The sequence below is a fragment of the Micromonospora sp. NPDC049274 genome (genome assembly GCF_040678875.1).
Lineage (GTDB): Bacteria > Actinomycetota > Actinomycetes > Mycobacteriales > Micromonosporaceae > Micromonospora.
Window position 1 is genome coordinate 1 of sequence record NZ_JBFAQS010000018.1, and the last position, 57,144, is coordinate 57,144.

52 protein-coding genes and 1 pseudogene (1 of these 53 only partly in view) are annotated in these 57,144 nt (G+C 72.7%); 16 read left to right on the forward strand and 37 right to left on the reverse strand.

Annotated elements, in window-relative coordinates:
- Positions 1-672: 672 nt before the first annotated feature.
- The 3 genes from AB0K10_RS27000 to AB0K10_RS27010 all read right to left on the reverse strand — a co-directional run bounded on the left by AB0K10_RS27000 (position 673) and on the right by AB0K10_RS27010 (position 4,448).
- Positions 673-1,302 (reverse strand): hypothetical protein, encoded by a 630-nt coding sequence (locus AB0K10_RS27000; RefSeq protein ID WP_363687947.1) that lies wholly within the window; start codon positions 1,300-1,302, stop codon positions 673-675.
- 13 nt (positions 1,303-1,315) lie between these two features.
- The gene (locus AB0K10_RS27005) at positions 1,316-3,100 is read right to left on the reverse strand and encodes a DUF4012 domain-containing protein (RefSeq protein WP_363687949.1); all 1,785 of its coding nucleotides are present in this window, start codon (positions 3,098-3,100) and stop codon (positions 1,316-1,318) included.
- 100 nt (positions 3,101-3,200) lie between these two features.
- A complete protein-coding gene (locus tag AB0K10_RS27010) occupies positions 3,201-4,448 on the reverse strand; it encodes a glycosyltransferase family 4 protein (RefSeq protein WP_363687951.1) in 1,248 nt (415 codons plus the stop codon).
- Between the two features lie 168 nt (positions 4,449-4,616).
- Between AB0K10_RS27010 and AB0K10_RS27015 the strand changes: the two genes are divergently transcribed.
- Positions 4,617-5,171: a low molecular weight phosphatase family protein gene (locus tag AB0K10_RS27015; RefSeq protein ID WP_363687953.1), complete on the forward strand. Its 555-nt coding sequence runs from the start codon at positions 4,617-4,619 to the stop codon at positions 5,169-5,171.
- Here AB0K10_RS27015 and AB0K10_RS27020 read toward each other — a convergent pair.
- The 11 genes and pseudogenes from AB0K10_RS27020 to AB0K10_RS27070 form a co-directional block, all read right to left on the reverse strand.
- Positions 5,152-6,612 carry a polysaccharide biosynthesis tyrosine autokinase gene (locus AB0K10_RS27020; RefSeq protein WP_363687955.1) on the reverse strand — a complete coding sequence of 487 codons (1,461 nt, stop codon included), beginning with the start codon at positions 6,610-6,612 and terminating at the stop codon, positions 5,152-5,154. The two genes, AB0K10_RS27015 and AB0K10_RS27020, sit on opposite strands and share 20 nt — an antisense overlap.
- Positions 6,613-7,192: 580 nt before the next feature.
- On the reverse strand, positions 7,193-7,387 hold the full coding sequence (locus AB0K10_RS27025) for a hypothetical protein (RefSeq protein WP_363687957.1): 195 nt from the start codon (positions 7,385-7,387) through the stop codon (positions 7,193-7,195).
- The gene (locus AB0K10_RS27030; RefSeq protein ID WP_363687959.1) at positions 7,384-7,716 is read right to left on the reverse strand and encodes a hypothetical protein; all 333 of its coding nucleotides are present in this window, start codon (positions 7,714-7,716) and stop codon (positions 7,384-7,386) included. The genes AB0K10_RS27025 and AB0K10_RS27030 overlap by 4 nt, the downstream gene beginning before the upstream one ends.
- Entirely contained in the window at positions 7,713-8,075 is a 363-nt protein-coding gene (locus AB0K10_RS27035; RefSeq protein WP_363687961.1) for a DUF1622 domain-containing protein, read from the reverse strand. The genes AB0K10_RS27030 and AB0K10_RS27035 overlap by 4 nt, the downstream gene beginning before the upstream one ends.
- A gap of 39 nt (positions 8,076-8,114) precedes the next feature.
- A complete protein-coding gene (locus AB0K10_RS27040) occupies positions 8,115-8,702 on the reverse strand; it encodes a TMEM165/GDT1 family protein (protein WP_363687963.1) in 588 nt (195 codons plus the stop codon).
- Between the two features lie 214 nt (positions 8,703-8,916).
- Positions 8,917-9,882 carry an L-histidine N(alpha)-methyltransferase gene (gene egtD, locus AB0K10_RS27045; RefSeq protein WP_363687965.1) on the reverse strand — a complete coding sequence of 322 codons (966 nt, stop codon included), beginning with the start codon at positions 9,880-9,882 and terminating at the stop codon, positions 8,917-8,919.
- 52 nt (positions 9,883-9,934) lie between these two features.
- Positions 9,935-10,681 carry an ergothioneine biosynthesis protein EgtC gene (gene egtC, locus AB0K10_RS27050; protein ID WP_363687967.1) on the reverse strand — a complete coding sequence of 249 codons (747 nt, stop codon included), beginning with the start codon at positions 10,679-10,681 and terminating at the stop codon, positions 9,935-9,937.
- A 40-nt stretch (positions 10,682-10,721) separates the two neighbouring features.
- The gene (egtB, locus tag AB0K10_RS27055) at positions 10,722-12,059 is read right to left on the reverse strand and encodes an ergothioneine biosynthesis protein EgtB (protein ID WP_363687969.1); all 1,338 of its coding nucleotides are present in this window, start codon (positions 12,057-12,059) and stop codon (positions 10,722-10,724) included.
- A 131-nt stretch (positions 12,060-12,190) separates the two neighbouring features.
- Entirely contained in the window at positions 12,191-13,426 is a 1,236-nt protein-coding gene (gene egtA / locus AB0K10_RS27060) for an ergothioneine biosynthesis glutamate--cysteine ligase EgtA (RefSeq protein WP_363687971.1), read from the reverse strand.
- Between the two features lie 155 nt (positions 13,427-13,581).
- Entirely contained in the window at positions 13,582-14,517 is a 936-nt protein-coding gene (locus tag AB0K10_RS27065; RefSeq protein ID WP_363687973.1) for a hypothetical protein, read from the reverse strand.
- 370 nt (positions 14,518-14,887) lie between these two features.
- Positions 14,888-15,415 (reverse strand): annotated as a pseudogene (locus AB0K10_RS27070) (RNA polymerase sigma factor); the annotation flags it as partial.
- A gap of 521 nt (positions 15,416-15,936) precedes the next feature.
- Between AB0K10_RS27070 and AB0K10_RS27075 the strand changes: the two are divergent.
- Positions 15,937-17,319 (forward strand): serine/threonine-protein kinase, encoded by a 1,383-nt coding sequence (locus AB0K10_RS27075; RefSeq protein WP_363687975.1) that lies wholly within the window; start codon positions 15,937-15,939, stop codon positions 17,317-17,319.
- Positions 17,320-17,425: 106 nt separating this feature from the next.
- Positions 17,426-18,688: a nucleotide sugar dehydrogenase gene (locus tag AB0K10_RS27080; RefSeq protein WP_363687977.1), complete on the forward strand. Its 1,263-nt coding sequence runs from the start codon at positions 17,426-17,428 to the stop codon at positions 18,686-18,688.
- Between the two features lie 94 nt (positions 18,689-18,782).
- On the opposite strand, the gene AB0K10_RS27085 is transcribed toward AB0K10_RS27080, so the two are convergent.
- The 4 genes from AB0K10_RS27085 to AB0K10_RS27100 form a co-directional block, all read right to left on the reverse strand.
- On the reverse strand, positions 18,783-21,266 hold the full coding sequence (locus AB0K10_RS27085) for an FtsX-like permease family protein (protein ID WP_363687979.1): 2,484 nt from the start codon (positions 21,264-21,266) through the stop codon (positions 18,783-18,785).
- A gap of 146 nt (positions 21,267-21,412) precedes the next feature.
- The gene (locus tag AB0K10_RS27090; RefSeq protein ID WP_363687981.1) at positions 21,413-22,078 is read right to left on the reverse strand and encodes a response regulator transcription factor; all 666 of its coding nucleotides are present in this window, start codon (positions 22,076-22,078) and stop codon (positions 21,413-21,415) included.
- Positions 22,075-23,280: a histidine kinase gene (locus tag AB0K10_RS27095; protein ID WP_363687983.1), complete on the reverse strand. Its 1,206-nt coding sequence runs from the start codon at positions 23,278-23,280 to the stop codon at positions 22,075-22,077. The genes AB0K10_RS27090 and AB0K10_RS27095 overlap by 4 nt, the downstream gene beginning before the upstream one ends.
- A gap of 43 nt (positions 23,281-23,323) precedes the next feature.
- A complete protein-coding gene (locus AB0K10_RS27100) occupies positions 23,324-24,025 on the reverse strand; it encodes a DUF305 domain-containing protein (protein WP_363687985.1) in 702 nt (233 codons plus the stop codon).
- Between the two features lie 140 nt (positions 24,026-24,165).
- Between AB0K10_RS27100 and AB0K10_RS27105 the strand changes: the two genes are divergently transcribed.
- On the forward strand, positions 24,166-25,620 hold the full coding sequence (locus AB0K10_RS27105; protein ID WP_363687987.1) for a hypothetical protein: 1,455 nt from the start codon (positions 24,166-24,168) through the stop codon (positions 25,618-25,620).
- Positions 25,621-25,798: 178 nt separating this feature from the next.
- Positions 25,799-27,025 carry an SLC13 family permease gene (locus AB0K10_RS27110; RefSeq protein ID WP_363687989.1) on the forward strand — a complete coding sequence of 409 codons (1,227 nt, stop codon included), beginning with the start codon at positions 25,799-25,801 and terminating at the stop codon, positions 27,023-27,025.
- A 6-nt stretch (positions 27,026-27,031) separates the two neighbouring features.
- Here AB0K10_RS27110 and AB0K10_RS27115 read toward each other — a convergent pair whose 3' ends face one another.
- A complete protein-coding gene (locus AB0K10_RS27115) occupies positions 27,032-27,508 on the reverse strand; it encodes a DUF1203 domain-containing protein (protein ID WP_363687991.1) in 477 nt (158 codons plus the stop codon).
- A 149-nt stretch (positions 27,509-27,657) separates the two neighbouring features.
- On the opposite strand from AB0K10_RS27115, the gene AB0K10_RS27120 reads away from it, so the two are divergent.
- The 4 genes from AB0K10_RS27120 (at position 27,658) to AB0K10_RS27135 (ending at position 30,505) form a co-directional block, all read left to right on the forward strand.
- Entirely contained in the window at positions 27,658-27,813 is a 156-nt protein-coding gene (locus tag AB0K10_RS27120; RefSeq protein WP_266242711.1) for a lasso RiPP family leader peptide-containing protein, read from the forward strand.
- Between the two features lie 70 nt (positions 27,814-27,883).
- Positions 27,884-28,456: an ABC transporter ATP-binding protein gene (locus tag AB0K10_RS27125; RefSeq protein WP_363687993.1), complete on the forward strand. Its 573-nt coding sequence runs from the start codon at positions 27,884-27,886 to the stop codon at positions 28,454-28,456.
- On the forward strand, positions 28,453-29,319 hold the full coding sequence (locus AB0K10_RS27130; RefSeq protein ID WP_363687995.1) for an ABC transporter permease: 867 nt from the start codon (positions 28,453-28,455) through the stop codon (positions 29,317-29,319). Before AB0K10_RS27125 ends, AB0K10_RS27130 begins: the two co-directional genes overlap by 4 nt.
- Position 29,320: 1 nt before the next feature.
- Positions 29,321-30,505, forward strand: coding sequence for an asparagine synthase-related protein (locus AB0K10_RS27135; protein WP_363687997.1), 1,185 nt, complete (start codon positions 29,321-29,323; stop codon positions 30,503-30,505).
- Between the two features lie 39 nt (positions 30,506-30,544).
- On the opposite strand, the gene AB0K10_RS27140 is transcribed toward AB0K10_RS27135, so the two are convergent.
- From AB0K10_RS27140 to AB0K10_RS27165, 6 genes are all read right to left on the reverse strand, one after another.
- The gene (locus AB0K10_RS27140; RefSeq protein ID WP_363687999.1) at positions 30,545-31,471 is read right to left on the reverse strand and encodes a nucleotidyltransferase family protein; all 927 of its coding nucleotides are present in this window, start codon (positions 31,469-31,471) and stop codon (positions 30,545-30,547) included.
- A complete protein-coding gene (locus AB0K10_RS27145) occupies positions 31,468-32,313 on the reverse strand; it encodes a hypothetical protein (RefSeq protein WP_363688001.1) in 846 nt (281 codons plus the stop codon). Before AB0K10_RS27145 ends, AB0K10_RS27140 begins: the two co-directional genes overlap by 4 nt.
- A 98-nt stretch (positions 32,314-32,411) precedes the next feature.
- Positions 32,412-35,105, reverse strand: a complete 2,694-nt coding sequence (locus AB0K10_RS27150; protein ID WP_363688003.1) for a putative Ig domain-containing protein — start codon at positions 35,103-35,105, stop codon at positions 32,412-32,414.
- Between the two features lie 302 nt (positions 35,106-35,407).
- Positions 35,408-36,238: a MerR family transcriptional regulator gene (locus AB0K10_RS27155; protein ID WP_363688005.1), complete on the reverse strand. Its 831-nt coding sequence runs from the start codon at positions 36,236-36,238 to the stop codon at positions 35,408-35,410.
- Positions 36,239-36,294: 56 nt separating this feature from the next.
- Positions 36,295-37,884: an asparagine synthase-related protein gene (locus AB0K10_RS27160; protein ID WP_363688007.1), complete on the reverse strand. Its 1,590-nt coding sequence runs from the start codon at positions 37,882-37,884 to the stop codon at positions 36,295-36,297.
- Between the two features lie 4 nt (positions 37,885-37,888).
- A complete protein-coding gene (locus tag AB0K10_RS27165; RefSeq protein ID WP_363688009.1) occupies positions 37,889-38,857 on the reverse strand; it encodes a hypothetical protein in 969 nt (322 codons plus the stop codon).
- Positions 38,858-39,112: 255 nt separating this feature from the next.
- On the opposite strand from AB0K10_RS27165, the gene AB0K10_RS27170 reads away from it, so the two are divergent.
- The 3 genes from AB0K10_RS27170 to AB0K10_RS27180 all read left to right on the forward strand — a co-directional run bounded on the left by AB0K10_RS27170 (position 39,113) and on the right by AB0K10_RS27180 (position 43,798).
- Complete coding sequence (locus tag AB0K10_RS27170) at positions 39,113-41,335, forward strand: family 43 glycosylhydrolase (protein ID WP_363688010.1); 2,223 nt, start codon at positions 39,113-39,115, stop codon at positions 41,333-41,335.
- 70 nt (positions 41,336-41,405) lie between these two features.
- Positions 41,406-42,974, forward strand: coding sequence for a DUF4139 domain-containing protein (locus tag AB0K10_RS27175; protein WP_363688012.1), 1,569 nt, complete (start codon positions 41,406-41,408; stop codon positions 42,972-42,974).
- A gap of 155 nt (positions 42,975-43,129) precedes the next feature.
- A complete protein-coding gene (locus AB0K10_RS27180) occupies positions 43,130-43,798 on the forward strand; it encodes a hypothetical protein (RefSeq protein ID WP_363688014.1) in 669 nt (222 codons plus the stop codon).
- Positions 43,799-43,829: 31 nt separating this feature from the next.
- Here the strand turns inward: AB0K10_RS27180 and AB0K10_RS27185 are convergent, their stop codons facing one another.
- From AB0K10_RS27185 to AB0K10_RS27200, 4 genes are all read right to left on the reverse strand, one after another.
- A complete protein-coding gene (locus AB0K10_RS27185; RefSeq protein WP_363688016.1) occupies positions 43,830-44,267 on the reverse strand; it encodes a VOC family protein in 438 nt (145 codons plus the stop codon).
- A 24-nt stretch (positions 44,268-44,291) separates the two neighbouring features.
- Positions 44,292-44,813, reverse strand: coding sequence for a 2'-5' RNA ligase family protein (locus AB0K10_RS27190; RefSeq protein WP_363688018.1), 522 nt, complete (start codon positions 44,811-44,813; stop codon positions 44,292-44,294).
- Between the two features lie 9 nt (positions 44,814-44,822).
- The gene (locus AB0K10_RS27195; RefSeq protein WP_363688020.1) at positions 44,823-46,031 is read right to left on the reverse strand and encodes a low temperature requirement protein A; all 1,209 of its coding nucleotides are present in this window, start codon (positions 46,029-46,031) and stop codon (positions 44,823-44,825) included.
- Positions 46,032-46,154: 123 nt separating this feature from the next.
- Complete coding sequence (locus AB0K10_RS27200) at positions 46,155-46,271, reverse strand: twin-arginine translocase TatA/TatE family subunit (RefSeq protein ID WP_363688022.1); 117 nt, start codon at positions 46,269-46,271, stop codon at positions 46,155-46,157.
- A gap of 158 nt (positions 46,272-46,429) precedes the next feature.
- Between AB0K10_RS27200 and AB0K10_RS27205 the strand changes: the two genes are divergently transcribed.
- The gene (locus AB0K10_RS27205; protein ID WP_363688024.1) at positions 46,430-47,041 is read left to right on the forward strand and encodes a DinB family protein; all 612 of its coding nucleotides are present in this window, start codon (positions 46,430-46,432) and stop codon (positions 47,039-47,041) included.
- A gap of 190 nt (positions 47,042-47,231) precedes the next feature.
- On the opposite strand, the gene AB0K10_RS27210 is transcribed toward AB0K10_RS27205, so the two are convergent.
- Both AB0K10_RS27210 and AB0K10_RS27215 read right to left on the reverse strand, forming a co-directional pair.
- The gene (locus AB0K10_RS27210; RefSeq protein ID WP_363688026.1) at positions 47,232-47,423 is read right to left on the reverse strand and encodes a DUF397 domain-containing protein; all 192 of its coding nucleotides are present in this window, start codon (positions 47,421-47,423) and stop codon (positions 47,232-47,234) included.
- Positions 47,414-48,181 carry a DUF5753 domain-containing protein gene (locus AB0K10_RS27215; protein ID WP_363688028.1) on the reverse strand — a complete coding sequence of 256 codons (768 nt, stop codon included), beginning with the start codon at positions 48,179-48,181 and terminating at the stop codon, positions 47,414-47,416. Before AB0K10_RS27215 ends, AB0K10_RS27210 begins: the two co-directional genes overlap by 10 nt.
- A 306-nt stretch (positions 48,182-48,487) precedes the next feature.
- Between AB0K10_RS27215 and AB0K10_RS27220 the strand changes: the two genes are divergently transcribed.
- Positions 48,488-48,724: a flavin reductase gene (locus AB0K10_RS27220; RefSeq protein ID WP_363688030.1), complete on the forward strand. Its 237-nt coding sequence runs from the start codon at positions 48,488-48,490 to the stop codon at positions 48,722-48,724.
- A gap of 28 nt (positions 48,725-48,752) precedes the next feature.
- On the opposite strand, the gene AB0K10_RS27225 is transcribed toward AB0K10_RS27220, so the two are convergent.
- Together AB0K10_RS27225 and AB0K10_RS27230 are read right to left on the reverse strand one after the other, a co-directional pair.
- A complete protein-coding gene (locus tag AB0K10_RS27225; RefSeq protein ID WP_363688032.1) occupies positions 48,753-49,358 on the reverse strand; it encodes a response regulator transcription factor in 606 nt (201 codons plus the stop codon).
- Entirely contained in the window at positions 49,355-50,509 is a 1,155-nt protein-coding gene (locus AB0K10_RS27230; protein ID WP_363688034.1) for a histidine kinase, read from the reverse strand. Before AB0K10_RS27230 ends, AB0K10_RS27225 begins: the two co-directional genes overlap by 4 nt.
- A gap of 132 nt (positions 50,510-50,641) precedes the next feature.
- Here AB0K10_RS27230 and AB0K10_RS27235 point away from each other — a divergent pair, with 132 nt between their 5' ends.
- Both AB0K10_RS27235 and AB0K10_RS27240 read left to right on the forward strand, forming a co-directional pair.
- Positions 50,642-51,538, forward strand: a complete 897-nt coding sequence (locus tag AB0K10_RS27235) for a hypothetical protein (RefSeq protein WP_363688036.1) — start codon at positions 50,642-50,644, stop codon at positions 51,536-51,538.
- A 99-nt stretch (positions 51,539-51,637) separates the two neighbouring features.
- Entirely contained in the window at positions 51,638-53,383 is a 1,746-nt protein-coding gene (locus AB0K10_RS27240) for a DEAD/DEAH box helicase (RefSeq protein ID WP_363688038.1), read from the forward strand.
- 48 nt (positions 53,384-53,431) lie between these two features.
- Here the strand turns inward: AB0K10_RS27240 and AB0K10_RS27245 are convergent, their stop codons facing one another.
- The 4 genes from AB0K10_RS27245 to AB0K10_RS27260 form a co-directional block, all read right to left on the reverse strand.
- Positions 53,432-53,836 (reverse strand): DoxX family protein, encoded by a 405-nt coding sequence (locus tag AB0K10_RS27245; RefSeq protein ID WP_363688040.1) that lies wholly within the window; start codon positions 53,834-53,836, stop codon positions 53,432-53,434.
- A 132-nt stretch (positions 53,837-53,968) separates the two neighbouring features.
- Complete coding sequence (lon, locus tag AB0K10_RS27250) at positions 53,969-56,299, reverse strand: endopeptidase La (RefSeq protein ID WP_363688042.1); 2,331 nt, start codon at positions 56,297-56,299, stop codon at positions 53,969-53,971.
- Between the two features lie 38 nt (positions 56,300-56,337).
- Positions 56,338-56,595: a hypothetical protein gene (locus AB0K10_RS27255; protein ID WP_363688044.1), complete on the reverse strand. Its 258-nt coding sequence runs from the start codon at positions 56,593-56,595 to the stop codon at positions 56,338-56,340.
- Positions 56,592-57,144 carry the 3' portion of a manganese catalase family protein gene (locus tag AB0K10_RS27260; protein ID WP_363688046.1) on the reverse strand. Its footprint extends 281 nt past the window's final position, so 553 of the gene's 834 nt are visible here — the last part of the coding sequence; its start codon lies off the right edge, out of view; it ends in the stop codon at positions 56,592-56,594. Before AB0K10_RS27260 ends, AB0K10_RS27255 begins: the two co-directional genes overlap by 4 nt.

Genomic DNA, 57,144 nt, shown 5'->3' on the forward strand with positions numbered 1-57,144 from the left:
GGGGCTTGCGGCACCGGGGGTGGCGGCCTGCGAGCGGGGGCTCGTGGCGCCGGGACCGTGTGTAACGACCGTCGGGCCGGGGTGATTCCCGGGGCCGGCCCGCCGGCGGATGCCGGATCTAGCCGGAGCGCTCGGCGGGCCTGCGGTCGTTCGGGGATCTGCAACGACCCGACCGGGCCGGCCATTCCCACCCCCACGACGGGGCGGGGCTGGCCGTGGTCCTGCGATCGTCAGGGTGTGTAACGACCCCCGGCTGGCCACGATTCCAGCCCACGAATGCCGCCGGTCACACCCCGACAACCCCCAGAATCGGGCATTCCGCGCCAACCGCGCTTGACCCGTCCGGCACCCGGTCGCCAAAGGGATGATCGACTCCAGGCCGGCGATATCGGGCCAACCGGCCCAGCGGGACACCCCCACATCGATCCGGGCGAGAGTCTCCCCGAGCGCCTCGAAGGAGGAGGCCGCACCGCGTTGATCGACTCGGGTTCCTGGATGCCGGGGTGTCCCGGGCGTACAGATGGCCCGTTTTCCAGGAACGCGAGTCGATCACCCCCTGGACGGGGCCGACGGGGCGTGGTGAGGAGGGGTGACGTGGAGCTGGCGCCCGTCGGAAGATCCGACGGGCGCCAGCTTGAGGTGCGTCCGGGCATTGCCCGGGGGTGGTGCCGGTTAGTGCGCGGCCCCGCCGAAGCGCTGGCGGCGACGCCAGGCCAGGGTCAGCAGCAGCATGATCGCGCCGGCGCCGACGAGGCCGCCGCCGAGCTTGATGGGCGTACCGATGCTGTCACCGGTGACGGGCAGCGGCTGCTTCCTGTGCAGCACCCGCAGCTCGGTGCTGGCGGTCCGCCCGGATTCCCGGCCCGTGGCGGTGAAGGTCAGCTGACCGGTCACCGACGGCTTGTAGCTCTTGGTGAAGCGCCCCTGCGCGTCGGTGGTCGCCGTGAAGGTGAGCGGCGCGCTCGCCTGGAACGCTACCGGCGCCATGGCCACGGTGGTGCCGTCGCTGCGACGCGCCGGTGCCTGACCGGCTGCCGGAGCGGCGAGCGGAGCCACGGTCACCGCGATGTCGACGGTCTCGTTGGGGCCGAAGCCGGTCCCCGTCAGGACGACCGTCTCGCCCAGGAAGATCGTCGGCCGGTTGACCGTCAGGGACGCGGCGGTCGGCGGGTACGGCGGCGGCTGGGGCGGGTCGGTGGTCGCGCTGGGCGCCGGCTGCGGCTGTGCCGCCCCCGCTGCCGTCGGCACGGCCACCACGGCCAGGCCGACCGTGAGCGCCATGATGATGCGGGATAGCCGCATGATTGGTTCCCTCCTACTGGTCACAGCTTGGTGCGGAATGAACTTGGGTGGTCCACGGGCTGGCGGTGGGGGTCAGCCACAGCTCGGCCTGCCCGACGCCGGTCTTGGCCGTCAGGACGGTGACCTCCAGCGCCCGCTCGGCGCCGGGGCCGATGTCGACGTTGGCAGTTGCCACCTGGCGGCGGCGTTCGGTGCCGCTGCCAAGTGCCGTCTCGGCCCCGTCGAGCCGGGCCTCGAGGACCGAGCCGCCAGCCGGACTGAAGATCGACACCAAGGTGCGAACGGTGTACGGATCACCGGCCAGGCCGAGGCCGAGGACCGACTTGCTGAGTCCTGACTTCGGCGCCGTCGAGCGCAGGGTCACCCGCAGCCGGAGCTCGCGGCGGCCGTCGGGTCGGCACTCGCCGACCGTGAGGCTCGCCGTCGGCCGCAGGTAGTAGCCGAGCTTCGCGCCGCTGCCGTCGTTGAGGAACACGCCGACCGTCGGCACGGTGTCATGCTCCGGGAGCGTCCCGGCCATCCGGCTGTCACCGAATGTCCGCTGTTCTCCCGGTCGGGCACTCCAGAACAATATCCGGCGTTCAGTGATAGCACGGTCAAATGCGGACAACAACACCCTCGGGTTGACATTCTTCTTGAAGAAGGCGTCGAACACCGCAGCGGCCGAGGACGCGAAGTACTCGTCCTGCTGCGCGGTGTCCAGCCGCTGGTAGCTCTCGTTGAGCAGGGTCTGCACGACCTTCTCGCTGGCCAGCGGCACACCACCGGGCACCAGCACCGGGCCGGTCGCCTTGAGCAGGTAGGACAGCACCACCGGGTCGACGGCGAGCACGCCGTCGACAGTCGTCCCGGTCTTGCGCCGGAACATCTCCCGGTACAGAGCGGCAGCGGTCGGGAAGTGCGGAGTGAGGTTGACGTCGGCGGGATAGATGCCCGGCAGGTCGGTCCAGACCGCCCGCGTCTCGGCGGGCAGCTTCAGCGCCGGCGTGAACCGGCCGAGGGAGGCGCTGCTGCCCTGCTGGCCCATCCGGACGCGACCGTTCTCGGCCTCGATCATCGCGTACGCGCCGAACATGCCGCCGGTGGCGCGCAGCTCGGCCAGGTTCTGCGAGACGAGCAGGTAGCGCCGCGCGCCACTCGCACCGAGCAGGGGCGGCAGCAGTCGCGCGCCCTGGTCGGCCGCGGCGGTGAGGCCGGCCAGTCGGTCGATCTCACCGCGCAGGTCGGTCAACGCCTGGCGGACCTGGCTGACCAGTCGGTCGACAGGTACGGCACCCAGGTCACGACGGGTGCCCTGCACCGCGTCGTTCACGCGGGTCAGCTCGGCGGAGACCGACGTGAGCCGGGCCAGGTCCAACCGGCCCTCGGCCGGCACCAGGCTGGTCAGGTCCGTCCGCAGCAGGGACGGAAACGCCCGCCGGGCCAGGTCGTCGATGGCGACGGCGATCTGCCGGACCGCGTCGAGGTCGTCGCCGGCGAACGGCGTACGCCGACCGAGCTTCCAGCTCGGGTCGGAGGTGGCGGCCCGGGCGGCGCCGGACTGCTCCTGCAGGGCGGACAGGGTCCGCAGGGCCCGATCGGTGTCCCCGCCGACCACCTGCGCGCTCAGCTCCCGGGCCAGACCGGCGGCGTTGAGCAGGTGGGCACGCGCCTGCCAACCGCGGAAACCGACCCATCCCCCAGCGGCCAGCAACAGCGATCCGACGACCAGGGCACCGAGCAGCGCCCGTCGCAGTCGAGCCCGCCGACGACGCCGGGATCGGCTTCGCCGTCGACGCGGCCGTTCGCTCTCCGTCACACCCACACTCCCGTTAACCGGAACCGGACAGTAGGTCGGATTCCCTGATGTTCTTAGCACGTTTCAGGGACTCTCGTACCGTTATAGCGTTTCTCGTCCCTTACGCGAGGTTTCCTCGCGGCTCCCCCACCGCCTGCGGATTCCGGCCGGCGGCCTCGTGCAGCAACCGTTCGATCCGGTCCACGCCGGCCGTCAGCGACATCTCCCGCAGGTACGTCTGCCGACCCCGGCGGCCCATCTCGGTACGCGCTGGCGGCGGGATGGTGGCGGCCAACCAGAACCGGTCGGCCAGCGCGGCCCAGTCCTCCGGCGGGCAGGACAACCCGGCACGGGCGCGTTCGACCAGCTCAGCGGTGTCCCCACCGGCCGACGCCACCACTGGCGCGGCGCAGGAGAGCGCGGCCTGGAGCTTGCCGGGCACCATGCCGCGAAGTTCCGGCAGGTCGCGCAGCATGATCAGCTGGTAGTCGGCGGCGGCGTACAGCTCGGGCATGTCGACTGGTGACCGCCGCTCCAGGAAGCGCACGTTCTCCGCCTTCAGGTCGGCGGCGAGCCCTCGCACCCGCCGCTCGTCCGCGCCCGACCCGACCAGGACCAGGTCCATGGTGCGGTCCAGCGCGGCGGCGGCCCGTACCGCCGTCTCCAGCCCCTGGCGCGCGCCGATGGTCCCGGCGTGCATGACCACGCACCGACGGTCCCGGCGGACCATCTGCCGGGCCGCCGCGCCGGGCGTCGCCGGGTAGAAGATGCGCTCGTCGGTCCAGTTCAACACGAGCTGGACCCGGGACGGATCCGCCCCGGCGGCGACCACGAGATCCCGCATCGACGGCGCGGCCACCGCGACCCGAGCGGCGGTCCGGTAGATGCGGGTCATCGCGGCGCCCATCCGCGCCGACCAGCGGCCTTCGCCCGCCGCGTCCACGCCGTCGCGTGCCCACACATCCTGTACGTGCAGCACGGCCGGCACCTTCGGAAGCAGCCGGAACACCGCGGCGGTGGCGAACGTGGTGGCCGGCAGCTGGAAGACGTAGAGCGCGTCCACGTCCCCGAGGAACCGACGCGCCGCCAGCGACGCGCTGCCGGCGAACGACAGATAGCTGGCCATCCGCGCGCCGGTGGACGCGGCTCCGCCGGAGAAGCGCGGCACCCGCCGGACCGCCAGCCGTTGACTGTGCGTCTCGTGGTGCCAGCGCTGCCGCCACCCCGGATAGACGTGGCCGCCGGGGTAGTCCGGGAAACCGGTGAGCACGCGGACCTCGTGTCCACGCGCGGCCAACTCCTCGGCGAGGCTGCCCGGGATGAAGGCGGGCTCGGGCGGGAAGTGGTACGACAGGATGCCGATCTTCACCGGGACACCGCCGACGAGTACGTATCGGCCTCGGCCGGCGCGGCACCGCGGTCGGCGGGCGTGGCGCCCGCGTACGATGCCGACAACCCCTCCCCGCGCGGCCTGCGGCGTCGACGCACCGCCCTCGCGGTGTGGCGACCCCTGTCCGCACCCACGAGAGGGCTTCCGATGGCCGACCGCGTGTTGTTCGTCTGCCACGCCAACCTGTGCCGCTCACCCATGGCCGAGTACCTGGCCCGCAGGCTGCTGGCCGACCGGCCCGTGCTGGTGTCCAGCGCCGGCACCGACGCGATGGACGGGATGGCCATGCACCCGTACGCCGCGCAGATCGCTGCCGAGGGCGGCGGCGACCCGGCGGCGTTCGCCAGCCGGACGCTGCGTCCCGAATATCTGGCGGACGCGGCGCTCGTGCTGACCGCGACGCGGCGGCAGCGTTCGGTCTGCACCGCGCTGGCGCCCGGCGCGCTGCACCGGACGTTCACCCTGCGCCAGTTCGGCCGGCTGGCGGCGGCGGCCGAGCTGCCCGACGGGTCGCGCGACGACCCGCTGGCCGCCGCCATCGCCGCCGCCGCCCACGCCCGGGGGCGGTTGCAACCCGCCGCCCCGGACGCGGACGACCTGCGGGACCCGATCGGCGGGACCGCCGCCGATTTCCGACGTTGCGCTGAGGAGATCGAACGCTCGCTACGACCCCTCGCCGCGCTCATCGGGGCAACCGGGTGAGTTCCTGGGTGCGGTCGCTGACGCCGTTGACCCCGGCGCCCTCGCTGTGTCGGGCGGCGGTGGCCCGGTCGGTCGGCACCGACGGCGTGGCCTGCGAGGCGACCACCCGGTAGGCCTCGTACTGGTACGCCTCGGCCTTGGCCACCTTGGCCATGTTCAGCACACAGCCGAGCAACCGCACCGAGACCGAGTGCAGCGAGCGGGCGGCAGCGGCCACCTGGGCTCGAGACGTACGGCCCTGCTGCGTCACCAGCAGCGCCCCGTCGGCCTGCACGGCCACCACGACACCGTCGGTCACCGCGAGCAGCGGCGCGGTGTCGATGATCACGATGTCCGCGGACTCCCGCAGCGCGAGCAGCAGATCCGCCATCGCCTTGGAGCCGAGCAGTTCGCTCGGGTTCGGTGGCGCGGAGCCGCTGGGCAGCACCAGCAGGGACTTGTCGCCCCACCGCTGCACCACGTCACCGACCTGAACGTCGCCGACCAGCACGTCGGTGAGACCGACGCCCGCGTCCAGGCCCAGGTACTCGTCGACCTTCGGGCGGCGCAGGTCCGCGTCGACAAGCAGCACCCGCCAACCCGCCTCGGCCAGTGCGATGGCCAGGTTGCAGGAGAGCGTCGTCTTGCCCTCGCCCTGCAGGGCGCTGGTCACGGCGATGACGCGGGCCGGCTCGTGTACGTCCACGAAGCGCAGGTTGGTCCGCAGCTTGCGGATCGCCTCGGCACGGGCCGAACTCGCGGCCTCACCGATGATCAGCGGCGAGGTGCGGGCGCTGCTCTCGAAGGGAATGTCACCGAGCAGCGGGCTGCCGGTGGCGCGTTGCAGGCCGGCGGCGTCCCGCAGGCGGATGTCGGCGACGCCGCGCAGGATCGCCAGGCCGACGCCGAGCACCAGACCGACCAGACCGCCGAGGGTGAGGTTGCGCATCGGTCGCGGTGAGACGGGGCTGGTGCTGACCCGTGGGCCGCTTACCACTTCGATCTTGATCGGTGCCTTGCCCTCGGGCGGCGTCTCGACCTTCTGGACGAGCTCGACGAACTTCGTGGCGAGGGTTTCGGTCACCCGCAGTGCCCGGGCCTGGTCGGTGTCGGTGACGGAGGCGCGCAGCAGGACGGTGCCCGTCTCGGTGGAGGTGGTCACCCGATGCTGGACCTCGTCGGCGGTGAGCCCGACCGGGGTCTCGGCCACCACGCTCTGCGCGAGACGGTCGCTGCTGAGCAGGTCGGCGTACGACTTGACACGCTGCTGAAGGAACAGTCCACCCTGGTAGGCGTCGGTGACGCCCTGGTTGGGGGTGGTGACGAAGAAGGTCACCGAGGCGACGTACCGGGGCTGGGCCCGCACGGTCAGGAACGCCGAGACGCCCAGGGTCACCATGACCGTGACCAGCACGACCCACCAGTGCCGACGCACGTGGCGCAATTGGCGGAGCAGGTCCATCAGGAGTGCCTCCGTGCGGGTCCGGTTACGCCAAAGAACTTCACGAAAACCCCCAAGGTCGTCTGCCAACTCGTGAAACCATTAAAGCCGCTCATACGGCTTATGTCCGGAGTTACGTAGTTTCGGGGGCGAACAAGTGCGCCCGCATGACCAACCCGACAAAGGGCCATTCGGCAGCGGCGACATCCGGGAAAAGTCCACGGCCAATCGCTGGCACCTCGGCCTACGCCGGGCACCCGGGCCGCCGACGGGCCTTCCTCAGGGCGGAGCTGGCCTCATGCGCGAGTTCGTGGTCGACGACCTGCGCTGGCCATCCGCCGTGGCTGCCCGCCGTGTCGGTGTGCTGGTGAGCCACGCACCTCAGAGGTATGAATGTGACTCCGCGGTATGTGGCTGACGACCGCGTCGGCCCCCAGGGACGGGACCGACGGTCACCGGGCGCCGGCCGTGCTCGCGGTGGTCAAACCACACCTGGCGCCGGCCGGCAGAAAGTGGCGGTCGCGGACGGAAACTCGTCGGCCGTGACCGCAAGGGCGCCGGCGGTCGCCCGCACGGGGCGACCGCCGGAATGTGGAACGCGTCAGCGGCGCTCGTTGGGCCGGCGCTCCTCGGTCTCGTCGGCCAGCGCGTCGGTCGTCGGCGCGGTGAGATCGTCGCCGGGCACCGCCACCTCCTCCGCGAGATCCTGCTCGTCGGGCTTGCCGCCGGGCTGGGGCTCGGGAGCGGTGGCGCCGCCGGCGTAGCCGTACTCGTTCGGTTCGTCGTGCCGGCTCATGTGGTTATCCTCCCGCTTTTCCCTGTTTCGCTGCTACCGCCCACGCTAAGTGGTGGTCGTCGTCCGCGCAGCGTGGCGGGGATTGTCGGGCGCGACCATGGCGGCGTGAAACTCAACGCCGCCGCGAGCAGTTGGCGTAGCGCGACGATCGCCGCCGCGACGGCCAGTCCACCCCACTGCGGATCGCCGGCGAGACGGAGCAGACCGGCCGCCGTCAGCAGGTCCAACAGCACCCGGACCGCGACCCGAAGGGCACCGGTGCACAGCGCCGTGACCACACCGGCGATCAGGGCCAGCGCGGTCACCACCTCGACCAGCGCGCCGATCATGACCGCTGCTGCCCGTCGCTGACCTGCCGCTGCTCCTGCCGGATCTCTCGACCCAGGAAGTAGTTCAGCGCCGTCCGGATGGTGGCGATCGCCGCCAGCTGGCCGATCTGGGTGAACGACGGCGACACGGCGGTCCGTAGGACGTCGGCCGCCAGTTGGAACTCCAGACCGAGCGTCAGAAACCGGCCCAGGGACAGCCGGATCGGAGTGAAGACGGCGGCGGTACGGTGCCGCAGCCCTTCGACCGCGAACCGCACCGCCGCCCACAGGGCGCCCACGAAGATCACCAGAGCGCCGGCCACCTCCACCACGGCGACAAGCACCTCATCGCCGTGGCGCAGCAGCTCCGCCGGCTCCACCCGCAGGCGTTACCCGCCAACGGGGCAGCTAGTCGGCGCTCAGGTCAGCTCGTTGACCGCCTCCAGGATCAGCCAGAGGCCACTGATGGCGAAGAGCACCGCGGCGCCGTACTTGATGGTCTTCTCCGGCAGGCGGCGGCCGAGCATCCGGCCGACCAGGATGGCCAGCGCGTCCGCGGCCACCATGCCGACCGTGGAGCCGAGCCAGGTGCCGAACCAGCCGTACTTGGTGGCCAGGGTGATCGTCGCGAGCATCGTCTTGTCGCCCAGCTCGGCCAGGAAGAACGCCACCGACACCGCCACGATCGCTCTCTTGCTGGTCCTCTCGGCCTTGCGCTTCTCCTCCTCGGTGAGCGTGTCACCGCGCAGCGTCCACGCGCCGAAGCCGAGGAACGCCACACCGGCCACCAGCGAGATCCACTCGGTGGGCAGCACGGCGCCGAGACCCGAACCGATGGCGACCGACGCCAGGTGCACCACCGCCGTGGCGACGGTGATGCCGATCAGCACCGGAACCGGTTTGAACCGCGTGGCGAACGTCAGCGCCATCAACTGGGACTTGTCTCCCAGCTCGGCCACGAAAATGACACCGAAGCTGACGACCAGCGCGGCGAGGAATCCCTCCATGACATCCTTCCCGTTCACGCCGGGAGGAGGTACGGGGCGCCCTCGACCCGGCTGCAACAGCCTGAGTCGAAGGTCTCGCCCGCCCCGGAGACCGGGGCCGCGTGGCCGGGTGCGGAACGCACCAGTATGTCGACCACGACATTGGGGGCTACTCCCCTTCGCGCGACCAGCCTAACGGATCACCAAACGGGCCGGGCGTCGTGGGTGAACAGCCTCACCGTGCCTGCGCCAACGTCACCCCGAAGAGCCCGTCCGGGTCGGTCCAGAAGTGTGCCGCCGCGAAACCCGCGTCGTGCAGCTCGGCGGCGACCCCCTCCGGGCGGAACTTCGCCGACACCTCCGTCCGCAGCTCCTCCCCCGCCGCGAACTGGACCGTCAGGTCCAGCACCCGGACCCGCATCGGCCGCGTCGCCCGCAGCCGCATCTCGATCCACTCGTGGGCCGGGTCCCAGTGAGCGACGTGCGCGAACGCCTCCGGGTCGAAGTCGGCGCCCAACTCCCGGTTGATCACGTACAGCACGTTGCGGTTGAACTCCGCCGTGACCCCCGCCGAGTCGTCGTACGCGGGCACGATCACCGACGGGTCCTTCACCAGGTCGGTGCCGAGCAGCAGCCAGTCACCCACCTCCAGCGCGGCGCGCATCGCCGCCAGGAAGTCGGCCCGCTCGGCCGGCAACAGGTTGCCGATCGTGCCACCCAGGAACACCACCAACCGCCCACCACCTGTGGGTAGCCGGTCGAGGTGGCGGGTGAAGTCCCCCACGATGCCCCGAACCCGCAGCCCCGGATAGTCGACGGCGATCTGCGCTGTCGACCCCAGCAGGGCACTGACCGACACGTCCAACGGGACGAACGTGCCCAGGCCGCCCTGGCGGGTGAACGCGTCCAGCAGCAGCCGGGTCTTCTCCGACGAGCCGGAGCCCAGCTCGATCAGGGTCTTGACGCCCGTCAGCGCCGCGATGTCGGGTGCGTGCTCGGCCAGCACCGCCCGCTCCGCCCGGGTCGGGTAGTACTCGGGCAGCCGGGTGATCTCCTCGAACAGCTCACTGCCCCGCGAGTCGTAGAACCACTTCGGCGGCAGCCACTTCGCCTCGGCGGTCAACCCGGCCCGGACGTCCTGGCGCAGAGCACGCTCCAGGTCCTGCGGCTCAAGGTAGATCTCCAACGGGTCCGCGGTCATCGGTCCTGCCTCTCTGCTCCGTCACACACCTCGCGTTGCCGACCGGCGCGACTCACGCGGTCGGCAGCGGACACATCCGCACCTCGTCCACCGTGGCCGTGACCAGGTGCCCCTCCGGCACCGGCCGCCATCCGGGGTCGTCGTCGTGTGGCTCGGACGCCACCAGCACCGAGCCCGCCGCCGCGCGCACCGACAGCGCATGGCCGGACGTGGTGGCCACCACCCGCCGCCCGTCGGTGAGCAGCACGTTCAGCCGCGACCCCGGGGCTGCCACGGCGACCTCGGCCACCGTCGCGGCCACCGCCTCCGCCGGGTCGTCGCCGGCGCGCAGCCGGTGCCGCACCAGCGCCCACAGCAGCGCCGAGTCGGTGGCCGCGTCAAGCGTCAGCAGGTCACGCACCGGCAGGCCGGCGGCGAGCGGCACCACCGCGTCCGGCCAACCCCGGACCACCCCGTTGTGGCTGAACAACCACCGCCCCTCGGCGAACGGCGCGGCGGCGCCGTCGAGCACCGCCATCCCGACGGTCGCCGAGCGGACCGCGGCCAGCACCGCTCCGGCGCGGGTCACCGCCGCCAACTCGGCGATCGTCGGGTCGCTCCAGATCGGCTGGGCACGCCGGTACCGCACCGGATCGCCGTCGTCCGGATACCAGCCGACGCCGAACCCGTCGGCGTTGATCGTGCCGCCGCCGCGCATGTCGCGTGGCGCCCAGGACTGGCGTACGAGCGCGTGCGCCGGCTCGAACAGAAGCTCGGCAAGCGTGACCGGCGGCCCCAGATAGGCCAGGTGACGACACATCAGCGCAACCCGGCCGCCAGCGCTCCGGCCCGGTGGGGCGTCACCGCTGCGACTCGTCCGGGCGGGCGTCGCGGGCGCAACGGAAGCCGCTGAAGATCTGCCGCCGGATCGGATAGTCCCAGTTGCGGAACGTCCCCCGGCACGCCGACCGGTCCGTGCCGAACGAGCCGCCGCGCAGCACCCGGTAGTCGTCGCCGAAGAAGACCTCCGAGTATTCGCGGTACGGAAACGCGGTGAAGCCCGGATGCCCGCGGAACGTGGTCGACGTCCACTCCCAGACGTCCCCGATGAGCTGGTGCACCCCCAGCGGCGACGCGCCGGCCGGGTATGCGCCCACCGGAGCCGGGCGCAGGTGACGCTGGTCGAGGTTGGCGTGCGCCTCGGTCGGGTCACCGTCACCCCACGGGTAACGGCGCGACCGACCCGTCGCCGGATCCCACCGGGCGGCCTTCTCCCACTCCGCCTCGGTCGGCAGACGCTTGCCGGCCCACGCGGCGTACGCCTGGGCCTCGTGGAAGCACACGTGCACCACCGGCTCGTCGGCGCGCACCGGATCCCACCGGCCGAACCGCCGGTACGCCCAGCCGTCGCCGTCACGGCGCCAATGCATCGGCGCGACGAGCTGCTCGGAAACCCGGTGCTCCCAGCCCGCCGCGCTCCACCAGCGCGGATCGGCGTAGCCGCCGTCGGCGATGAACGCCTCGTACTCGCCGTTGGTGACAGGTGTGGCATCGATGACGTACGCGGGCAGATCGACGCGATGCGCGGGACGTTCGTTGTCCAGCGCCCACGGATCGGTGTCGGTGCCCATCGTGAACTCGCCCGCCGGCACCAGCACCTCGCCGCCGACCCGGGCGGTCGGCTCGGGCGGTGGCGGGGCGTGCAGGACCGCCGCCCCCGCACGCAGTTGGTGGGTCGCGAGCATCGTCTCGTCGTGCTGCTGCTCGTGCTGGACGATCATGCCGAAGGCGAACCCGTCGGCGACCAGCGGCCGATCGGTGAAGCTCACGGCGTCGAGCAGGTCGTGCACCTTGTCGCGGACCGTACCCAGATAGGCGCGCGCTTCCGCCGGTGGCAGCAGCGGCAGCGCGGGGCGGTCCCGGCGGGGCTGCTTGAACGCGTCGTACAGCTCGTCGATGTCACAGCGGACCGGCTCGCGGCCACCCACATCGCGGACCAGCCAGAGCTCCTCCTGGTTACCGACGTGTGCCAGATCCCAGACCAACGGCGACATCAACGGAGAGTGCTGGCGCATCAGGTCGTCGTCGTCGACCGCCTCGGTCAGCAGGGCCGTGCGGGACCGTGCGCGTGCCAACTCCTCCGCGATCCGACCCCGCAAACCCTCCCCGTCGGGATGTTCCGTCGTGCGTACGCTCACCGTCTCGCCCTTCACCGCTTTCCCCTCCGCTCGCGACTGCGGGGCTCGCAACCCCGGCTCACTCCTCGCGCTCACCCGACCGCTTTCCGCTCGCGACTGCGGGGCTCGCAACCCCGGCTCACTCCTCGCGCTCACCGGTCTCCCCTCTGTGCGGCGGCCAGCCGCCGTCGTACGCCTCGTTGGACCTCGTCGTGGGTGTCGGCCGGCAGTTCCAGCCGGGGCAGCGCCGCCAGGGCCAGGTCGAGCAGCGCGGCCGCGGCGGCGGCCAGCGGCGGGTCGGACAGGCCGTGCCGGGCGGCAGCCGACCAGCGGTGCGCCACCGGCGCGGCGATCGCGTACGCCGCCCGCACGGTGCCCGCGTCGACGAACAGCGCGCTCAGCACCGCCAGCGGGAGACGCCAGTCCCGGTCGGGCTGAGCATCCAGATAGCGCAGCTCCAGGTAACCGCGCGGGCGCACGGGTGGAAAGAGGGTGCTGACGTGGTAGTCGAGATCATCGGTGGTGGGCGGGCGGGGCAGCGCGCCGTCGAGCCAGTCGGCGAAGGTGACACCCGGCGGCGGAGCCCAGTCCGGACCGCGTCGACGCAGGCAGAGCAGCGGCGCGGCGAGCACATACCGGATCCAGGTGGCCGTGGGGTCCTCGTCGGCGTTGCCGGGCACCCACACCGGGCGGGTGCGGGCCGGGTCGATGGCCAACCAGGCGGCCATCCGCGCGGACGCCCAACCAGTGCGCCGCCCGGCGTGCCGGCTGGCCGAGGCGAACGCCGCGAGCAACGGCGGCCCGACCGCGTGGGCCGCTGCCCAACGCGCCGCCAACTGGTCGGGCTCGCCGATGTCGAGGCAGACCTGCAGACCGGCGGTGCTGTACATCATCGTCCGGCCGGCCGGACCGCGCCTGTCGAAGGCGCGACGCATGGCGCGGTAACGGGGGGTGTCCACCACCGGGCGGGGCCGACGGTGTGGATCGATGCCGCTGCGACCGAGGGTCAACCCGGCGGCGGCCAGTAGGCCGGTGACCTGGGCGATGTCGGCCTCGGTGGCCTGGATCAGGGAGCCGGTCGAGGAGCGCGGCGGGGTGGAGATCTCCAACTGGCCGCCCGGTTCGACTGTCACCGTGCCGCCGTGCCGCAGCGGCTCGGCGGGACTCGTGGCGTCCAGCGTGACGGGGCTGTGACGCCCCAGCGCCGCCCGCAGCCGCACCGGATCGACAGGTCGGGCAGGGTCGGCGGCGTCGTGCACGGTCCATTCCAGTTCGACGCCGGTGTATGTCGGGGGGCCGGTCTTGAAGCAGATGCGGGCGAGATGTCGGCCTGCGGCGGCGGACTCCCGCATGATCGCGCTGCGGTCCAGCTCGGGCGACGTCACCACCGGTGCAGCCTCCTTCGTCGTGCGCCAGCTCCGGGACACTGTGCCACCGTAAACCCACCCACCGACACTCTCGGCGGCGTCGACCGTGCCACCAACCCCTGTCTAACAGACGAATTTCCCAGTGCGCGCCAGAACGAACCGTGCCGGCCGGACGCTCAGTTCCGAGCCGGTCCCGTCGGGTGGGAGGGCGTGACCCGCGCCGATCCGGGCAGCGTCGGCGGTTCGGCGGGGGGAGACGGCCGGGCCGGAGCGGACGGCGCCGCCGACGGGGACGGTCGCGCCGGAGCCGACGGCTTGGCCTCGGGCACCAGCCGCTGGCAGTACGCCTCGACGGCGGGGACGCCACCGGCGGCCGTCACCAGCCGCTGGAAGGCCGGCGTCCGCAGCGCCTTCTCCCGCTGCTCGGGCTTCTTGGCCAGCCAGGCCCGACACAGTCCGTGCAGCTGACCGTTCGGGGTCGATCCGGCGGACGGAGTGCCGGCCGAGGACGGCGGCCCGGACGGCGTCGACCGGGTCGGCGGGGCCGACGGGGCCGATGGGGTCGACGGGGTCGCTGCGGGACCGCTGCCGGTCGGTGGCGCGCTGCTCGGCGCCGGCGGCAGCGGGTCGGGCGCCCGGTCCAGGCCGGCCGCGGCGAACGCGGCACCCGCGGTCGCGGTCGCGGCCAGCGCGCCGATCCAGGCCAACGCGCCCGTGGTGAGCCGGCGGCGGCGTGGTCGTCGGGCCACGGAGGGCGCCGGGGCGGCGACCCGGGCGGCGCGGAACGCGGCCAACGCGGCCTCCTCGCCCGCCAGCTCCGCCGGCCGGACCGGGCCGGCAGCGGCAGCGAGCAGGCCCGCCAGCGGGTCGGCCGCCGCCACCGAGGCGACGGTCCCGCCGGATCGCTCGGTCGCGTCGAGGTCGAGGGTCGCCTCGGAGTCGACGGCCGCGTCGCTGCGGGTGCCGTCGAGACCGAGAGACGCCTCGGAGTCGAGAGACGTGTCAGGGCCCAGAGACGCCTCGGGATCGGCTGCCGCGTCGATGCGGGTGGCGTCGAGCAACCGTTCGGTCTCGGCACGGCCGCCGTGGCGGTCCGGCCGGTACGGGTTCATCCGGAATCCCCTCACGTCAGCCGTCCGCCTGCTCGGCGTGTGACGTCCGTCGGGATCGGCCGGTCCGCCCGCGAGGTGGCGGAACCACCTCGGCGCCGACCGACGGTACGACGCCGTCGGCGCCAAGGACCGGCGCCGAGGTCGCGTCCTGGGCGGTCGGCGCGGACGCCGGGCCCTGAGCGCCGGGCGCAGGCGCAGGCCGCGCGGTCGGCGCGGACACCGGGCCCTGAGCGCCGGGCGCAGGCCGCGCGGACACCGGGCCCTGAGCGCCGGGCGCAGGGGCAGGCCGCGCGGTCGGCGCGGCCACCGGGCCCGGTACGCCTGTCGCCCGGGTCGTGACAGCGCCCTCGGTCGGCTCGGTCACCGTCTGCCGGTCCAGCAGGGTGGCCAGCCGCCGCAGCCCACGGTGGGCGGCGGTCCGGACGGCTCCGGCTCGGCGTCCCAACACCCGACCGGCCGACTCCGCGTCCAGCCCGATCACGGCCCGCAACAGCACCGCCTCGGCCTCGCGCGGCGGCAGCGTGGCGATCAGCGCCAGGGCCGCTTCGGTGCTGATCGTCTCGCCGGCCCGCTCGGCGGTGTCGCCGTCGCCGGCCAGCTCGGTGAGCGCCTGCACCGGGACCGGCAGCGACGGTCGTCGACGCAGGCGGCGCAGATGGTCCATGGCCCGATTACGGGCGATGGTGACCGTCCAGGCGCGGAACTCACCGCCCGTGAAGTGGGGCAGGTCACGGGAGATCTGCAACCAGGTCTCCGATGCCACGTCCTCGGCGTCCGCGCCGACCAGCGCGGTCAGGTAGCGGAGCAGACCGGGCTGGAGGCTGCGGTAGAGGAAACGGAAGGCGTCCTCGTCTCCGGCCTGCGCGGCAGTGACCGCGTCGGACAACTCGCCGGTCATCGGTGGCTCGCGGATGGCTCGGGTCGGCGGCCCGGCCTGACGCGCCGCGCCGGCGCTGTCCGCGCGCGAACCGTCGGCCCCACCGGCTCCCGCACCCCCACCGCCCTCCACCGAATCCGCTGTCGCGCCCGCTTACCGGGCCGGCTGGGTGGCCGCATCGGCACGAGAGCTCTCGACGCGCGGCCCGCCGGACGGCTCCGAGCCGGGCTAACGGTAGGAGGCGGCCATCGGAGCGACAAGCCGGGATCGCGTCACGGAAGAGTGACAATTATCAAGCCGTCCACGCGGCGTGCCGCCGTAACAGGTACGAAACACCGGACGCTCCCCGTGCCGGGACACGGCCCGCAGCGGTGATCCGGAAAGCGTACGCCGGAATGTGTCGGGTTTTGTCACCTGCTGCTGTCGGACCGTCACAGAGAGGCCGCGTCCATAAGGGTCGGACCGGACGGACCGGAGGGTACGACCACGTGGCCGATCAACCGCAGCGCGCCGTTCTCCGCCACTCTGGGTACCGTAAGGCTGTGTTGTCATCGGAGGTCGTGCTCAGCGGGCGGTACCGCCTGGACGAACGTGTCGCCACCGGCGGCATGGGCGACGTCTGGCGTGCCTCGGACCTGGTCCTCGGCCGACAGGTCGCGGTAAAGGTCCTGCTGCCGGCACTGGTCTCCGACCCGGACTTCATCGCCCGCTTCCGGGCCGAGGCACGGATCATGGCAGCTCTGCGGCATCCCGGCATCGTGCAGGTGTTCGACTCCGGCGAGGACGACCTGCCCGACGGCGGTCGGGCGGACTACCTGGTCATGGAGTTCGTCGAGGGTGAGCCGCTGTCCAAGCGGATCGAGGCGGCGGGCCGGCTCGACGTGGCCGAGACGATGTCGATCGTGGCCCAGGCGGCGCACGCCCTGAGCGCGGCGCACCGCGGCGGCATCGTGCACCGCGACGTCAAGCCGAGCAACCTGCTGGTCCAGGAGGACGGCACTGTCGTCCTGGTCGACTTCGGCGTCGCCCGCTCCACAAATGTGACAAGCATCACCAGCACCAACGCGGTGCCGGGCACCGCTCTCTACATGGCGCCCGAGCAGGCCGCGGGTCGTCCGGTAAGCGGCGCCACCGACATCTACGCGCTCGGCGCGGTCGCCTACTGCTGCCTGACCGGCGGTCCACCGTTCACCGGGGACAACCCCCTCCAGGTCGCCATCCGGCACCTGGACGACGAGCCGCCGGAGCTGCCGCACGACATGCCGGAGGCGGTCCGCGCCCTCGTGTCGCGGGCCCTCGCGAAGGATCCGCTGGATCGCTTCACCAGTGGCTCCGCGATGGCCGAGGCCGCCCGCACCGCGGTCACCGGTGGCGAGCCGCCGACGGCGATGGCGGAGTCGGTCCCGCTGCGCGAGGCAGGGCCGGGCACCCGCACCGACGTGCCGGTCGGCGCGGCGGTGGCGAGCCCGGCGGGCGCCGGCCGGCAGCGACGGCGCGGGCCACTTGTCGGCGCGGCGGCCGCGATGCTTGTCGCCCTGATCGGCCTGGGGGCGGCACTGGGTGCGGCGCGCCACACCGGGGACGACAAGCCGGCCGTGAACCTGCCGACGACCTCCGCGACGCAGGGGTCGACCGAGCAGGCGGAGTTGCCCGCAGCGAACGAGCAGGTCACCGACGATCCGCAGCGCCCCGACCGGCCGACCGGCCCGGACGCCACAGTGTCGGCGTCGACCACCGCCACGCCGAGCGTGCAGCCCTCCCAGTCGTCCAGCCCGCCGTCGGCGACGCCGAGCGGCGCCACCACCGCGCCGCCGGCCAGCGACCCGCCGAAGAGCGATCCGCCACCGAGCAACCCGCCGCCACCGACCGACCCGGCCCCCACCACGGGGACGTCGACCGGCCCGGAGGACCCGGCGGGCGAGTGACCCGGCACCACCCCACCAGCACCGATATCCCCAAAACGGACTTACGCCGCCGAAGACCCCTCTAGGCTCTCAGCAGGTCATTTCACCATCTGCCGTGGGAGCCCGGGTGAGCGCTGAGAAGCTGGTCGTGATCGGCCAGGGGTACGTCGGACTGCCGCTGGCCATGCGCGCCGTCGAGGCGGGCTTGGACGTCGTCGGCCTCGACGTCGACGCCGACCGGGTGAAGCGGCTCGCGTCCGGTGAGTCCTTCGTGGAGGACATCCCCACCGACCGGCTCGGCCGCGCGCTGGGAAGCGGTCGGTATCACCCCAGCACGGAGTACACCGACGCCGAGGGTTTCGACATCTGCGTCATCACCGTGCCCACCCCGCTGCGTGACGGCACTCCGGACCTGAGCTTCGTCGAGCAGGCAGGCGTCGGGATCGGCCCGTACGTACGGCCGGACTGCACGGTGATCCTGGAGTCGACCACCTATCCGGGCACCACAGAGGAGCTGCTCCGACCGCTGCTGGAGTCGGCCAGCGGGCTGACCAGCCCCGGCGACTTCCACCTCGGCTACAGCCCGGAGCGGATCGACCCGGGCAACCCGACCTGGCGACTGGAGAACACCCCGAAGGTGGTGTCCGGTGTCGACCCGGCGTCGCTGGCCCGGGTGCAGGGGTTCTACCAGCGTCTCGTGGAGCGCACCGTCGCGGTGGACTCCACGAGGGTCGCCGAGCTGACCAAGCTGATCGAGAACACGTTCCGCCAGGTCAACATCGCGCTGATCAACGAGCTGACGATGCTCTCGCACCACCTGGACATCGACGTCTGGCAGGCGATCGACGCCGCCGAGACCAAGCCGTTCGGGTTCCTGCCGTTCCGGCCCGGCCCCGGTGTCGGCGGGCACTGCCTGCCGATCGACCCGTGCTACCTGTCCTGGCAGGTCAAACGGCGTCTCGGCCGACAGTTCCGGTTCATCGAGCTGGCCAACGACATCAACCACGAGATGCCCGAGCACGTGGCGCAGCGCATCATGGCGGGCCTCAACCGCGCCGGCCGGGCCGTGAGCGGCGCACGACTGCTGCTGCTCGGGCTCGCGTACAAGAAGAACACCGGGGACATGCGGGACTCCCCCGCCGTCGACGTGGCCCGCCGGTTGCAGGCGCTCGGCGCGGAGGTCCACGCGGTCGAGCCGTACGCGGAGGCCCACCAGATCCCCGCCGGGGTCACCGTCGTCGGGCTCACCGAGCGGGAGGTGCGGGCCGCGGACGCGGTGGTGGTGGTCACCGACCACGACAGCTTCGACTACGACCTGGTGGTCCGGCACGCCCGCTACGTCTTCGACACCCGCAACCGGTGCGTCGGCGAGATGGTGGAGCGCCTCTAGACCCGGCACCGCTGGCCGGTCCCGCCGCCGGGGTAGACGGCGGGGCCGGCCGGCGGATGTCCGTCGGGAGGCCGCGAGGCAGGACGGGCCGGGATCACTGGTCGGCGAGCGCCTCCACGACGGGCCGCGAGAGCGCCCGGCGGGCCGGCAGCACCGAGGCGGCCAGGGCGGCCACCACGGCCACGCTGAGGATCAGCCCGAGCTGGCCGAGCGGCAGCACCACGTGGAAGTCCCCACCGAGGCGGGCCAGCAGAGCCATCGCGGCGGCGCTCACGCCGGTGCCCAGTCCGATGCCGAGCACCGCGCCGACGAGCGCCATCAGGACCGCCTCCACCGCGAGCATGGCCCGCATTCGGGCCCGGGTCAGACCGACCGCCCGCAGCACCGCGTTCTCCCGGGTGCGCTCGACCACCGACAGGCTCAGCGTGTTCGCCACGCCGACCAGGGCGATCACCACGGCCAGGCCGAGCAGCGCGGTGACGAAGGCCAGCAGCATGTCGACGGTGCCGGTGAGCATCTTCTTGTACGCCCCCTGGTCCATCAGGTTCACCGTCGGATAGCGGGCCAGCACGGTCTCGATCGCGGCGCGGGCCTGTTCGGCGTTGACGCCGTCGGCGGGGTCGATCTCGGCCAGGAAGCCCCGCTCGCGGGGAAAGAGCGCGGCGAAGTCCGCGTCGTCCAGGTCGATGACGTGCCCGTCGGGCACCGAGCTCGCGACCATGTCCGGCGCGTCGTCGGCGACGACCGCCGCCACCGTCAACTGCCGTCCCGCGATGGTGACCGGGGAGCCGACCTGCCAGCCGCGCGCCCGCGCCAACTCCCGGTGCACCAGGACCTGTCCCGGCCCGAGCCGTCCGACGTCGCCGGCCAGCACCGCGCTCAGCGTCCGACCGACAAGTGCGGGGTGGGCGGCGCGGACCTCGATGCCGCCGGTGACGATGCTGCGCTGCTCGTGCACCACACCCAGCTCGGGTCGCGCGGCCAACTCACCGGCGAGCGTGGCGGGCAGGTTCTGACCGATGCCGCTGACCACGAAGTCCGTCCCGATCTCGGCGTCGACGCTGCGTTCGATGCCGTCCTTGGTGCTGCGCGCGCCGACGACGAACGCCGACACCAGTCCGATCCCGATCACCAGGGCGGTCGCCGTGGCGGCGATCCGGCGCGGATTGCGAACCGCGTTCGCCACTGCCAGGCCGGCGGTCATCCCGAACAGCCGGCGTGCCGGCCACCCGATCACCCGGACCAGCGCCGGAACGAGCACCGGCCCGAACAGCACGATCCCGAAGAACGCCAACACGCCGCCGACGGCCACGAGCAGCACCTGACCGGCGCTGGCGGCACCGGCGAGGGCCGCGACGCCCGCGCCGAGCACCACCGCGCCGAAGACCAGACGCAGCCGGCCGGCGCCCCGACTGGGCTGCACCGCCGCGTCGGTGAGCGCGGCCACCGGGGCGACCCGGGTCCCCCGCCAGGCGGGCAGCAGGGCGGAGGCCACGGTGAGCACGGTGCCGACAAGCAGGCTGGTCAGCACCGTCGAGCCGGCGACGGTCAGCCCGCCGGAGAACGGCACCTCCAGCTGGGACATCAGCAGCCGCATGCCGGCGGCGAGGGCCACCCCGAGCAGCACCCCGAGCACAGAGGCGACGAACCCGACAAGCGCGGACTCCAGCAGGGCGGCCCGGAAGACCTGCCCACGGGTGGCGCCCACCAGACGCAGCAGCGCGGTCCGCCGGGTGCGCTGCGCCAACACGATCGCGAAGGTGTTGGCGATCACGAAGCCGGCCACCACCACCGCTACCCCGACGAAGATGAGCAGCAGCATCATGAACTGGTTCAGGCTACGGACCGCCTCGTCGACGGCCTCGTCGAGGATCTGCTGACGGTCCTTCACCGTGGTGCCGGTGCCGGCGACGGCCCGCACCCGGTCGACCAACGCGGCGTCGGAGGTGCCCGGTCGGGCCGCCACCACGATCCGGCCGTACCCACGCATGTCGGCGACCGCGAGCGCGTCCGGCCCGACCAGGCCGATGAACGGCCCGCCGATGTCGCGGACGGTGTCGGCCACGTCGACGGTGCCGACCAGGGTGTACGGGCGGGCCGCTCCACCGGTGCCGCCGATCTGGACCGGGGCGCCGAGGGTGAAGCCCTCCTCGGCCACCGTGGGCGCGTCGAGCACCACCTCGCCCGCGCGATCGGGCAGGCGGCCGGCGACCACGTCGTACGAGCGCAGGGCGGGCTCGGTGGGGATGGCGACGAGCACGGCATAGCCGAGCACCGGCCGACCGTCGGCGCCGAGAAGTCCGCCGGTGGCGGTCAGCTCCCCGGCCGCGGCGGCCACGCCGTCGACGGCGCGGACCCGATCGACGAGGCTGGCCGGCAGCGTCTTGTCGCCACTGGGGTAGACGCCGAGGTCGGTGTGCCTGTCGAAAGTGCCGGCCCGGTCGTACGCGCCGGCGCGCATGCCGTCGACGAAGATCAGGGTGCCGGCGATGAACGCGACGCCGAGCACGACGGCCAGCGCGGAGAGCAGCATGCGCAGCGCCTCGGCGCGCAGCGAGCGCAGGGTCAATCGGATCATGTGCGGGCTCCCGGTGCAGGCGCGGATCGGACCCCTCCGACGCTATGGCCGGTCCACCGGTACTGATCTCCACCTGCGCGCTCGACAGGTGTACGCCCGAGGTAGCGCTCGGCCCGCCGGCCGTACGACCCGAGTCGTACGGCCGGTCACCGGCCGGGCGTGACCAGCCCGCTCTCGTACGCCAGCACGACCGCCTGGACCCGGTCGCGCAGGTGCAGCTTCGCCAGGATCCGCCCGACGTGGGTCTTCACCGTGGCCTCGGCCACGTGCACCTTGGCGGCGATCTCGGCGTTGGACAGGCCCTGCGCGACCAGCAGCAGCACCTCCCGTTCCCGCTCGGTGAGCTGGGCCAGTCGGGGGTCGGCGGTCGGGCCGGCGCCGAGCTGACCGGCGAAGCGGTCCAGCAGCCGCCGCGTGATCGACGGGGCGACGACCGAGTCGCCGGCCGCCACCACCCGGATCGCGTCCAGCAACTCCTCCGGCGGCACGTTCTTGAGCAGGAAGCCGCTGGCGCCGGCCTGGAGCGCGGCGAACGCGTCCGCCTCGGTGTCGAAGGTGGTCAGCACCAGCACCCGGGGCGGACCGGACGGCCGTTGGGCGCAGAGCCGGCGGGTCGCCTCCACACCGTCCATGGTCGGCATCCGGATGTCCATCACCACCACGTCGGCCTCGATGCGGGCCAGCACCCGCAGGGCGTCCGCGCCGTCGATGGCCTCCCCGACCACCTCCAGGTCGGGCTGCGAGCTCAGCACCATCCGGAAACCGGCGCGCACCAGCGCCTGGTCGTCCACGATCACCACCCGGACCGTCATGCCGCGATCACCTCCGTTGCGGGTTCCGACGGTAGCGGTAGCCGGACCTCGACCTGCCAACCCCCGGTCGGCTGAGCGCCGGCGGTGAGGCTGCCGTCGTACACCGCCACCCGCTCGCGCATGCCGAGCAGACCGTGACCGCCCGACGGCGCCGGGCTGACCACGGGGCGGCCCCGGCCGTCGTCGACGACCCGGACCACGACGGCGTCGGCGGCGTACGCCAGGGTGACGTCGACGGCGGCCCCGACGCCCGCGTGTTTGAGCGCGTTGGTGAGCGCCTCCTGTACGACGCGGTAGACGGTCAACTCCAGGCCGGGCGGCAGGGTCGGCGTCTCACCGGTGGTGGTGTCGCGGATGCGCAGGCCGGCGGCGCGGAAGCGGGCCAGCAGGTCGGGCAGCTCGGCGAGGGCCAGCCGCCGGTGCTCCGGGTCGGCGGCCACCACCGAACCGGCGGAGGGACCGGCGTCGCGCAGGACGCCGACCAGCCGGCGCATCTCCTCGAGGGCCGCGCGGCCGGTGTCGGCGACCACCTTCACGGCGGTACGGGCCTGCTCGGGGTCACGGTCGAGCATGAACCGCGCCCCGTCCGCCTGGACAATCATGACGGCCATGCTGTGCGCCACCACGTCGTGCAGCTCCCGGGCGATGCGGGTGCGCTCCTCGGCGACAGCGGCCCGGGACTCGGCCTCCCGCTCGCGTTCCAGGGTGGTGGCGCGCTCCTCCAGGGTGAGCACGTAGAGGCGACGGGTCCGCACGTTCAGCGCGACGAGCCAGACCGCGCCGGTGACCAGCGCGTACCACAGCGCGGTCGCCCACCAGGCGCCGACGCCGGGGGTCTGCGCGGCGGCGAGCAGCACGCCCACGGCGGCGACCGCGCCGGCGAGCACCCCGTCGCGCAGACGCTCGCCGTACTTCACCACGCTGTAGAGCGCGATCAGGACGGCGACGTCGTAGGGGAGCGGGCCCCACCGGGCGATCACCTGGACCAACGCCAGCGCCGCGACCACCACTGTCACCGCGCTCGGATGGGTGCGGCGGAACAGCAGCGCCACCGCCATCGCGGCACCGACACCTGTGGAAGCCCAGCCGCCCGGCTGGTTCACCGCCGCGGTGAGGCTGAAGAGCACGACCACGCCGGAGACGGCCACGTCGAAGGCGACGCCGCGCAGGGAGCGGCCGAACAGCGTGCGTCTCACGGTCACCCAGCGTACGTGTCCTGGCTGGTGGCGGCCGGGCGGCGCTCGGTCAGGGCGGGGTCAGCTCGCGCAGGCGGGCGATCTCGATGGCCTGTTCGGTGGCGAGCGAGGTGGCCAGCTCGTTGAGGGTCGCATCGACGCCTACCGACAGCAGGTCGGTGGCCATGGTGACGGCGCCCTGGTGGTGGTCGGTCATCATCGCGATGAAGAGCCTGTCGAACGCGACCCCTCGGGCTGCGGTCAGGCGCTTCATCGCCTCGGGTGACTGCATCCCCCGCATGCCGGCGTGGTCGTGGCCGGGCGCCGTCTCGGGCAGCCCTCGGGTGGCGAGCCAGCCGCGCAGGACCTTGATCTCCGGGCCCTGGCCGGCGCGGATCCGGTCGGCGTAGGCGCGGATGCGGGGATCGGCCGCGCGCTCCTGGGCGAGCGTGCTCATCTCCAGCGCCTGCTGGTGGTGCGGGATCATCATCTGGACGTAGACGGTGTCCAGGCCGTTGTGGCGGGGCGGGGCGTCGTCGCGCAACTCCTGGGCGGACCGGGCGACGGCCGGCTCGCCGGGGCGGCCCGGCACGAGCACCGGCGGGGGCGGCGGGCCGGTGGGGCCGGCCGCCGTCGGGCTGGGCGACGCCGAGCGGGCCGAGGCGGCCGGGCGGCCGGGGTCACCGGTGGCCCGGACGGCCAGCACCGCCAACACCATAATGAGGGCCGCCGTTATGACGACGGCCAGTAACCGACCACGTCGGACGGTCATGCCGTACCCCCCTCAGGTCGAGGTCGCAGCGATCCTATCCATTGACGAGTCGCCACAGATGTGACCCGGGTCACATCGATGATCTCCGACGGTCGGTAAGGTACCGACCATCGCCATCCCCCTTTCGAAGGGCGCCGCCGATGATCCGATTGGCCACCGCACGGCTCCGACAAATCCGCATCGTCAGCCTGGCCGCAACAGGTCTGCTGCTGACAAGCGTCGCCGTGGCGACGCCGAGCAGCGCCCAGGAGGCCGCGCCTGCGGCGGCACCACAGGCCGCCGCGAGCGACATCCCGGGCGTCGACGAGATCCGCAGCAGCCCCAACCTGCGGCAGATCGCCAACCTCCCCAAGCAGGCGCCGTTCGACACGACGGCCGCGCTCAACAGCGACATGGCGTTCCAGGGCAAGTACGCCTTCGCGGGCAACTACAACGGGTTCGTCGTCTACGACATCTCCCGGCCCAGCGCCCCCAGGATCACCGCGCAGGTGTCCTGCCCCGGCTCGCAGAACGACATCTCCGTCTACGGCAACCTGCTGTTCGTCTCCACCGACTCGTCGCGCAGCGACGACTCGTGCGCGAGCGTCGCCCAGCCCGCCTCGGTGAAGGAGTCGTGGGAGGGCATCAAGGTCTTCGACATCAGCGACAAGGCCAACCCGCGCTACATCAAGTCGGTGGAGACCGCCTGCGGGTCGCACACCCACACGCTGGTGCCGGGCAAGGACCGCAAGAACGTCTACCTGTACGTCTCGTCGTACAGCCCGCGGGCCGAATTCCCCGACTGCCAGCCGCCGCACGACTCCATCTCCATCGTCAAGGTGCCGGTGAAGACGCCGACCCAGGCGGCGGTCATTTCGACGCCGAACCTCTTCCCGGACGGCGGTTTCCCGGGCAGCGAGACCGGCTCGGCGACCACCGGCTGCCACGACATCACCGCGTACCCGGCGAAGGACCTGGCCGCCGGCGCCTGCATGGGTGACGGCATCCTGCTCGACATCAAGAACCGGGAAGCTCCCCGCCTGATCACCCAGGTCCGGGACACGGCCAACTTCGCCTTCTGGCACTCGGCCACCTTCAACAACGCCGGCACCAAGGTCGTCTTCACCGACGAGCTGGGCGGCGGCGGGGCGGCCACCTGCAACGAGACCGTCGGCCCCAACCGGGGGGCGGACGCCATCTACGACATCACCGGCCGCGGTGACGCCCGGACGTTGGCGTTCCGCAGCTACTACAAGATCCCCCGGACGAACGCCGAGACCGAGAACTGCGTGGCGCACAACGGCTCGCTGATCCCGGTGCTCGGTCGGGACGTCATGGTGCAGGCGTGGTACCAGGGCGGCATCTCCGTCTGGGACTTCACCGACTCGCGCCACCCCAAGGAGATCGCGTACTGGGAGCGGGGCCCGCTCTCCGCCTCCGAGCCCATCACCGGCGGCGCGTGGTCGACGTACTACTACAACGGCAACATCTACTCCAACGACATCCAGAAGGGCCTGGACGTCCTGGAGCTGAACGACTGGCGGACCTGGACGGCCAACCTGGTCCGGTTCAACGAGCTGAACGTGCAGACCCAGCCCGGTTACCTGAGCTGGTAGCACCGACCGCGCGATCCGGGCCCGACCTCTCGTCGAGGGGCCGGGCCCGGCCACGTCCGCCGCATGGACCAGGCCCCGCGCCCCGATCGGGGGCGCCACGGGGGCGCCACGGTGGGGCCGGTCACCTGAGCGGGGGTTGGCGGCCGGCTGACCGGGCGCTGTGCGACCGTGGTCAGCTGTGAAGTCTGCCGCTGGCGCGCCGCCGGCCCCGCCCGAGCCGACCGCGCGCTGGCGTCCCCACCCGCTCGACGTGGTGGCTGTCGTCCTCGCGGTGGCCGGTGCGGCCTGCGCGCTGAGCGGGCTGCTGCCCCGCGCCGAGACCACTGCCACCCTGCACCGCATCCTGCCGCTGCTGCTCTTCCTCGGCACCGTGATCGTGCTGGCCGAGCTGACCGCCGTGGCGGGCGTCTTCGACGTGCTGGCCAGCCGGCTGGCCATCGCCTCCCGGGGCCGCTGGGCGGCGCTGTTCCTGCTCTGCGGTGGTCTCGCCACGGTGACCACCCTCGTGCTCAACCTCGACACCACTGCCGTGCTGCTCACCCCGGTGCTGCTCGCGCTGGCCCGCGGCCTGCGCGTCCCGGCCGGGCCGCTCGCCGTCACCACGGTCTGGCTGGCGAACACCGCCAGCCTGCTGCTGCCGGTGTCCAACCTGACGAACCTGCTGGCCGCCGACCGGGTCGGGCTCACTCCGCTGGCGTACGCCGAACGGATGGCGCTGCCGCAGCTCGCCGCCGTGGTGGTGACCATGGTGCTGCTCTGGTACGCCTGGTGGCGACGCGAACGGCCGGCCGGCGGGCGCTTCGTCCCGCCGGCACCGCACGTGCCTGCCGACCCGGTGCTGCACCGCATCGCGCTGGCCGGCTGTCTGCTCTTCGTCGCCGGCATCCTGGCCGGGGTGGAGATCGGGCTCGCCTCCAGCGTCGCGCTCGCGCTGGTGCTGCTCGGCTTCGCGGTCCGCTCCCCCACGACGCTGCGCGCTCAGTTGGTGCCCGTACGGCTGCTGCTCTTCGTCGTCGGTCTGTTCCTGGTGGTGCAGACCCTCGGCCGGCACGGGCTGGACGACCTGGTCGCCGATCTGGTCGGCGCCGACGGCGGGGCGGCCGGCGCGCTGCGGGCCGGCGGCACCGGAGCGCTGTTGGCCAACGCGGTGAACAACCTGCCGGCGTACCTGGCCGGTGAGGCGGTGCTGCCCAGCGCCGACCACACCCGCCTGCTGGCCCTGCTGATCGGCACGAACGTCGGTCCGCTTGCCGCGCCGTGGGCGTCGCTGGCCACCCTGCTGTGGTTCGAACGGTGCCGGGCGGCCGGGGTGGCGGTGCCGGTGCGACGTTTCGTGCTGACCAGCACCCTGCTCGCCGTCGTCGGCACGATCGCCGCGGTCGGCGCGCTGCTGCTGGTGAGCTGACAGTCGTCAGCCGGCGGCCCGCTCCACCACGAACATGAAGCAGCCGTAGACAACGTTGCGGCTGTGCAGCTGGCGCACCCGCGGGTCGGCGAACAGCTCCGCGATCACCGCCTCCGGATCGGTGCCGTCGTGCAGCCGGCCGCCGCAGATCCGTCCCTCCCGGTCGTACGCCCGCAGGACCTGGGGGCGTCCCCGCCAGGCCGGCGGGTGGCCGCCGCCGTGGTCCGGGCCGGGGCAGGCGGCGGCGTGCGCGAAGACCGGCCCGATCTCCCGGTACGCGGCGGCGTCGATCGGCGGGGCGTAGCCGAACAGCAGCAGCGCCTCCCCCGCCTCGGCGTCGCGCAGACAACAGCGCAGCGGTTCCCCGCCGCCGGCCAGGCACGCTTCGACGGGGTGACCGGCGGCGTCGCGGCCGGTGTGACGGACGAGGTCGAGCGCGGCGGCCGGCACGGCGTGGACGTGGAAGGTGGCGGTGGTCGTCATGCGTCCAGCCTGGCCCGGTGGCGGCGACGATGCTGGCGGCGATCGGACCTGGCGCTGATGCGTGTTTTCGGCCTTGTCGTCGTGTTGTCGCCATACTGTGCCCGATGACCGTTTATCCTGGTCAGGACCCATACGAGTAGGGAGTACCCATGACAGCGCACCGCGAGCTGGAGACCACCGAGACGGCCGTGCCGGACTACCGGCCGCCGACGATCCGGCGCCTCGGCACCCTCGCCGAGCTGACCAAGGGCGGCACGGTGGGCCCGGACGACGGCCTGGGCGGTGGAGGCGACGGCTCGCTCTGACCGGTCCTCGGCAGTGGGAACACCGCCGACGCTGTCCGTTCGCCGGGCCCAGCGTCGGTTCGGCCGTCGGGTGATCTTCACGGACCTCGACCTCGACGTGTCCGCGGGTGCCCGCGTCCTTCTGGGCGGCAGCAACGGATCCGGCAAGACCACATTGCTGCGGTGCCTGTCCGGCACGCTGACCCTCAGCGCCGGACAGGTCACCGTCGGCGGCCACCCCGTCGGTTCGCTGCCCGCGAGACGTCTGACAGGTGTGTGCCTCGCCCCGGAGCAGGGCCTGTACGAGAAACTGTCGGCGCGGGAGAACCTGGCTCTCGTCGCCCGGCTCCGGCTGCCCCGGCGGGCCGTGGCCCCGGCCGTCGCCGACCTTGAGCAGGAACTGGACCTGACCGGCTACGCCACCGTCCCGGTGGAGCGTTGCTCGGCGGGAATGCGGGCCCGGGTGAGCATCGCGCGCGCTCTGGTGGGCGCGCCCGCCCTGCTGCTGCTCGACGAGCCCAGCCGGTCGCTCGACGACGCCTCCCGGCTGCTGCTGTGGCAGGCGCTGGACCGGCGACCCGAGCTGAGCTGCGTGATCGCCTCGCACCACGCCGACGACCGACGCCGGTGCCAGTCCGCCCTGACGCTCGCGGCGGCGGCATGACCCCGACCGCCGTCACCGCCACCCGCGCCACCGGCCGCCGGGCGGGCAGAGGCAGGGCAGATGGGGCCAACGCGATAGGCATGGTCCTCGCGCTGGTCCGTCGCGACCTCGGCGACCCGCGTCAGTTCCGGCTGCCGCTGCTGCTGGACGTCGCCTTCGGCGTCGTGAACCTGGTCGTCTTCCTGTTCATCTCCCGGGTGCTGACGCCGGCCACCGGCACCGACCTGACCCGCTCGCCCAGCTACTTCGACTTCGTGGCGGTCGGCATCACCTTCCTGCTCGTCCTCCAGGCCGCGAGCACCCAACTGACCGGCCGGGTGATCCGGGAACAGCGCAGCGGAACCCTGGAGCTGCTGGCGGCGCAACCGGTCCCGGTTTCCGCGCTGGCCATCGGGACGGCGGGCTACCCGTTCCTGTTCGTGCTGCTGCGTTCCGGCGTCTACCTGGCGATCCTCGCCACGGTGCTCGGCCTGCGCACCGAGCACGCCGACTGGTGGGGTGTGACGGTGGTGCTTGTCGCCGGCAGCGCGGCCATGATGGGCGTCGGTATCGGGTTGGCGGCGTTCACCATCGCGCTCGGGCACGGCGACGGCGCCGCTCGTCTCGTCGTCGTCGGGCTGTCCTTCGTGTCCGGCACGTACTTTCCGGTGTCCGAGCTCCCCGGCCCGCTGCCGACGCTGACTGCGGTGCTGCCCAGCCGGATGGCCCTGGACGGCCTGCGCGCCGCCCTCACCGGCGGTCACTGGGCCGGGTCGGCCGCCGCGCTGCTGGGGGCCACCGCCCTCCTGCTGCCGATGGCGAGTTGGGCCTTCGGCCGGGCGCTGCGCCTCGCTGCCCGCCGGGGCACCCTGAAACGCGACTGAGGTGACAGTGCTCCGTCCGACCTCGTTCGACATCTCCACCGGAACGGTGCTGGGTGTCGGTCCGCCACGTCGGCCCACGCCGACCGGCTCGCCCTTGCCGCGTCGACAGACGCCCACCGGCCTGCCGGACCCGCTCGACGCGCTCGACGCCGCCGTGCTGCCCGGCCTGGCCCGACCGCCGTGCGTGGTCAGCTTCTCCGGCGGACTGGACTCGTCGCTGGTCCTGGCGGTCGCCGTCCGTGCCGCCCGTCGGGAGGGCCTGCCCGACCCGGTCCCGGTCACCTGGCGGTTCGCCGGGGCGCCCCGGGCCGACGAGTCCGACTGGCAGGAACGGGTGATCCGGGCACTACGTCTGGACGGCTCCTTGCAGATCCTGCGGGCCGACGACGAGCTGGATCTGGTGGGGCCTGTCGCCCGCCGGCTGCTGCGCCGGTACGGGGTGGTCCATCCGGTCAACCTGCACCTGCACCTGCCCCTCGCCGAGCTGGCCGCCGGCGGTTCGCTGCTCACCGGCGGCGGCGGGGACCAGATCCTGGCCGGGTGGCGCCGCCTACCGGCGACCTCGCTGCGCGCCCGACTCTGGTGGCTGCGTCACGACCTGCGGACGCGGCAGGGGCCGGTGGAGCAGTTCGGGTGGCTGCGCCCCGAGGTGGCCCGCGACGTGCAGCGGGCGCACCGGGCCGAGGAGCGCGCCGAACCGCGCCGGCTGCGACACCGGATCGCCTGGCACGCTCGCCGTCGAGACCTGCTGCTGACCTGCTCGGCGCTGTCCAGGATGGCCGGCGATCACCAGGCCGCGGCGATCCAGCCACTGCTCGACGAGGGGTTCCTGGCCGCGGTGGCGCACTGCGGCGGCGATCGGCAGGGGGTGGGGCGGGACGCGCTGCTCGCGGAGATCGTCGGGGACGCCCTGCCGGCCGAGGTCATCGCGCCGCGCCGCAAGGCACGGTTTCGTGACGTGTTCCTGCGGGAGCCGACGCGGGAGTTCGTCCGGTCGTGGGACGGCACCGGCACCGACACCGACCTGGTGGACCCGGACCGGCTGCGGGACCTGTGGTCGCGCTGGCCGATCCCCGGCGGCACGGCCAGCCTGGTGCAACAGCTCTGGCTGGCCGCGTACCCCGCCGAGCAGGCCGGCGGCGCCGGGCCCACGGGGTCCGACATCGGCGTGGAGGTGCGGCCGTGACGCACGAGGCCGGCACCGGGCGGGATCAGCCGGGCACGGTCAGCCGCGGTTGCGGCGTCGGGCCTCGCGCACCTCTCCCAGCGTGGCCGGGAGCCGCCCGGCGTTGCGGGCCAGTCGGGTGAGGTGCGCCACCAGCAGCCCGACCCGGCCGCGCCGGGCCAGCGAACTGGCGTGACGCATCGACGCCGACGTCGGGAACAGTCGCGGCCCGAGGTGCCGCAGCCGGCCGCGCACCGTGGGCAGTTCGGCGAGCTGGGCCAGCGCCACCGCACCGGGAGATGCCCGGTGGGCCCGCAGCCACAGCGCCGCCGAGCCGGGCCCGGGCAGGGCCAGCGTGGCGGCCAGGGCCGCGCCGGCCGGGATGAGGCGCAGACCGAGAGCGAACGACGCGACCGCCTCGGTCCGCTCGGCGAGATCGGCCGCCGCCCGCCAGGTCTCGGCGGGAAGGACCTCCACGGCCCGCGCCAGATCGGCGCGCGGCCGGTCGGACAACCCCGGCGCGGCGGCGTGCAGCGCCACCAGCAGAGCCGCTCCCGCCTCGTCGGGTACGGCGATCGTGCCGCCGGCCAGCGCGATGTGCTCCGCCGAGGCGGACAGCACCGCCCAGAGCGCCTCGGGATCGCCCACCCCGTGGAAGCCGCGATGCAGGTCGACGGTGAGGGCCAGCGGGCCGGGCAGCAGCCACGGTCGCTCGTACCAGTGCGAGCGGTGGTCGGGTCGACCCTCGGGGAGGGCGCTGCGGCAGCCGAGGTCGGCAAGTGCCGCCTGCGCACGGTCGAACGACTCCGGGGCGACCAGCAGGTCGACGTCGGTGTAGACGCGGTGCCGCTCCTGGCCCAGCCGGCGGGCCAGCCCCGCGCCCTTGAGCAGGACGGTGTCGACGCCGCGCTCGGCCAGTGCCGCGCTGAGGGTCACGGCGGCCGCGTCGAGGCTCAGACAGCGCACCGCCTCCGACACACCGGTCATCGGACCGACCCCACGGCTCGGCTGGCGGCGATCGTCTCGGCGAGCAGTCGGTGGGTGTCGTCCAGGACGGCCCAGTCGCGTGGCCGGGTCAGGTCCCATCCCGGCAGGGCCGCGATCGACAACAGCGCCACCGGATCGGACGGCAACTCGCCGAACGACCGCAGGCCGGCGAGCCGGGCCAGCAGGACGGCCTGCGGCAGCCGGGTCAGGCCCACCGCCGCGCCCCAGCGCAGGAACAGCCAGCCACCGAGCGGAACGCGAGGCGCAATCGGAGGCAGCCCGACCCGCAGCCGGTCACCGGCCCGCACCCGCCGGGTGGGCAGCGTCACTCCCGGCACGGGCTGCCGCAGGTCGACGCAGCGCGGGCCGGCGAACGCGTCGACGCCGTCGGTCACCAGGATGTCGTCGGTCAGCACCGGCACACCCCGCGCGGCCAGGGCCGCGAGCAGGCTGCTCTTGCCTGCGGTACGCGGGCCGAGCACCGCCCAGGCGCGACCGGCCAGAACGAACGCGCCACTGTGGAACGCCTCCCGCCCGGCCCACCTGTTGACCGTGGTCGCCACCGGCGCGAGGTAGGGGTGGGCCAGCACGTCCGGGGTCAGCGGCGGCCCGTAGAAGGTGGCGGTGCCGTGCTCCCGGTCGACGGCGAGGGTACGCCCGTCGGCGAGGACCCTCGTGCCCCGCCTGTCGTCCAACGGCACCGGCGGTGGTGGGGGTGTGTCGCACTGACCGACCCGCACCGCGGGCCAGTCCAGGGCGGCGTCGTCGGCCGGTGGGAGGTCGGCGACCTCGTCCAACCCGTGCACCCGCAGCCCGTACGCCGCTCGGCCGGATGTGGGCATGGTTCCCCCGTTCATGCGCTGGTCAACGACCATTGGCACGGACACGGTGCGGGTGGCGCTCGTGGTGACGCGCCACCCGCACCCTCATCTGTCGAGCGTCAGCGCAGCGTGCCGCTGTCGACCGTCAGCTTCTGCGACTCCTTCAGCCGCTTGGCTTCCGCCGCGCGCTGCTTGGCCGCCTTCTCGCCCTTCGCCGACGCCGCGACAGTGGGGACGACGCCCCCGCCGAGCGCGTCGACGTCGTACGCCAGCCACCACGATCCGGGTGTGTCCACCGCCAGGGTCAGCGCGATGTGGATCGACGCGCCCGGCGCGAGCCCACCCAGGTCGATGGGGATCGTCAGGGTGGTGCCCAGCCCACCACCCGGCGGGCTGGTGGCCGGCGTGTCCATGGACAGGTTGCGCACCAGCAACGTCCGGCCGTCGCTGATGGTGATCGAGGTGGTCGCGTTGGTCGGGTTGACCAACCGCAGGTTGGAGTGCACCGCCGGCGACGACCCACCGGGGTACGGTGCGCCGTTCTCCGCGCTCACCGACGTGATCCGGATGCGGGCCTGGGTGATCGGCGCGGACGACCTGTTGGTAAGTGTCCGGCGGATCACCAGGCTGGTCGCGGTGCGGACCCGGTTCGGCGCTGCCGACACGGCCACGTTCGGGTCGAACAGCGTCGACTGCACCGCCGCGTTCTGCTGGTAGGTGCCCAGCGTGTTCTGCGGTGACGGACTACCAAGTGTGGACGGGACCCCGTTGATCGGCCCGAGCACGGTGGCGACCAGCCGGAAGTCGGCCACGTTGTTGGCGGTGTCCTTCAGGTTGCCCCCGATGCGCAGGCGGTTCCAGGCGTAGGGGACGAACGGCGGCGAGTTGAAGGCGGGCAGGGGCGGGCCCTCGGAGAAGCCCGCTGTCGACCCGGCCCGGTCGGTGACCGTGTGCGCGGCGTCCGGTGCGACAAGCCGGAAGCCGCCCTGGCCGAGAGTAGGGACGATGAGGTCGGGTTGGATATTGAACAGGGAGTAATTGGTGGCCGCGATCAGGTAGCCCCGCTTGGGCGGCAGCGGCCGCGCGCTGCCCGGGATGGTGACGGACAGTCCGCCGGGCGCCTCGACCTTGAACCCGGCGATCGGCAGGTTGATCGCCGTGCCGTTGACGATGGAGACGAACTGGTCGGCGATGCCGCTGATGCCGGACTGCGCGAACTGGTCGATGACCAGCTGGCGGGGTGCGGCCGAGACCTCGATGGCGACCTCGTTGGACACCGCCTCGCCCAGCGGGCCGGTCCCGTCGTACTGCGCCCGGAACTGGTTGTGCCCGAACGCCGGCACGTAGACCTGGAAGGTGGCCACGTTCAGGTTCAGCGGGAAGGTGCCCAGTGGGGTCTCCACCCCGTTGGGCAGTTCGTCGATGAGGGTCACGCTGCCCTCGGCGACGCCGGGGCCGACGATGACCTGGAACTGCACCGAGCTGCCGAAGTTGATGGCATTTGTGGACACGCTCAGCGTGGCCACGCTCTTGGGCTGGATCAGGATCCGGATCGCCCGGTTGGCGGCGAAGCCGTTGGCGTCGGTCACCCGCACCGTCGACGGGTACGCGCCGACAGTTGTCGGCCGGCCGGACAGCAGGCCGGTCGTCGGGTCGAGGGTCAGCCCGGGCGGAAGCGACCCGGAAGGCAGGGACCAGGTGAACGGCCCGGTGCCGCCAATCACGTTGAGCTGCTCGGAGTAGGGCGCGTCGACCTCACCCAGCGGCGGCGCCGGGAAGCTCAGGATCGGCGCCTTGTTGACCACCAGGGTGATCAGCCGGGTGCCGGTCTCGCCGTCCGCGTCGACGACCCGGATCACCACCGGGTAGACCCCCGCGGTGGTCGGCACGCCGGAGATGCCGTTGGTGACGGGGTTCAGCAAAATGCCGGGCGGCAGGGTGCCCGAGTCGACGCTCCAGGTGTAGGGCGGCACGCCGTGTGTGATGTTCAGGGTGGCGGTGTACGCGATCCCGACCGTCGCGTCGTTCGGGTGGTCGAACAGCAGCGTCGGCGAGACGTTCGCGATCACCTCGTCCGACAGGACGGACTCGGGACCGGTGCCCTCGGCGGTGCGGGCCGCCACCGTGAAGCGGTAGGCGGTGGTGGGGAACAGCCCGGTGACCGTGTTGGTGGTGGCCGCCCCGAAGGTCTGGGCCGGCTGCCGTACGCCGTTGACCCACGGGGTGACGATGTAGCCGGTGATAGGTGACCCGCCGTTCGGGCCGGGCTTCCAGCTAATCAGAGCCGTGGCGGTGTCGGCGGTGACCGCGATGATGGTCGGCGCGCCGGGCAGGGCCATGATCTTGGCGCCCTTGGACGCCCTGCTGGCCGGGCCGGTGCCCTCGGCGTTCTTCGCGGCGACGGTGAAGGTGTAGGTGCCCTTGGCGGTCAGACCCTCGACCTTCTGGCTGGTCTTCGACGCGTCGAAGGTCGCCGTCTTCACCTTCTTGGCGTTGCGGTAGGCGGTGACCACGTAGCCGGTGAGGGCGGCGCCGTGGTCGGCGGGCGCCTTCCAGTGCACGGTCGCGGTGCCCGCCCGCCAGGACGCGGTGGGCGTCGCCGGAGCGGCAGGTGGTTGCGCCGGGGCGGCTGCCACGGCCACCCGCTCCAGGGCGGCGGCCGGCGCGGTGACCGGCGCGGACGCGGCTGTGGGTGTACGGCTCGGGGCACGGGCCGAGGCCGCCGTGGGGGCGACCAGCAGGCTGACGAGCAACGCCAGGATGGCGGCGCACGCGGTGACAACCCGTGGACGGGCGCGGAGCAGTGGGGACATCGATGTTCTCCCTCTCCGGGGGACGAGGCCCACAACGGATGGAGGAAGAAGGCGGGCGACCGGGTCCATCCACGGTGGCCACACGCCTGGTGCCCCCGGCCGCAGGGCGACTGGTAGAGACGCGATCCGTCGCTCGCGAAACGACTTTCGCGTATCGCGCGACGTATCTATTGCGGTTCTAGCAGTTTTCCCAGCTCAGAGGCCATGCGCGCTGCGGGAAACCGTCCCCCTGAACGCACGGGCTGTCCGGAACCCGACTGCCGTCGCGTCCTTTTGACGAGGACGCGACGGCAGCGCGACGGTCAGGCGCGGTCGACGATGAGCTGGAGTTCGGTGACGCCCTGCTCCGGGGCGTCCTGGCCGTACTCCAGATACACCTCGCGGGCGAATCCGTCGGTGCGGTAACCGTTCTCCTCGATCCACCGGGCGAGCACCTCGATGCTCTGCTCGACGTCGTCCATGGAGCCATGGTGGACGATCGTCGCGGCAGTGCCCACCGCCGGCAGGTCCCGTACCGCCAGGTCGGGAAGTGCCGACACGCCGGCGCCGACTGTCACCCCGGCGTGCACGACCACCGCGTCGCCGTCGTCGTCGGCGACCGGTTCGTACCAGGCGATGGCCGGGCCCGTCGGCGTGATCCCGACCTCGGCCAGCCTGCGGAACAGCTCCGGGTAGAGCGGCTGGATCACCGGGCCGATGTCCTGGCTCGCATAGCTGGGCGCGACGGCGGTCAGCTCCGCGACGCGCACCGGCGCGATCTTCTTGAGTACGACGTCCTGGGTGGTCATTCGACCCTCCGATTCGATCATCCGGAGCCTCGCCTCGACGGCCGCGAGCCGGGCGGTGTCGGCGGCCAGTTGCGCCGTGAGCTGGCTGCGACGCAACCGCAGCATCCCCCGCAGCTCGGCCACGTCGACGGCGTCGTCCAGGATCGCCCGCACCTGGTCCAGGGTGAGACCCAGGTCCTTGAGGGCGATCACCCGGTTGAGCCGACGCAGTTGGTCCGCCCGGTAGAAGCGGTAGCCGGTGTGCGCGTCGACGCTGGCCGGGCGGAGCAGGCCGATGCTGTCGTAGTGGCGCAGCATCCGTACCGACACGCGGCCCAGTCGGGCGAAGTCTCCGATGGTGAACATGATCCCCTCACGCTCGTCCCTGACACGGTGTCAGAGTCAAGCGTGATCGAGAGGGTTCAGCGGCGAGGGGGTCGCGGGCCGACCAGCCGGCGGACCATCGGCGCGGCGTTCCACTTCGCCGCCCCGACCAGGTCGCGGGCGTGTTCCAGGACTGTGTAGTCGGGCCGGTTCATCCCGTCGGCGATGGCCCGGTCCAGGTCGTTACCGCAGCGACTGAGCACGGTGTCGAAATCCCGGCGGACCGGTTCCAGCAGGTCGTAGCCGAACGACCTGTGCATCCGGGCGAACAGTGGCTTGTAGAGCCGGACCCGCTCGTGCAGCCCGGTGGAGTACGACATGGGGTTCTTCGGCCGGCGCAGGACGTAGTCGGGCAGCATGTCGGCGAACGCCCGCCGCACGATCCACTTCTCCTGCCCGTCGCGCACCTTCAGATCCAGCGGCAGACGCATCGCCAACTCCACCACGCTGAGGTCGAGGAACGGCACCCGCGCCTCCACCCCGTGCGCCATGGCGGTCCGGTCGACCCGCTGCAACTCCGTACGGCACAGGTTGCGGATGCGGTGCAGGAACAGCCGACGCGACGCGATCGGGTCGACCTGGCGGTACATGGGGTACCCGCCGAACAGCTCGTCGGAGCCGTCGCCGGTGAGCACCACCTTGACGCCCAGGTCGCGCAGTCGCCGGAAGATCGGCACCGAGACGACGGCGTTGATGATGTCGCCGTACTCGGTCAGCTCGGAGATCCGGATGGCCTCGCGCACGTCCGCCAGCCGGATGTCGCGGGGGCGCAGCTCGACCACCACGTGTGGCACGTCGAGGTCGGCGGCGAGCCGCCGGGCGTACGCCACGTCGGGGCTGTCCGGCACGCCGACGGTCACGGCCACGCAGTCCGGGTGGATGTCACGCACCTGCCGCAGCGTCAACGAGCTGTCCAGCCCGCCGGAGAGCACCACCCCGACGGTCAGGTCGGTCTCCACCCGCATCCGGATGGCGTCGGTCAGGGCGGCGCGGACGAGCAGTGTGGCCTCGTCCGGGTCGTCGATGACCGGCAAGCCTGCGCCGATGGTGAGCAGGTCGACGTACGGGCGCAGCCGCACCGGCCCGTCGGGCTCGGCCCAGCCGTGGTGTCCGGGCGGCACCTCGGCGACCGGGGCGTGGTGCCCGACGAGCGCCTTCACCTCGGAGGCGAGGTACAGGCAGCCGGGTCGCCGGGACCAGTACAGCGGCTTCACCCCGAGCGGGTCCCGGGCCAGGTACGCCCTGCCGGTGGCGCGTTCGACGATCGCGAAGGCGTACTCGCCGCGCAGCCGCGTCACGGCCGACTCGCCCCACTGCTGGAACGCGGCCAGCAGCACCTCGGTGTCGCTGTCGGTGCGGAACGCCTGCCCGAGCCGGGCGAGCTGCGCGCGCAACTCCCGGTGGTTGAAGATCTCGCCGTTGAAGCAGAGCAGCCAGCGCTCGTCGGTCGAGGTCCAGGGCTGCACCGCCCGGTCCCGGTCGACGACGCGCAGTCGGCGGGTGCCGGCGAGCAGCCCGCGCTCGGAGCGGGTCTCGGTGACCTCGCCGCGCGGGGCGAGGACGGCGAGCATCCGCCGGAAGGTCGCCGGGTCGGCCTCGGGGCCGAGGCTCAACGCGATGCCGCACACGGGCTCAGACCCCCATCTCGGCCTCGTACGCCCGGCGCAGACGACGCCGGGCGGCGGGCGCGAGACACAGGTGCCACGCCTGTCCCTCGTCGATCACGTTCAGCTCGCCGGCGTCCTGGCGGGCCAGCAGCAGCTCCGCGAGGGTGTCGCGCGCGCCGAACCGCTCGAACCAGGCCAGCTCGACGTCCGCCGAGTAGCCGAGGCAGTGCCCGCTGGGCAGCATCGCGGCGTAGCCCAGGCGACGCAGCCGGTACTGGTGTTCGGTGCTGCGTACGAGGCTTGTCACCCACAGCGGCGGGGTGGCCGGTGGCGTGGCGGCGGCGAACTCCCGGCCCAGCTCGTTGAGCAGGGCCACCACCTCCCGGCGGGCACGACGGAACAGCAGTCCGGCGGTGCGCGGGCTCGCGTCGGGTCGCAGTCGCCGACGCAGTCCGCGCGCGGCGCGGCCCAGGAGGGTTGCGGGTTGCTGCTGGTACCGGAAGCGCAGCAGATCCCGACGGCGCAGCCACTCCAGGTCGACGAGGTCCGTGCTGCCGTTGACCTGGTCGTCGGTGACGAAGATCGGGGCGTTCTGCCACCACAGCACGTCGATGCGGGAGAGCAGGTAGATCCGGACCAGCGCGGTGAGGTCCCGGGCGGAGGTGCGGTCGTTCGGCTGGTAGCGAGCCATCTCCAGCAGCAACGTCTCGCGCGCGCCGAGCAGGCCCTGCGGGGTGGCGTCGAGCACGGCCGCCAGGGCCGGCTCGCGCAGCCGCTCGTCGATGAGCACCTGGCGGGCCCGGGCGCTGGCCGCGTCGGCCAGGGCGCCCACCTCGACCAGCAGGTCGGCCACGGCCGCGCGGTAGGCGGCGAGGTCGGGCGGGGCGGCGGGCAGCTGGCGGGCGGCCGTGCTGGGCGGCCTGCGGCGGGCGGGGGCGGTGGGCGACGCGGGCGGTCCGGGCTGCTGGCCCGGACTACGGCTGGGCACTCGCATGACGGGGTCCCTTCTCCGGTCACGGCGCTGGGTAGATCGCCCTGAACACACCGTAATCATCGGGACCGGGCACAGACCGAACATTTCTCCGATCTACCCCGGAAGGGCACGCCCGGGCGGGGCCGCCCTCGACGGCAGCGGGAGGCGGGGTGCGGCCCTGTGGAGCTCACGTCGTGCGGCGCAAACCTTTACAACGTTGTATCCAACGTTGTAAGAACGGAGGAGACACCGCCCACTCCCCCGAGGCAGGTCCACATGCGACATCTCCGCCGCGGTGGCGCGCTCGCCGCCGTGCTCGGTCTGCTCCTGGCCGTGCCCCCGTCCACGTCGGCCGCCGGATCCGACGGCGCGTCCCGCTACCGCAACCCGATCTCCGCCGACGTCGGCGACACCTTCGCCGACCCGGTCGTCGTCCGGGGCGACGACGGCTTCTGGTACGCCTACGGCACCACCGACCCGCTGCGCGAGGGCGAGCACGCGTTCCACCGGGTGCCCACCGCCCGCTCGGCCGACCTGGTCCACTGGACGTTCGTCGGCGACGCGTTCGGCCCCGACCAGCGCCCGCCCTACGCGGCGTCCGGAGCGGCGTACTGGGCGCCCGACGTGCGCCGCCTGGGCGACCGCTGGGTCATGTACGTGACGGTCACCGACACCACCGTCTCCACCGAGGGCAGCGACTACGCCATCGGCGCGGCGACCGCCCCCACCCCGACCGGGCCGTGGACCTTCGCCGACGAGCCCGTCGTCGCCCCGCGTCCCGGCGGCGGTGGCGGCTGGCTGTGGACCATCGACCCGAGCCAGTTCACCGACGTCGACGGCCGCGCCTACCTCTACTACGGCAGCTACTACGGCGGCATCTCGGTCACCGAACTCAGCCCGGACGGCCTGCGCGCGGCAGGCGCGTCGACGCCGGTGGCGATCGACAACAAGTTCGAGGGCAGCTACGTGCTGCGCCACGACGGCTGGTACTACCTGTTCGCGTCCACGGCGAACTGCTGCGCCGGCCCGGCCACCGGCTACTCCGTCCAGGTCGGGCGTGCGCGCGGCCCTCGCGGCCCGTTCACCGACCGCGGGGGCGTCGCCCTGACCGCGTCCCGGGCCGGCGGCACGCCCGTGCTCACCCAGAACGGCAACCGCTGGATCGGAACCGGGCACAACGGGTTCCTCACCGACCTGTCCGGCCAGGACTGGATCGCCTACCACGCCATCGACCGCGCCGACCCGTACCTCGACGAGCCCTTCGGCATCAACGAGCGGCCGATGCTGCTCGACCGGCTGGACTGGATCGACGGCTGGCCGACGGTGAACGCCGGCGCCGGCCCGTCCGAGGGCGCCCGACCCGCGCCTGTCACGACCGGTCGTGTGGACGAGCGCTTCGACACCGCGAGCCTCGCCGACTGGCAGCGCGCCGGCCAGTGGCGGGTCACCGAGGGCCGGCTCGACGGCAGCGGCGCGCTCACCAGCCGTACCACTGTGGGCCCGGACGTGCGCGCGGAGGCCGACCTGCGGCTCACCGGCGCGACAAGCGCCGGGGTCAGCCTCGGCGACCGGGTCGAGGTCCGGGTGGACGCGGCCACCGGCCGGTTGGTCGCCCGCGACGGCCGCCGCCAGGCCAGCACGCCGCTGCCCGCCGGGCTCGACCTGGGCAACCGACACAACCTGGCCATCGAGGTACGCGGACAGCAGCTCACCGCCGAGCTGAGCCCCGCCCGCCTCGGTGACCAGCTCGCCGTGGTGTCGCTGCGGCTGGACCGCCCGACCGCCGGCCGACCCGGACTGACGGCCAGCGGCGGAACGGCCGTGTTCGACAACGTCAGCGTGGCGCGGCTGTACCAGCCCGCGAAACGGGCGGTGCCCGAGCCCCGGGTCGGCCCCCGCCTCGCCGCGTACTCGGACGAGTTCGGCGACGGGCTGGACGACCGCTGGCAGTGGGTACGCGCGGACCCGGCCGCCACCGTCGCCGACGGGGCGCTGCGCTGGCCCGTGCAGGCCGCCGACCTGACCGGCACCGGCAACACGGCAGGCGTGCTGCTGCGCGACGCCCCGAGCGGCGACTACGTCGCCGAGACCACTGTGACGCTGGACCTGGGCGAGGAGACCGTCCGCAACTACCAGCAGGCCGGCCTGGTCGCCTATGTCGACGACGACAGGTTCGCCCGCCTGACCCAGGTGGCGATCTGGAACACCCGCCAGGTCGAGTACGGCTACGAGCTGCCCTTCGCCGGCCAGCCGGTGTACGGCGGCAGCATCGTCGGCACGCCGGCCACCACCACCTGGCTCCGGTTGGCGCACCACGTCGACAGGGCCACCGGGGAGCACGAGTTCCGGGCCGGGTCCAGCCGCGACGGACGTACCTGGACGTGGGGTGCGGTGTGGACGTTCCCGGCCGACACCACTCCCCGGATCGGGCTGGTCGCGCATGGCGGCGCCGAACCGGCGGTCACCGCGGAGTTCGACTACCTGCGCTTCTACCGCTGACCGGTTCCGGACGGCCCGGGGGCGCGACCTCCGGGCCGTCCGGACAGGGAACTGGGACTACCCTCGCGCCGTGGAGAGCACAGAGATAGCCGCACCCATCGTCGGGGTCACCGTCTACCCGGACCGTGCCCGGGTCACCCGCCGGAGCAACCCTCGACTGACAGCCGGCGAGCACCGTCTACGCATCGCGCCGCTCCCCCTCGGTCTGCGGCGCGACTCCATCCGGGTCGGTGGTCGGGGCGCGGCCACGGTACTCGGTGTGGACGTCACCACCTGGCGGCAGGCCCGCAGCGCCGACGCGCAGATCGTCGGCCTCGAACAGCGACACCGCGAGCTGGCCGACGAGTTGGCCGAGGTCGTGGACGCGGACGGAATCGAGGACCAGCGCGGGGAGTTCCTCACCCGGTTGGCCGAGCGCGCCGGTGGCACGTACGCCCGGGCGTTGGCCTCCGGCGACGCGGCGCCGACCGACGTGGCGGCCTTCACCGACGCGGTGGCCGGTCAGCTCGCCGAGTCACGCGGCCGGCGGCGCGGGCTGTCTCGGCGGCGCACCGACCTGGCCGCGGAGCTGGCCGCGGTCGAGCGCGACCTCAAAGCCGCACGCGGCAAACGGACGCCGGACCGGTTGGCCGCCGAGGTGACGGTCTCGGTGGCGGCCGACGACGCGGAGTTGGAGCTGGAGCTGACCTACCTGGTCGACGGCGCGGTGTGGCGGCCCTCCTATGACCTGCGGCTGGTCGAGGACACCGTGACCGTCACCTGGTTCGGGTTGGTCAGTCAGAACACCGGGGAGGACTGGCCGGAGTGCGAGCTGCGGCTCTCCACCGCCCGGCCCGCCGCGGTGACAGGCGTACCCGAATTGTCGCCCTGGTATCTCGACCGGTTCCGGCCGGAGCCCGTCGGGCTCGCAGGGATGGCCGTGCCTGCCGGAATGTCGCCCCCGGCGCCGGGCGGGGCACCGGCCCGGTCCGCAGCGCCCCTGCCCCGGATGAAGGAGAGCGTCGCCCAGGTCGAGCAGGGCGTCAGCGCGGCCACCTATCGGCCGGCCCGTCCGGCAGCGGTGCGGGCCGACGGCAGCGCGCACCGAGCCACCATCGCCGTGCTGGAGCTGCCGGCCCGACTGGACCACGTGACCGTGCCGGTCCGCGCGGCCGAGGCGCACCTGCGTGCCACGGTACGCAACACGTCGGATCACACGATGCTGCCCGGTCCGGCGGCGGTGTTCCACGGCGCCGACTTCGTCGCGGCCACCGAACTGCCGACGTGGGCGCCGGGCGAGGAGATCGAGCTGGGGCTCGGAGTCGACGACCGGCTGCGGGTGGAGCGGAAGCTGCACCGGCGCTCGGAGACCAAGGCGACGCTCGGGTCGACGCGACGGCGGGAGGTGGACTACCGGATCACCGTCGCCAACCACACGCCGCGGCCGGCGACGGTCGAGGTACGCGACCAGTTGCCGGTCTCCCGCGACGAGGCGGTGGTGGTGCGGGAGACGAACCTGGCACCGGCGCCGACGGAGCGTACGGAGCTGGGCGAGCTGACCTGGCGGCTGTCGCTCGCCCCGGGCGACAGCGGTGAGATCGCCATCGGTTTCCGGGTAGAGCTGGTCAAGGGAGTGGAACTGACCGGCTGGCGAGAGTAGGTCCCGCCGGGAGCGGGCGGGGGCCGCCTGTTCGAGAAGATCCATTTCCTCGTTGAGCGCGGCCTTGGCCTCCTGCCCTACCCTGAAGGGGCCGCGACGCCACTTCGGCAGGTCGGGGCCCTAGCGCTCGCACCTTGGGCGGATGGACGTGCCGCATGAACTGGACGACGTTCCGCAGCGACCGCACCCCTCGCCGACTCCGCGCCGTGTCCGACCTACGGTTTCCCGCCAGCGGGCGCGAGCATCTACGGAATCGGTATCCCCAGCTCAGCGAGGACGACCTCGTGCTCGTCGAGACCGCGACCCGGCAGTGGTTCCGGCTCACCGCCCGTCAGACCGGCGCGACGTTGGCGATGCCGTCGGTGGTCGTGGGCGAGCTGTGGCGGGAACTGACCCTGCACACGCATGACTACGCCGCCTTCTGCGACGCCGCGTTCGGGCGTCTCCTGCCCCACCAGGCGGGGTCCGCGACAGGCGGCGCCCCGCTGCTGGCCACGCTGAGCCACGGTCGCCGGGACGAGGATTGCGGCCCGACCGGCCTTCCCCTGCTGTTCCGCGTGGACCAGGAGCTCGGCATCCCGGACGGCAACCGCTACCTGGCCGACTGCGGGGGCCGTGGCGAATGCTTCCCGGCCACCAACCGGATCTGCCTGCAACACCTCGGGGTGCCGGGTAAGCGACCCAAGCCGCGCGGCATTCGCGGCGACTTGCCCTTCAACGACGGCCGTCACGGGTACGCCGGCGGCGAGAGCGGCGGCGGAGGCGGTGGCGGAGGCGGTGGCGAGTTCGGTGGCGGGGGCGGCGACGGCGGTGGTGGCAACTGACTGCGCACGACCAACTGTGCGACACGACGGCCTAGAGGACGTCGAACTCGTTGCCCTCCGGGTCGGCCATCGTCACGTGGTCGGGCGTCCCATCGAGTTCGTCCACGCGGAGCACGGCCCCGCCCGCAGCCACCAACGTGTCCACCACCACCTGGACCCGCGGCCAGCGCACCTCGAACGGCTCCTGCCGGCCGCCGCCAGCGTGGATGTCAAAGTGCATGCGGTTCTTGACCACCTTCGGCTCCTGCACCTTCAGGAACGACACACCGGGCCGGACGCCGTCCGGGTCCTCGATGAAAGCCCCGTCGTCCCATTCGTCCTCGGGAACCTTGAAATGGGTCTGCCACGCCTCCCAGGTGGTGAACCCCTCCGGTGGTGCGGCCGGGACGTACCCCAGCGCGAGGCACCAGAACGCGGCCAGCTCGCGCGGGCGCGCGCAGTCGACGGTCAGCGACCACTGCTCGGACATCGCCACACCATAGGCCGCCAAACGTCACGCCGAGGGCCGGGTCAACGGGGTCACCGTCCGGTCCGTGCCGTCGTAGCTGCGGGCCGCGTCGAACGAGCCCGTCGGGCGCTGCCCACCGGTCACGGCGCGGGCCAGCCGCAGGTCCGCGTCGCGGAAGCGCAGCGCCAGGCTGAGGTGCGGCACCCACGCTCCCGGGGCGTGCCAGGGGCGCTGCCCAGCGGCCTCGGCGAGGACGTCCCAGACCGCGGCGTGCAGCGCGGTCAGCGCCGGTGTGGGTCGTACGAGCCAGACCAGCGGGGCGCTGCCGTCGAGGACGACGACCCGGTCGAGCGCGACAGGCACCGGCAGCGCGGCGTCGAACAACTCGGCGAGGCGGTGTTCGACGCCGAGCGGGAACTCGTCGACGGCGGCGAGGGTCAGGTGCGGCCGGTTGGTCGGATGGATGTTGCGCGCCAGGCTGGGCAACCTGGCGGCCGCCAACCGACTCCAGACCGTCCGGATCGCAGCGTCCAACCCCGCTGAGCAGACCAGTTCCACCGTACGCACCCCGACACGCTAGCGGGAACGGCCCTGGCCGTACGGGTGACTGGCCCCGCCGCCGGCCGCGGGGTTGACCCCACCCGCGAGCCGGGCCCGGATCGTCAGGCTGAACGCGGCGACGACGGTGATGGTCGCCGCGCCCAGCAGACCCACCGCCAGTGGCGGAAGTTGTGCTGCCACCGGGCTGACGATCAGGCAGGCCACCACCGACGCGAGGCAGTGCTTCGTCAACTGGCCGAACACCCATGCCTCGAAGATCAGCCGCCCGACGAGGAAGAGCAGGGGGCCGACCAGGATCGCGACCACGTTCCCGGTCGACATACGCCCGCCGGGCGCCTTCTGCATCAGCTCCCCGCCGATGCCGGTGAGCAGGATGCCCCCCACCATCAGCAGGTGGGTGTAGCCGGCCCGCAGGTTGGCCCGGTACGGGTCGACGGCCACGTTGATCTTCACGGCGAGGCTGGTCGTCGTCCGGTAGAAGTAGGTCCACCAGAGGAAGACGACAGTCCAGAAGGTGATCAGGAAGGCAGCGGTGTCCTCCAGGTCCCGCGACGACTCCCGGTAGAAGTTGCCGGTGGCCAGGATCGTCTCGCCGAGAGCCAGGATGATGAACTGGCGGTACCGCTCGGCCAGATGGTCGCCCGAGAGACGCCACTCCCCAGCGGTGGCCCGGCCGAGCCCCGGAACCCGCCAGCGCAACACCGGCGCTGCGTAGTCGATCGCCAGCGCGCAGATCCAGAGCAGGGCCCGCGCAGTGCCGTGGGAGGCGGCCCCCGCGAACCACAGCGTCCCGGACAGCAGATACCAGATCACGCCCCGGACCGGCCGGCGCCAGGCAGGCGTGCCCCGCAGATAGAAGGCCATGACCAGGGTACGGCCCAGGTGGATCCCGAGGTACGCGCCCGCGAAGACGAAGGCCTGATCGCCGAACGCGTCGGGCACGTTTATCGACATCAGCAGGCTGCCGAGCATCACGCAGATGATCAGAACCTGCACGATGGGACGTTCACAGTCGAGGCTGTCAGTGGCAAGGTTGGTGTTGTACCAGATCCACCAGAACGCGAGCAGAAAGATCACCGCGTGAAGGGCGGCGATCCAGCTCGGCTCCTCGGCCAGGGTCGACGACAGACGGCCGAGGGTGAAGATGAAGACGAGGTCGAAGAACAGTTCGACGGCACTCGACCGCACCGGATTGACCGGACCCGCCGCGACCTCCCTGCGCATCAACCCATCATTACATCCAATTCGGACATAAGGGCACGACTGGTCCTATCGACCGGCGCGCGATCCTGCCCGTGGCGCTGACCGACGGAGAGCAGCTTCAGGGAGCAGGCAGGGATGCTCGGATCAGCGTCGCTCGTCAAGGTGGTTGCGGAGGGACCTGCCCGCTCCCCGCGCTCGGCGGGGTAGCCAGATCGCGCCGATCACCAACAGGACGATCACAAGGATGAGCAGCCAGCGCATCACAACCTCCGTGTCCGGGGGCGCCTCACCACGTCCCGGGTGCAGGCTTGCTTGCCCCGCCGCCGGCCTCCGTCAAACCAGTGTGCACCTGACCCGAGGCCGGCTTGAGGGGCTGACGGGCTTGAGGCCGCCGTGGGCACGTGGCAGGCTCACGATCCGTGATCGAAGACTTCGCGAAGACGTACCTGCACAGTGATCTGCGGGATATCCGCGAGGCGGTCCTCTGGAAACTCGAAGGGCTCAACGAGTACGACATCCGCCGCCCCCTGACCTCTACCGGCACCAACCTTCTCGGCCTGGTCAAACACCTCGCGGTTTGGGAGGCCCGATACTTCGGTGAAGTCTTCGGGCGACCGTTTCCTGAACCACTGGCCCGCTGGGACGACACCGACGCGAACGACCACGACATGTGGGCCACCGAGCACGAGAGGCGCGAGGAGATCATCGGCCACTACCGCCGCGTATGGGCCCACTCGGACGCGACGATCGACGCGCTTCCCCTCGACGCGACCGGCCACGTGCCCTGGTGGCCACGCCCGCAGGTCACGTTGTTCGCCATCATGGTGCACATCCTCACCGAGACGAGCCGGCATGCCGGACACGCCGACATCCTGCGCGAACAGCTCGACGGCTCGACAGGGGTAGCGGCCTGGGATCCCAACACTCAGCGCGACCCGACCATCGGGGAAGCCCGACGCGCACAGATCGAACGGGCCGCCCGGGCAGCCGCCGGCCCTCCAGCTTTCGGAGCGCGGTCGAAGAGCCGCTGAGGGCGCTGGCCATCCGCTTGGGCTGCCCGCCGTGCCGATGTGCTGTTGAGCGATATACCTCAGAGGTATAAATATGACTCTGAGGTATATCGCTCACGACCACATCCGCCCCCACTGAGGTGACTGACGGTCACCGCCAGCGGGCTGCCGGCTGCGCCCATCGTCCCAGCCAGGGTTGGGAATTACTCGTCTAGCGCTGGGCTCGCGCGAAGCCGACGAAGGCTCGCCACGCCTGCGGCGCGAAGGTAAGCGTCCCGCCGTCACGGTCCTTCGTGTCCCGAATCAGGACGACACCGGGCAGGTTGTCGGCGACCTCCACACACGAACCGCCGTTGTTGCCGCTCTTGGTGCTCTTGCGCCACCGCGCACCGGTCACGTCCATGATGATGCCGCTTCCCTGAGCAGGTCTAGGGACTGTCCGCGAGAGAGAGCTTCCCCGCGAATGCGTTCCCATCGTCGGTCAAGGGTAGCAATTTCCGCCTGCTGCTCGGTTATCTGCGCCTGCGCCTGACCGTCGATGTGGGCCACGCGTCCGCCGCCCTCCAACTCGGCGACGATGAACGGCCCGCCCAGGCCCGGGTACATGCCTACTGTCGCCGGGACCACGTAGACCTGCACCGACGGCAGTTGCGCGCACGTGACGAGGTGCTCGCACTGCTCGCGCATCAGGTCCCGATCGCCATAGGCCGACCGCCGCACGACCGCTTCGTCAATGACGGCGATCAGGAGGGGCGGCTGGTCACGCTGGAGAATGTTCTGTCGCCCGATTCGGGCCTTCACATACTGGTCGACCTCCTCGGTGGACAGCGGCTCCCCGGCTAGCGTCGCCCGCGCGTACGCCTCCGTCTGCAAGAGGCCGGGCACCCACGCCAGCTCGTACCAGCGCAGCGCCACCGCTTCTCGTTCCCAGTCGACCCATGCGCGCAGCCACGTCGGGTCTCGACGCTTCAGGACGTCCGGCCACAGGTCGACCACCTCTCGGCCGAGGATCGCGGCGACCTGGGCACGATGTCGGGTCTGCGGGATCCGTCCCGGGTTTGCCCACCGCGCGGCCGTCTTCGGATCGACCCCGGTCTGAGCTGCGAGAGAGTCGGCGGTCTCACCGCATTGGGTCATGGCCTCCGCGACGGCATGATTCATCCTCTGTCCTCCCCGGATATCCCGAACGTCCAAACACCATAGTGCAACGCAGTGTAGTTGCATGGCAACAGTCGGCAGGATGGTCGTAGACGGCGCGGCCGGTAGGGACCCGAGACCCGGCGGACGCGTTCGTGCCGGGGCCGCCTCGCGGGCGAGCACTCAGGGGCGGCCCCTCCCAACGAGCGACAGGGAGACAGCCGTGCCGGGATGCCCCGCGGCGAGCGCCCGCCCGATCAGGGCCGCTGACGTTCTGTGCGTGAGCAGCGCGGACGAGCGCACGGTTCGTTCACCGAACGGAGGTGTCGCGTGAGGGGTCGACGCCTCCCCCATCTGGCGACCCGTCCCACCTGGCGTTGCCAGTCGTGCGGGATCGCGTGGCCCTGCTCGGCGGCGAAGCTGAGCCTCCTCGGTGAGTACCGCGAGAACCGGCCGGCCCTGGTGGACTACCTGATGACCCTGCGGGACGAGGCCGTCGAGCAGTGCCACGGCACCACAGCGGCTGACCTCGACGACCGGTTCGTCGCCTGGGCGCGTTGCCGATAGCCGGGCAGAGCAACGGACAGCCGAAGGGTCAGAGCCAGCCGCTGTCCCGGGCGGTACGCACCGCCTCGGCCCGGTCGGCCGCGCCGAGCTTCTGCACGGCCGCGGACAGGTGGTTGCGGACGGTGCCGGTGGACAGGTGCACCCGGCGGGCGATCACCGCGACCGGTGCGCCGAACTCGGCCAGCCGCAGCGTCTCCAGTTCCCGCGGTGTCAGCGGGCATGGCGGCAGGGTCAGTGCGTCGGCGGCCAGCGACGGGTCCACGTACCGGCCGCCGGCGTGCACCCGCCGGATCACGTCGGCGAGCGCGCTCCCCGGCGCTCCCTTGGGCAGGAACCCTCGCGCGCCGGCGGCCAGCGCCTGCCGCAGGTGACCCGGCCGACCGTGCCCGGTGAGGACCACCACCGCACACTCAGGACGGACGCGGGTCAGCTCGGCGGCCACCGCGATGCCGTCCAGGCCGGGCATCTCCAGGTCCACCACGGCCACATCCGGGCGGTGCGCGAGCGTCGCGGTGACCGCCGTCGGTCCGTCCGGGGCCTGTGCCACGACGTCGATGTCCGGTTCCAGGCCGAGCAGCGCGGCGACGGCGACCCGGATCAGATCCTCGTCGTCGGCGAGCAGGACGCGGATCACGACGGCGCCGGGACGGTGATGTCGAGGGTGAACACCGCGTCCTCGCGCTGCACCCGCAACTCGCCCCCGACCGCGGCGAGCCGGTCGGCGATGCCGCGCAGGCCGTGGCTGTGCTTGTCCGGTCCCCGGTCGTCGGCGCCGTCGTTGGCCACAGTCATCCTGACCACGCTGTCCTCCCAGTCGATGTGGATCCGACACCAATGGGCCTGGCTGTGCCGTAGCACGTTGGTGCCGGCCTCCCGGAGCACCGCCGCCAGTTCGGTGGCGGCCGACTGCGGCAGGTCGACAGGTGGCGACTGCACCGTGCAGCGCACCCCGCAGGACCGCAGCACCCCCGCGACGGCGGCCAACTGCTCACCGAGGTCGACCGCACGGTACCCGTGGACCGTCTCGCGGACCTCGGCCAACGCCGACGCGGCGAGTCGCTGCGCCTCGGCGGCCTCCCGACCGGCCCGCTCCGGGTCGACAGACGCCAGTCGGGCGGCGAGTTCGGCTTTCAACGCGATCACTGTGAGGTGGTGCCCCAGCACGTCGTGCACGTCACGGGCGAAGCGCAGCCGCTCCTCGGCGGCGGCCAGCCGGGCCTGGGCGGCCTGGCCCTGCCGGGCCTCCACGAGCAGACTCCAGAACCAGACCTGGAACCAGTTCACCGCCGCCACGCCCACCCCGATCCCGCCCGTCACGGCCAGGTTCCGGCCGACGGAGCCGCCGGTCCACCAGGCCACGGCCGCCGACACGAGCAGGGTGGCGGCGGTGACCGCAAGCGCGCCCGGGAGGCGAACCAGCAGCGGCGCCATCCCCACCAGGGCAGCGCCGATCCAGGCCCAGGTGGGCCAGACACCGGCCGCGACCGGGGCGACAAGCGGCACGGTCAGCGCCGCCACGACGATCAGACCGAGTTGGGCGCGGCGTCGCCACCGCTGCGCGAGCCACGGGGTGACCGCCGCGTACAGCACGGTGGTCTGGGCGACCGCGAACGCGAGGATGCCGACCGCGCCGAGCACGACGCGGCTGCGGTCCGGCTCCCGGGTCAGGCCGATCGCGGGCAGCAGCACACTCGCCCACACACCGGTGGCCAGCGAGAGCAGCGTCGCCTGCCGGGCACGGTGCAGCCGGCGGTCCGCCCGGGGAATCACCGTCTCGCTCGCCACGCGTCGATCCTAGGACCGGCCGGCGTACGACCCACCCGTGCGAGTTGTCACGGTCGGACCGTGCGCGCCGCACAGCTTTCCCGTGACGGACGCTCCTGCCCCTCGCGCCGGAACCCCGGCAGGGTCAACGGCATGGAGAAGACACGGATGTACGCGGACACCGCAATCCCCGTACGGCAGCCCGGGTCGCTGCCCACCGCGCAGCCGGCACCCTCCGACGCGGCGCCCGCCCACGGCGCCCGGCGGCTGCTGTGGCATCTCGCCGAGATGGCGCTGGCGATGGTCGCCGGGATGGTGCTGCTCGGGCCGCTCTGGGAGATGGCCGGCACGGCCCTGGGCGTTGCCGGCGCACTGGCCCGGCCGGAGGTGGCCGCCCTGGTGATGGCCACGAACATGACCGTCGGGATGACTGTGTGGATGCGCTACCGGGCGCACCACTGGCGCGGGGTCGGCGAGATGGCCGCCGCGATGTACGTACCGTTCCTGCTGCTGCTCGTACCGTTTGGGGCCGGTCTGCTGGACGGCGACGCCGTGCTGCTCGGCGGTCATCTGCTGATGGTGCCGGCCATGGTGCTGGTGGTGCTGCGCCACCGGCACGAACCACCAGCGGTGATACACCGACACCCGGCAGTGGTGGCGCTCGCCCGCCGCTGGCCGGCCGGACTCGCGCTGCTGCTGACCGCGGACCTGTGGGTCGACCCGATGGTGCTCAGCCCGTGGACGATGCTGGTGCTGCCCGGCGGGTACCTGCTGATCGGCGTGGCCCGGCGGACGCTGCGCGGGCCGGGCGTGCTCGCCACCCAGCTCGCCGGCCTGGTCGCCTGGTTGACCGTGACGCTTGTCGCGGTCGCGGCCGGCGGGCGGACTGCCGCGTGGCTGGTGGCGTTCGGGTGGCTGGTGCACGCCGGGTGGGACCTGGTCAACCACCGCACCGGCCGGGTGGTGCCGCGCGGGTACGCCGAGTTCTGCGGCGTGCTCGACACCGCCCTCGGCGGGATGATGATCCTGGCGATCCTGACCACCACCTGACCCGCCGAGCCGCCCGCCGACAAGATCCGCGGGCGGCCGGGGGGCGCTCTTGTGCCGGTCGGCGCAGCGGCCCCGACGGCGTGATGAAAGGCTTGACCCATGAGTTCCGCACCTGCACAGCACGACGCACCGACCGACGCACCGATCGACGCCGCCCCCGCCGACGTCGAAGAGGTGTACGCCTTCACCGAGCTCGGGCTGCGTCCCGAGCTGCTGGGCGCGCTGTCCGCCCTCGGCTACGAGGAGCCCACCCCGATCCAGAGGGAGGCCATCCCGCCGCTGCTCGACGGCCGGGATCTGCTGGGTCAGGCGGCCACCGGCACCGGCAAGACGGCGGCGTTCGCGCTGCCACTGCTGAACCGGATGTCGGCGCACCGCGACGGCGGGGACCCGGTGGCGCTGGTGCTGGTGCCGACGCGGGAGCTGGCGGTGCAGGTGTCCGAGGCGTTCCACCGCTACGGCAAGGACCTGGGCGCGCGGGTGCTGCCGATCTACGGTGGGCAGCCGATCGGGCGGCAGTTGCGGGCACTGGACAGCGGCGTCGACGTGGTGGTGGCCACCCCGGGGCGGGCCCTCGACCACATCGCCCGGGGCACCCTGCGCCTCGGTGGCCTGGCCACGGTGGTGCTCGACGAGGCCGACGAGATGCTCGACATGGGCTTCGCCGAGGACATCGAGGCGATCCTGGAGCACGCTCCCGCAGAGCGTCAGACGGTGCTCTTCTCGGCCACCATGCCGTCGCGCATCGACGGGATGGCCCGCCAGCACCTGCGCGAGCCGGTCCGGATCGAGATCGGCCGGGAGCAGACGGTCGCGGGCGAGGCGCCCCGGGTGCGGCAGAGCGCGTACATCGTGACGCGCGCGCACAAGCCGGCCGCGCTGGGCCGCGTCCTCGACGTGGAGTCGCCCACGGCGGCGATCGTGTTCTGCCGCAGCCGCGAGGAGGTGGACCGGCTGACCGAGACGATGAACGGCCGGGGCTACCGCTCCGAGGCGCTGCACGGCGGCATGAGCCAGGAGCAGCGCGACCGGGTGATGGGCCGGCTGCGGGCGGGCACCGCCGACCTGTTGGTGGCCACCGACGTGGCGGCCCGCGGGCTCGACGTCGAGCAGCTCACCCACGTGGTCAACTACGACGTGCCGTCGGCGCCGGAGTCGTACGTGCACCGGATCGGTCGGGTGGGCCGGGCCGGCCGGGAGGGCGTGGCGATCACCCTCGCCGAGCCGCGCGAGCACCGGATGCTCAAGACCATCGAGCGGGTCACCGGTCAGCGGATCACCATCGACAAGATCCCGACCGTGGCCGACATGCGGACCCGCCGGCTGGAGCTGACCCAGGCGGCGCTGCGGGAGAGCCTGCTGGAGGACGACCTCGACCCGTTCCGGGTGATCGTGGAGACGCTCACCGACGAGTTCGACCTGATGGAGGTCGCGCTCGCCGCGGTGAAGCTGGCGCACGAGGTGACGTCCCCGGGCTCGGACGACGAGGAGGAGATCCCGCAGGCGCCGGTGCGCGGCCCGCGCGAGGGCCGGCCGGAGGCCGGCGGCCGGGGCGGCGACCGGAGGGGCGGGGGTCGGCCCCGTTCGGGTGGCGGCAACACCGTCCAGGTCTTCGTCGGGCTGGGTCGGCGCGCGGGGGTCCGCCCGCAGGACCTGGTCGGCGCCATCACCGGCGAGACGGGGATCCGCGGCCGGGACATCGGCTCGATCGAGATCGCCGACCGCTTCTCCCTGGTGGAGGTGCCGCAGGGGGTGGCCGACGAGGTGATCTCCGGGCTGCGTTCCAGCACCATCAAGGGCCGCAAGGCCACGGTCCGTCGCGACCGCGGCGGCGAGGGGCGCTGAGCGCGCCGCCGGCGACCGCCGGGGTACGACGGTCGCCGGCGCGTCAGCTCAGAAGGAGTACGGCCCGAAGCGGCCCCAGGCGACCACCGCGGCGAGGACCAGCAGCACCGCGCAGGTGATCGCGCCCTGGAGCTCCGTACGACGCTCGGCCTCCGTGTCGCGCTTCTTCCTGTCGCGCAGGTGCACCAGGATGGCGCCGATCATGACGATGACCAGCCCGACGGCGGCCAGCGGAGTGAGCACTGTGGCGATGCCGGTCAGCGCGGGCAGCACGAGCCCGACGGCGGCCAGCACCTCGACCGCGCCGAGGGCCTTGACCTGCGACGGCGGGACCGGATCGACCCAGGCCATCCGGTCGCGCAGCTTCTCCTTGGGCTGGGTCAGCTTGGCCAGGCCTGCGCCGACGAAGAGGACGGCGAGCAGGATCTGGATGATCCAGAGCACCAGGTTCACGGGGGTTACCTCCGGGGGCACCGCCTCGCGGCGGAGAGGTGGTTGAGGGTTCCCGGGGACTGTAGCCCCTCATGCGCGAACATCAATGACCCCCGCCGTCGGAGGACGGCGGGGGTCACTGGGCTCGGAACGTCAGACCGTGAAGAGCGCCGGTCCGTCGAGCGCCTGGACGTCGGCCGGGCGCAGCGCCAGGGCGAGCACGTCGGCCACGTCGGCCAGGGTGTGCACGGTCAGCGCCTCGCGCACCTCGGTCGGCAGGTCGTCCAGGTCCGGCTCGTTGCGCGCCGGGATGATCACCTCGGTGAGGCCGGCCCGGTGCGCGGCGAGCAGCTTCTGCTTCACCCCACCGATCGGCAGCACCCGACCGGAGAGCGTCACCTCACCTGTCATCCCGAACTCCGGGCGGACCGGGCGGCCGGTGACAAGCGACGCCAGGGCCGTCACCATGGTGATGCCGGCGCTGGGACCGTCCTTGGGCACCGCGCCCGCCGGGACGTGCAGGTGGATCCGGCGTCCCGCCAGGGCGTTCGGGTCGATGCCGAGCCGACGCCCGTTGGAGCGCAGGTACGACAGCGCGATGTGCGCCGACTCCTTCATCACGTCGCCGAGCTGGCCGGTCAGGGTCAGGCCCGGCTCGCCCTCCATGCTCGTCGCCTCGATGAAGAGCACGTCCCCACCGGCGCCGGTGACGGCGAGGCCGGTGGCCACGCCGGGTACCGCGGTGCGCTCGGCCGACTCCGGGGTGAACTTCGGCCGCCCCAGGTAGCCGGTGAGGTTGTCGGTGTCGACGCGTACCGGCGACGGGTCGGTCGCCAGCGTCACCGCCACCTTGCGCAGGATCTTGGCGAGACCCCGTTCGAGCTGCCGGACACCGGCCTCCCGGGTGTACTCCCCCGCGATCAGCGCCAACGCCTCGTCGGCGATCTCCACCTCGTCGGCGGTCAGACCGGCCCGCTCCCGCTGCCGGGGCAGCAGGTGGTCGCGGGCGATGGCGACCTTCTCGTCCTCGGTGTAGCCGTCCAGGGTGACCAGCTCCATCCGGTCCAGCAGCGGGCCGGGGATGGACTCCACCACGTTGGCGGTGGCCAGGAACAGCACGTCGGACAGGTCCAGGTCGACCTCCAGGTAGTGATCCCGGAAGGTGTGGTTCTGCGCCGGGTCGAGCACCTCCAGCAGGGCGGCGGCCGGGTCGCCTGCGTAACCGGCGGCCAGCTTGTCCACCTCGTCGAGGAGCACGACCGGGTTCATCGAACCGGCCTCACGCAGCGCGCGCACGATCCGACCGGGCAGCGCGCCCACGTAGGTGCGCCGGTGCCCGCGGATCTCCGCCTCGTCGCGGACGCCGCCGAGCGACACCCGGACGAAGTTGCGCCCGAGCGCCCGAGCCACCGACTCGCCCAGGCTGGTCTTGCCGACCCCGGGAGGGCCGGCGAGAGCCAGCACCGCGCCGGAGCCGCGACCGCCGACCACGCCGAGGTTGCGCTCGGCCCGGCGGTTGCGCACGGCCAGGTACTCCAGGATGCGGTCCTTCACGTCGGCCAGGCCGGCGTGGTCGGCGTCGAGCACCGCCCGGGCCGCGGCCAGGTCGGTGTTGTCCTGGGTACGCGTACCCCACGGCATTTCCAGCACGGTGTCCAGCCAGGTGCGGATCCAGCCCGCCTCCGGGGAGGCGTCACTGGCCCGCTCCAGCTTGCCGACCTCACGCATCGCCGCCTCGCGGACCTTGTCCGGCAGGTCGGCGCTCTCCACCCGGGAGCGGTAGTCGGCCGAGCCGTCCGGCTCGTCCTCGCCCAACTCCTTGCGGATCGCGGCGAGCTGCTGGCGCAGCAGGAACTCCCGCTGCGACTTCTCCAGGCCCTCGCGGACGTCGCTGTTGATCTGCTCGGTGACCTCCTGCTCGGCCAGGTGGTCCTTCACCCAGCCGACCAGCAGCTCCAGCCGGGCGGTGACGTCCGGCGCGGCGAGCAGCTCGGTCTTCTGCTCCAGGGTCAACCAGGGCGCGTAGCCGGCCGAGTCGGCCAGCTCGGACAGGTCGGTCATCCGCTCCACCGCGTCGATGACCTGCCAGGCGCCCCGCTGCTGGAGCACGGAGGTCACCAGGGCGCGGTACTCGCGGGCAAGTTCCCGGGCCTTGCCGGCGGGAGCGGGTTCGTCGAGTTCGGTCGCCTCGACCCAGAGGGCCGCGCCGGGGCCGGGCACGCCGGAGCCGATCCGCGCCCGGGACAGGCCACGGACCACGGCGGCGGGCTCACCGTCGGGCAGCCGGCCGACCTTCTCGATGGTGGCGACCACGCCGACCGGGCCGTACTCGCCGTCGATGCGCGGCACGGCCAGCAGCTTGCGGTCGCCGGTCGTCCGTGCCGCGTCGATGGCGGCCTGGGTGGTCGGGTCGAGGGTCACCGGGATGACCATGCCGGGCAGCAGCACGGCGTCGGTCAGGGGAAGTACCGGAAGAGTTGCCATCGAACACCTGCTATCGCGTTGAGTTGAGCGTGTCTCACTCAAGTAACAAAGCGTTCCCCTTGTTCCGAGGTGTGACCCAGACCACTGCTCGACGCGGCACGGCGGGCCGGCAGCAGCAGGTCCCGGACCGCCCGGCCGCCGCCGGCCAGCGCCACGGCGACGGGAATGGCCAGGCCGGTCAGCGCCAGGGCGAGCACCACCCGGGCGGGCAGGCCGACGCCGACGGCGAGCGCGGTCAGCACCGTGCAGACCACCAGCTTCACCCGGGTACGCGACAGGCTCCCGACCGTGTTCACGACGCGGCCGCGTTCGTGCCGTAGAGGCGCGGGTCACCCGGCGGCAGCACCGGCTCGGGGGCGTTCGCGCGCGGGTTGTCGTCGTAGCGGAACTCCCCCTTGCCGTCCGGCGCCGGCCCGGACGCCCAGCGTCCCTGCGCGGCGTCCGTGCCGGAGGAGAAGCCCAGGTACGTGTAGCCGAACTCGTCGGTGAACTCCCCGGAGTCCGGGAAGGCGTCCGGCACCGGCATGTCCTCCAGGCCGTCCTCCCTGAGCTGTTCGATGGCGGCCAGCCACATGTTCTGGTGCATCGTGTCGCGGGCCAGCAGGAAGCGCAGCATCTGCTTGACGCCGGGGTCGTCGGTCATGTGGAACAGCCGGGAGACCTGTAGGCGACCCTGCGCCTCGGCGGTCACATTGAGCTGGAAGTCGGCCAGCAGGTTGCCGCTGGCGGTGATGAACGCCCCGCTCCACGGCACCCCGTTGCTGTCGGCGGGCAGCGCCCCGGCGCCGCCGTGGATGAAGTGCGCCGGGTTCGACCCGGCGTAGACCGCCCCACCCCCCGGGTTG

Bases quoted from the DNA above. Each gene is read 5' to 3' on its own strand.
- AB0K10_RS27000 (WP_363687947.1), bottom strand. From the start codon at position 1,302: ATGCGGCTATCCCGCATCATCATGGCGCTCACGGTCGGCCTGGCCGTG.
- AB0K10_RS27015 (WP_363687953.1), top strand. From the start codon at position 4,617: ATGGCCGACCGCGTGTTGTTCGTCTGCCACGCCAACCTGTGCCGCTCA.
- AB0K10_RS27020 (WP_363687955.1), bottom strand. From the start codon at position 6,612: ATGGACCTGCTCCGCCAATTGCGCCACGTGCGTCGGCACTGGTGGGTC.
- AB0K10_RS27025 (WP_363687957.1), bottom strand. From the start codon at position 7,387: ATGAGCCGGCACGACGAACCGAACGAGTACGGCTACGCCGGCGGCGCC.
- AB0K10_RS27030 (WP_363687959.1), bottom strand. From the start codon at position 7,716: ATGATCGGCGCGCTGGTCGAGGTGGTGACCGCGCTGGCCCTGATCGCC.
- AB0K10_RS27040 (WP_363687963.1), bottom strand. From the start codon at position 8,702: ATGGAGGGATTCCTCGCCGCGCTGGTCGTCAGCTTCGGTGTCATTTTC.
- egtD (WP_363687965.1), bottom strand. From the start codon at position 9,882: ATGACCGCGGACCCGTTGGAGATCTACCTTGAGCCGCAGGACCTGGAG.
- egtC (WP_363687967.1), bottom strand. From the start codon at position 10,681: ATGTGTCGTCACCTGGCCTATCTGGGGCCGCCGGTCACGCTTGCCGAG.
- AB0K10_RS27065 (WP_363687973.1), bottom strand. From the start codon at position 14,517: ATGAACCCGTACCGGCCGGACCGCCACGGCGGCCGTGCCGAGACCGAA.
- AB0K10_RS27085 (WP_363687979.1), bottom strand. From the start codon at position 21,266: ATGATCCGATTGACCCTGCGCTCGCTGCGCGCCGAGGCGCTGCGCATG.
- AB0K10_RS27090 (WP_363687981.1), bottom strand. From the start codon at position 22,078: ATGACGGTCCGGGTGGTGATCGTGGACGACCAGGCGCTGGTGCGCGCC.
- AB0K10_RS27100 (WP_363687985.1), bottom strand. From the start codon at position 24,025: ATGACCGTCCGACGTGGTCGGTTACTGGCCGTCGTCATAACGGCGGCC.
- AB0K10_RS27105 (WP_363687987.1), top strand. From the start codon at position 24,166: ATGATCCGATTGGCCACCGCACGGCTCCGACAAATCCGCATCGTCAGC.
- AB0K10_RS27115 (WP_363687991.1), bottom strand. From the start codon at position 27,508: ATGACGACCACCGCCACCTTCCACGTCCACGCCGTGCCGGCCGCCGCG.
- AB0K10_RS27120 (WP_266242711.1), top strand. From the start codon at position 27,658: ATGACAGCGCACCGCGAGCTGGAGACCACCGAGACGGCCGTGCCGGAC.
- AB0K10_RS27130 (WP_363687995.1), top strand. From the start codon at position 28,453: ATGACCCCGACCGCCGTCACCGCCACCCGCGCCACCGGCCGCCGGGCG.
- AB0K10_RS27140 (WP_363687999.1), bottom strand. From the start codon at position 31,471: ATGACCGGTGTGTCGGAGGCGGTGCGCTGTCTGAGCCTCGACGCGGCC.
- AB0K10_RS27145 (WP_363688001.1), bottom strand. From the start codon at position 32,313: ATGCCCACATCCGGCCGAGCGGCGTACGGGCTGCGGGTGCACGGGTTG.
- AB0K10_RS27150 (WP_363688003.1), bottom strand. From the start codon at position 35,105: ATGTCCCCACTGCTCCGCGCCCGTCCACGGGTTGTCACCGCGTGCGCC.
- AB0K10_RS27155 (WP_363688005.1), bottom strand. From the start codon at position 36,238: ATGTTCACCATCGGAGACTTCGCCCGACTGGGCCGCGTGTCGGTACGG.
- AB0K10_RS27165 (WP_363688009.1), bottom strand. From the start codon at position 38,857: ATGCGAGTGCCCAGCCGTAGTCCGGGCCAGCAGCCCGGACCGCCCGCG.
- AB0K10_RS27170 (WP_363688010.1), top strand. From the start codon at position 39,113: ATGCGACATCTCCGCCGCGGTGGCGCGCTCGCCGCCGTGCTCGGTCTG.
- AB0K10_RS27180 (WP_363688014.1), top strand. From the start codon at position 43,130: ATGAACTGGACGACGTTCCGCAGCGACCGCACCCCTCGCCGACTCCGC.
- AB0K10_RS27185 (WP_363688016.1), bottom strand. From the start codon at position 44,267: ATGTCCGAGCAGTGGTCGCTGACCGTCGACTGCGCGCGCCCGCGCGAG.
- AB0K10_RS27195 (WP_363688020.1), bottom strand. From the start codon at position 46,031: ATGCGCAGGGAGGTCGCGGCGGGTCCGGTCAATCCGGTGCGGTCGAGT.
- AB0K10_RS27200 (WP_363688022.1), bottom strand. From the start codon at position 46,271: ATGCGCTGGCTGCTCATCCTTGTGATCGTCCTGTTGGTGATCGGCGCG.
- AB0K10_RS27210 (WP_363688026.1), bottom strand. From the start codon at position 47,423: ATGGACGTGACCGGTGCGCGGTGGCGCAAGAGCACCAAGAGCGGCAAC.
- AB0K10_RS27215 (WP_363688028.1), bottom strand. From the start codon at position 48,181: ATGAATCATGCCGTCGCGGAGGCCATGACCCAATGCGGTGAGACCGCC.
- AB0K10_RS27235 (WP_363688036.1), top strand. From the start codon at position 50,642: ATGGAGAAGACACGGATGTACGCGGACACCGCAATCCCCGTACGGCAG.
- AB0K10_RS27240 (WP_363688038.1), top strand. From the start codon at position 51,638: ATGAGTTCCGCACCTGCACAGCACGACGCACCGACCGACGCACCGATC.
- lon (WP_363688042.1), bottom strand. From the start codon at position 56,299: ATGGCAACTCTTCCGGTACTTCCCCTGACCGACGCCGTGCTGCTGCCC.